Genomic DNA, 55,519 nt, shown 5'->3' on the forward strand with positions numbered 1-55,519 from the left:
TCGACGTGCCCGCCTGGGTAGCGGTGGTATGCGCGCTGACGATGGCCGCGGGCACCGCCGGCGGCGGCTGGCGCATCATCAAGACGCTCGGCCACAAGATGGTCAAGCTGCACCCGATCAACGGCTTCGCCGCCGAGGGCAGCTCGGCGGCGGTGATCCTCACCGCCTCGGCGTTCGGCATTCCGGTGTCGACCACGCACAACGTCTCGGCGTCGATCATGGGCGTGGGCGCGGCCAAGCGGTTCAATGCGATCCGCTGGTCGGTAGTCGAGCGCATGGTGTGGGCCTGGATCCTGACCCTGCCGGTCACCGCGCTGCTGGCCTACGGCTTCGTGCGGCTGGCGCAGGCATTCTGACCTCTGCCCGCCCGCGAGCGGGCTTCGGGGGAACGCGGGGTTACAGGCTGTCGCCCTCGCTGGCGATGATCTGCTCCAGCTGGTCGCCGAGCTGTCCCAGCTCACCGATCAAACGCTCCAGCTCGCTGCCGTCGAGGAATTCGTACGGACGGTTCTCGCACAGGTGCAGGTAGGGCGAACCGTCCAGATCGGCCACTGCCAGGAAGCCGGTGCGCTGCTCCCAGTTGAAGCGCAGGCAGCGGCGCGGGTCGGTGCCGGCGAGCGGCCCGATCGGCGTGGACAGGCGCAGGTAGCGGCGGCCGCCTTCGTCCTCCAGCTCGGCCAGGTAGATGCCCTGGTGGCGGCCGAGCGGCAGGGCGAGATCGAAGCTGATCAGGTACGGGTCGTTCTGCCGCAGCGTGTACTGGCTGCCGACGTGGGAACGCACGGCTTCGAAATGGCGCATGGGCGGGCTCCTTGATGCGGGCCCGATGGTAACCTGCCACCCCATCGCGCCAAAGTGACGGCCCATGCAGGAAAGCCACGCCCGCGTCTACGAGGCGATCGCCGCGATCCCGCGCGGCCGCGTGGCCAGCTACGGCGCCATCGCGGCCCGCGCCGGCCTGCCCGGGCGGGCGCGGTTGGTCGGCAAGCTGCTGGGCGAGACGCCGGAGGGGATGGAGCTGCCGTGGTATCGCGTGCTGCGCGCCAGCGGGCACGTCGCGTTGCCGCCCGGCAGTCGCGGCTTCCGCGAACAATGCCGGTTGCTGCGCGCCGAAGGAATCGAAGTGACCAACGGTCGCGTGCCGCTGTCGCGCTTCGGACTGGACGCGGACCTGGACCGTGCGCTTTGGGGCCTGCCCCCTTAGGCGTCAGCCCGCCCGCCGCACCGGGCAAGTGCCCTACACCCTTCGTCCGGCTCTGCCGACCGTCCGTGGCACCCGTCGCCGACGGCCGTGGGACAGCGCTTTGGTAGCATGCACGCGATGTCCTCCCCCGCCCTCGATCTTCTCCACAGCGTCTTCGGTTACGCCAGCTTCCGCGGCCAGCAACAGGCCATCGTGCACGCGGTGGCCGAGGGTGGCGATGCGCTGGTGCTCATGCCTACCGGCGGCGGCAAGTCGCTGTGCTACCAGATTCCCGCGTTGCTGCGGCCCGGCACGGCGATCGTCGTTTCCCCGCTGATCGCACTGATGCAGGACCAGGTCGACGCCTTGCGCGAGGCCGGCGTCGCCGCCGCCTACCTCAACTCCAGCCTGCCGCCGGAGGACCAGCGCGAGGTCGAGCGCCGGTTGCTCGCCGGCGGTCTGAAACTGCTCTACGTGGCGCCCGAGCGGCTGCTGACGCCGCGCTTCCTGGGCCTGCTCGAACGGATCGACGTGGCCCTGTTCGCCATCGACGAGGCGCATTGCGTCTCGCAGTGGGGACATGATTTCCGCCCCGAGTACCGCGAGCTCACGGTGCTGCAGGAGCGTTTCGCGCAGATCCCGCGGATCGCGCTCACCGCGACCGCCGATCCGCGCACGCGCGCGGAAATCGTCGATCGTCTGGGCCTGGGCGAGGCGCGCCAGTTCGTCTCCAGTTTCGACCGACCGAACATCCGCTACCGGGTGACGCTCAAGCACAACCCGCGCACGCAGTTGATGCAGTTCCTCGATGGGCACCGCGGCGAAGCGGGCATCGTCTATGCACTGAGCCGCAAGAAGGTCGACGAGACCGCCGCCTGGCTGGCCGAGGCGGGCATCGAGGCCCTGCCTTACCACGCCGGGCTCGATGCGCGCGTGCGCGCGGCCAACCAGCAGCGCTTCCTGCGCGAGGATGGCGTAGTGATGGTCGCCACGGTCGCCTTCGGCATGGGCATCGACAAGCCTGACGTGCGCTTCGTCGCGCACCTGGACCTGCCGCGCTCGATGGAGGGTTACTACCAGGAAACCGGCCGCGCCGGCCGCGACGGCCTGCCGGCCGAGGCGCTGATGCTCTACGGACTTTCCGACGTGGTGACGATGAGCCAGATGATCGCCCAGTCCGATTCGGCGGACGAGCGCAAGCGCATCGAGCGGCAGAAGCTCGAAGGCCTGCTCGCCTTTGCCGAGGCCACCCGCTGCCGGCGCGAGCTGCTGCTGGGCGCGTTCGGGGAGGACTACCGGGGACCCTGCGGCCACTGCGACAACTGCATCGAGCCGCCGAAGACCTGGGACGCCACCGTGCCCGCGCAGAAGGCGCTTTCGGCGGTCTACCGCAGCGGCCAGCGCTTCGGCGCCGGGCACGTGATCGACATCCTGCGCGGCATCGAGGGCGAGCGGATGCGGCAGCTGGGCCACGAACGGCTGACCACCTTCGGCATCGGCGCCGACATGGACGAGAAGGGCTGGCGTTCGGTGTTCCGCCAGCTGCTGGCGGCCGGCCTGCTGGAGGCCGACGCCGAAGGCTACGGCACGCTGCGCCTGACCACGGCCAGCCGCGCGGTGCTCACCGGCGGCCAGCAAGTGCTGCTGCGCGAGGACGCGCGTCCCGTGCGCAGTGCGCGCCGGCGCCACGACAGCCAGCTCGTCACCGGTGCCAGCCTCGGCATCGAGGCCTATGAACAACCGCTGTGGGACGCCTTGCGCGCCCTGCGCACGCGTCTGGCCAAACAACAGGGCGTGCCGCCCTACGTGGTGTTCCACGATGCCACATTGCTGGCGATGCTGCGGGCGATGCCGGCCAACGAGGACGAACTGGCCGACGTCAGCGGCGTGGGCGAGGCCAAGCTCAAGCGCTACGGACGCGATTTCCTGGCGGTCATCAACGCGACCGAACCGGTGCCCGACGACGCTTCGTGACTTCGCTCCCTCGGGGAGGCCCGGCGTCACGCGGATTTCATGGCCCGCCCTGCGCCTGGCATGCCACGCCAGGCGCCGAGGCGATGTTTTCTCCAGGCTGCAATGGCGCCAGCCACGCGTCATGCATGCCCTTGGTCCACCACTGCCAGCCGTCGCCCACGTAGCGCGCCCCGCTGGCCGAAAGGGCGATCGTGAGCCGATGGGTGGCGCCATCCACGGCCAGCACGGCACGATCCGTGCCCTCGTAGCCCGCCTGCACCACCCGTCCGTCGGCACAGTGGTAGGCACGCCGGGGCGGCGACGCGCGGGTCGGCTGGCATGCCGCCAACAGGGTGGCGGCCACCAGGATGGGGACGGAAACCAGGCAAGGGCGCATCGGTTCTCCTCGGGCCTGTGAAGGCGGTCGCGCCTTCACGCGTCCGCCAGGCAGGACGGGCATCCCCATGCCTTGATGACAAACGCTTGGTTATAGTGCGCCAGATACCTTTTCGAGGCTTTTCGATGGACAGCCCTGGCGAGACCACCGTACTGCCCCGCAGCAAGCGATCGGCCGGCCCACAGGGGACCCGGTTGTTCTCCGCCGAAGAACTGCGCCAGTTCGCCCGCGAGGCGGCGCCGGTGCTGCTGGGCCGGGCCAGCGCCGCGGCTCCGGTGCTGGAGGGCGCCAACGGCGTCGTGCTGGGCCGGCGCCTTTCGTTGCGAGCCGGCCGGCAGACGATCGGGCGGCGGAGCGACAACGATATCGTGCTGGACGACCTGAGCGTTTCCGCCTCGCATGCCTGGATCATGAACCAGCAGGGCCAGTACGTACTCATGAACACGCTGTCGACCAACGGCACCTTCGTCAACGGCAAGCGCATCCACGAGGCGACGTTGCGGCACGGCGACCGGGTGCGCTTCGGGCAGGTGGAATTCACCTTCCTGACCCGCGAGCGCGGTGCTGGCGGCGTCGCCTGGCGCAACTGGCTGGCGTTGGGTGCCGTGGCACTGGTCGCGATGGGGGTGGCGGCATGGTGGCTGGCCTGATCCCAGCCGCCGACGAGCGCGCGGTCCCGCCGACGGTGGGGCGCTATCGCATCGAGGGCGTGCTTGGCGCCGGCGCCATGGCGGTGGTCTACGCCGGCTTCGATCCGGAGATCGAGCGCCGGGTGGCGATCAAGTGCCTGCGCAGCGCGGTGGCCGCCGATCCGGCCTACCGGGCGCGCTTCGTCACCGAGGCACGCGCAGTAGGCCACCTCACGCACCCGCACATCGTCACCCTGTTCGACGTCGGCGAGATGGAGGACGGCCGTCCCTACATCGCGATGGAGCGGCTCTCCGGCGACACCCTGGCCAGTCGCGTGGCACGCGAGGGCTTGCCCTCGCTGCCGGTGGTGATCGGCCTGGTCGAGCAGATCGCCAGCGCGCTGGACTACGCGCATGCACAGGGCGTGGTCCACCAGGACATCAAGCCGGAGAACATCATGCTCTCCGATGGCTGGCAGCACGCCAAAGTCAGTGACTTCGGCATCGCCGAACGGCGTGATCTGCGCCATGCGGGCGCACCGCGCCGGGAGATCGGCGGCACGCCGGCCTACATGGCCCCGGAGCACCTGCGCGGCGAACGCACCGACGCGCGCAGCGACCTGTTCTCGCTCGGCGTGGTGCTGTACTGGCTGCTCAGCGGCAAGCTGCCCTGGGAGGAGACCGGCGACGTCAAGCGCCTTCTGGCCGAGCGCCAGCGCCTGCCCCAGCCAGCGCTGCAGGCACGCGACCCGTTCACCCCCTCGATCCTGCTCGACATCGTGCAGACGCTGCTTGCGCCGGCGCCGCAGGATCGCTACCAGCGCGGCGCCGAACTGATCGACGATCTGCGCCTGGCCTTGCGCGAGTACGAACGGCTGCACCAAAAGCCGATCGCCACGCGGTTGATCTCGCTGCGCCTGCGCTGGGCCGGCATCCTGGCCGCGGTGCTCAGCCTGACCCTGCTGATCGGCCTGGCCGCGATCTACGCGCGGCAGAATGCGGCGGTCACCGGCCTGGCGCAGGACTTCGGCCGCTCGCTGGGCCGCATGGTCGCCAGCGAGGCGGCGGAGAACCTGCTGCTGGACGACCGCGCGGCGACCCGTGCGCTGGTGCAGGACATCTCGCGCAACCGGCAGATCTACTACCTGGCCATCGCCAACCGCTACGGCGAGGTGATCGCCAGCACCCGTGCCGACGAGGCCGGCCGCCCGCTGCCCGCCCGTACTAACGAGGAGTTCCTGCCGGGCACGGGCGACATCACCAGCTACCGCGTACGCATTCCCGACGGCAACGATCCGGGCGAGATGCTGGTGTTCGACGTGCCGGTGCGCTACCAGACGGCGAAAGTCGGCCAGTTGCGCCTGGGAATCAGCGACGCCCCGTTGCGCGCAGCACAGAAGACCACGCTCAAGGCCATCGTGGCCGTGCTGCTGGTAACCCTGGCTGCCGTGACCGGCGCGGCGTACTGGTTGTTCCGCCGCCTGCTCGGCCTGCTGGACGTGCTGGGCGAGGCGATGCTGCGGGTCGGGCGTGGCGATTTCAGCCACCGCATCCGGCTGGTGCGCCATGACGAACTTGGCCGGCTGTTCGCGGCCTTCAACCTGATGTCCAACGCATTGCAGGCGCGCGAACGGCGGCCCCGCCGCTCGGCTGCCCGGTCATCCACGCCGCTGGAACTGCCCACTCGCATCCTGCCCGCGCCCGAGCAGGTCGGGGACAAGGTGGCGCGCGATTAGCCGATGCCTGCTCTTCACCTTGGAAGGAAGGCCATCCGGGTAATGCAAACACCGGCCTCCACCGCCCTTGCCTTGCAGGCGAGGGCTTGAAGGACGGCATCAGAACTGCTTGAGCCTTTGCTTGAGCTCGAGCGCGCGCGCGCGGTAGACGGTGGCCGGTTCGAAATCCGGCTCGATCACCAGCACCCGGTTCCACAGCGCGATCGCCTGGTCCAGTTGCTGGTCGCGATACAGCACGATCGCGCGCTGGTGGTAGACCGACACCAGCTGCTCGCGCAAGGACGCCGCGTCCGCGCCACCGGCCGGCAGATGCGGATCGGCGTCCAGCGCTTGGTCCATGCGTTCCAGCGCCTGTGTGCGCTCGCCCTTGCGCAGCAAGGCCAGGCTTTCGTCCTGCAGCCGGCGCGCCTTCGCCGCGTCGGAGGCATCGATGGGGGTGGCCGATGCCGTCGGCGCGGGGCCTTCCGGCGGCGCAGCCGATGCCAGGCGCGAAGCGGGCAGGCGCAAGGTCTGGCCCACCCGCAGCATGGACGGGTTGGCCGAGCCGTTGTAGCGGGCCAGGATCAGGAAACGTCCACCGTCGCCCAGGTAGCGCGCTGCCAGCGTGCTGTAGGAATCGCCCGTTCGCACCACGTACGGGCGCGAGGCATGACCCAGCGCCTGCTCCGGGTCGACGGTGAGCTGGCGCAGCATCGCCTGTGCCGCGCCATCGTCCGGATAGACCTGCAGGTAGCGGCGCAGCTGCCGTTCGCCTTCCCGGTAGTGGCCGAGCTGCAGCTGGTCGTTGACGATGGAGGCCAGCGAAGGCGGCGGCGATTCATCCTCGGCGGCAGGCAGCGTGGCTGGGGCAGGGGCCGGCGTCACCACGACCTTCGCCGGAGCGCCGTGGCCGAGCATCCGCGTCCTCAGCTGCTGGAGCTGCGTGCAGCCCCCCAGGCCGGCGCCGACCAGGCCGATACCGGCCAGCACCACCCATCGATGCCAGCCTTGCGCCAAGCCATGCTTATGTTCCAAGTACCGCACAGATGCCCTCATGCCTGTCGAATCCCCACGTCCCCGGCCCGGACCGCTTCGCGACGGGAGAGCCGCGCCCACCATCGCGCGCCACGGGCACGCCACCACTGCACCCAGCCTATCCGGGCGAAGATCAAGGAGACATTGTCGCCTTCCGCGCCGCCGCGCTCCACTGCCTGGCCGAGTGCCTCGTGCAGCGCCGCGCGCAGGTTTCGCCGGCGCGCAAGTCGACCCAGCTCGCCGGTCGACAGCCGCTCCCACGCGCCGTCGCTGCACAGCACGAAGGAGTGGCCGGGACGCAGTGCCGCCAGGCCGTGCTCGACCTGCGGCGGCTGCGGGCCGCCCAGGCCGCGCAGCAGCTTGTGCTGGTCGGCATCCTCGCCCATCGCCTCCGCGGCGAGTTCGCCGCGCGCCACCTTCAGCTGCGCCACGCTGTGGTCCTCGGTACGGCCCAGGCAACGCGTGCCGCGGAACCGGTACAGCCGGCTGTCGCCCACGTGGGCCCAGCAGGCACGCCGGCCGCGGAGCAGCAACGCGACCACCGTCGAATGCGGCGTGGCGCCAGCCAAGCCTTCGCCGCGCCGGCGCAGTTCCGCGTGGGCAGCCTGGCACACGGTCTCGAGGAACAGCGGGCCGGGTTGTTCGCGCCACAGGCCCTGCTGCCACAACCGGAGCGCGGCCTCGATGACTCCCGTGGACGCCAGTTCGCCGGCGCCATCGCCGCCCATGCCGTCGGCCAGCACCAGCAGCCGCGCGTCGCTGGCTGGGTCGTGCAGGCAGACGAAGGCGTCCTCCTGCGTGGCGCGCCCGCCGCGTGCACGGCCGGCCGCGACCGATGCTGCCGCCTGGACTTCGATCCCCTGGTCCATCGTCCGGCCCCCTGCCCGAAGATGGACAGAGCATACCGCCGGGAAAGCGGGCCTTACATGTCGAACTTGGCGAGCTGGAAGCCGCGCTGCTGGTATTCGCGCCAGCGGTCGCGCGAACCGGTGCGCGCGTCCGGTTCGGCGGCCACCACTTCCAGCACGCGCTCGAACCGCCCGGCGGGGCAGGCCTCTCGCAGGTTGATCAGCAGCGGACGGTCGGGCGTCTCGATGCCGGGCGGCACGATCAGCACGGCGGTATTGGCATCGTCGTCATCGCCGGCCAGTTGGTGCGGGATGTAGGCATCCGGGTCGAAGTCCCACAGAAGCTCGTCGAGCGCCTCGGCCTGCTCGAAGTCGTGGACGAGGATCAGCGTGGGCTGCTGCGCGGCATAGGCACGCCGCGCCAGCTCGCACACCAGCAACAGGGGTTGCTCGCGGAAGCGTGGCTTGTCGATCAGGTAGAAGTCGGCGCGGGGCATGGTCGACTCGTCAAGGAGGCGGAGGGTGCGGCGCCGCGTCCTGCGCGGCGCCGATAACCGGCGCTCAACCGGCGCGGTCGATCAGCCACTGCGCCAGCAGCGACACCGGACGGCCGGTGGCCAGGCCCTTGCGGCCCTCGTCCCAGGCGGTGCCGGCGATGTCCAGGTGCGCCCAGCGCTGGCCCTCGGTGAAGCGCGACAGGAAGCAGCCGGCGGTGATCGCGCCGGCGCTCTTGCCGCCGATGTTGGCGACGTCGGCGAAGCCCGATTCCAGCTGCACCTGGTAGTCGTCCCACAGCGGCAGGCGCCAGGCGCGGTCGAGCGTGGCCTCGCCGGCGTCCAGCAGCTCGGCGGCGAGGTCGTCGTGCTTGCTCATCAGACCGCTGGCGTGCTTGCCCAGCGCGACGACGCAGGCGCCGGTGAGCGTCGCCGCGTCGACGATCGCCCTGGGCTGGTAGGTCTGCGCGGTCCAGGTCAACGCGTCGCACAGGATCAGGCGGCCTTCGGCATCGGTGTTGAGTACCTCGATGGTCAGGCCCGACAGGCTGGTGAGCACGTCGCTGGGGCGGTAGCTGTCGCCGTCGGGCATGTTCTCGGCCGAGGGCACCACGCAGACCAGGTTGAGTTTCAGGCCCATCTTCACCGCGGCGACGAACGCGCCGAGCACGCCGGCCGCGCCGCCCATGTCGTATTTCATCTCCTCCATGCCGGCGCCGGGCTTGAGGCTGATGCCGCCCGAATCGAAGGTGATGCCCTTGCCGACGAAGGCGTAGGGCTTGTCGCCCTCGTTGCCGCCTCTGTATTCCAGGGCGACCAGGCGCGGCTTGTTGGCCGAGCCGCGGCCGACCGCCAGCAGCGAGCCGAAACCGAGCCTTTCCATCTCTTCGTGGTCGAGCACGCGGCAGCTCACGCCCTCGTTGCGGTCCGCGAAGCCCTGTGCCTGCGCGGCGATGTAGGACGGGTTGCAGATGTTCGGCGGCAGGTTGGCCAGCTCGCGGGCGAAGCGCACGCCTTCGGCGATCGCCACGGCCTGGGACAGGCCGCCCTGCGCCTCCCCGCCGGCGGCGAAGGCGACCGACTTCAACTCCGGCTGCGAGCCCTTCTCGCGCGGCTTGAAGGTGGCGGTGTAACGGTAGGCCGCGTGGTCGGCGGCCAGCGCCGCGGTACGCACGCGCCAGGGGGTGTCGCGGCCGGGCACGTCCACCTCGGTGAGGAACGACACCGCGGCATCGACCGGCAGCTTGCCCAGCGCGCGGGCTGCTTCCAGGTTGACCTTCTGGTAGCGCGCCGCATCGAAGCTCTTCTGCGCGCCCAGGCCCACCACCAGCACGCGGCGCGCGGCGACGCCCGCCGGCGCGAACAGCACGCTGACGCTGCCCGCCTTGCCGGTGATGTCGCCGCTCTCCATCTGGCGCTTGATCGCGCCATCGCTGGCACCGTCCACGCGGGCGGCTGCGCTGGTCAGCAGGCCGTTCTCGTAGATGCCCACCACCAGGCAGGGCGCATCGACGGTTTCGGGCGAGGTGCTGGCGGCGACCAGACTGAACTGAAGCGTCATCGAGAGAGGTCCTGCAAGCTAAGAAGAAGGTCTACCGGCTAAACTTGGCGCGTTAGCGCCGGCCTGCGGTGCGAGACCTTCAATCCTATCGCATGCTGAGCATCCTCGACCGATACTTCCTGCGCGAGCTGGCCCAGACCGTGGCGGCCACCACCATCGTGCTGCTGGCGATCATCACCGGCACCACGTTCGCGAAGGTGCTGCAGCAGGTGGCGGGCGGCAGTTTCCCGGCCAGCGTCATGTTCCCGGTGCTGGGCCTGCGCACGCTCGACGGGCTGACCAACCTGCTGCCGCTGGCCGGCTTCCTCGGCGTGATGATGGCGCTGGGCCGCATGTACCGCGAGAGCGAGATGCACGTGCTGGCCTCCTCCGGCATGGGACCGGGCGGGCTGCTCAAGCCGGTGGCGATCCTGGCCGGCCTGATCGTGTTCATCACCGGGCTGGTGTCGCTGTGGCTGGGGCCGTGGGCGGTGCGCACCGCCGATGCGCTGGTGGCCGAGGCCAACCGCTCGGTGATCGCTGCGGGCCTGGACGCCGGCCGCTTCACCGAATTGCCGGGCAAGGGCGGCATCATCTTCGTCGAATCGCTCAGCCGCGACGGCAGCGTGCTGGGCAAGACCTTCGTCGCTTCCGAGAGCGTGGACAAGGACGGCCTACGCGAGCTCAAGCTGGTCACCGCCGCGGGCGGGCAGCTCTACCAGGACAGCGAAGGCCAGGGCCGCTTCATGGCGTTGCGCAACGGCTGGCAGTACAAGATCCCGCTCGGCCGCGACGACTGGTGGCGCATGCAGTACGCGCGCAACGACGTGGCGCTGTCCAACGTGCAGGCGGACGAGGACGAGGATCCGGCCCACTCGCAAGGCACCTGGGCGCTGGCCACCTCGCCCTCGCCCGATGCGCGCGCCGAGTTTGCCTGGCGCATCCACGCGCCGCCGATGGCCTTCGTATTGCTGATGCTCGCCTTGCCGCTGTCTCGCCAGAGTCCGCGCGAGCCGCGCTACGGGCGCATCCTGCTGGCGTTGCTGGGCTTCTATTTCTATTACCTGGTGCTGGCGCTGGGCCGCGCGCAGATCGGCAAGGGCCACTGGGCCAACTCCGCGCCGCTGCTGCTCGTGCACCTGCTGGCCCTGGCGCTGGCGGCGTGGATGTTCTGGAAGCAGTACGCGCCGCGCAAACCACGTGGCCCACGCAAGGCGGTGGCGTGATGCAGCTTTCGATCAAGCGCGTCGACCGGCTGGTCGGCATGACCGTGCTCGGCTCGCTGCTGACCACCTGGCTGGTGCTGACCGGCTTCGACGTGGTCACGCAGCTGCTGCGCCAGCTGGGTTTTGTCGGGCGCAACGGGTTCACTACCTTCGACGCGGTGAGCTTCGTGCTGGTGACCGTGCCGCGGCGGTTGTACGAGTACTTCATCTTCGCCGCGGTGATCGGCGGCCTGATGGGACTGGGCAGCCTCGCCGGCAACGGCGAGCTGACCGCGCTGCGCGCGGCCGGCATGTCGCGGCTGCGCATCGCCGCCTCCGCCGCCGGCGTGGTGGCGGTGCTGATCGTGGGCGTGACCATCCTGGGCGAGACCGCCGCGCCGTGGGGTGACCAGAAGGCCCAGGCGATCCAGCTGCGCATGAAGGCCAACAACCTCGGCCTGTCCGGCAGCACCGGCCTGTGGGCCAGGGACGGCAACCGTGTCATCAATGCCAAGGCCACGCTGATCAAGCAGGTGCAGGGCCACAATGTGGTGCAACTGGCCGACGTGCGGGTATTCACGCTGACCCCGGACGGCCAGATCAGCCGCTTCGACTGGGCCAGAACGGCGGAGAACGACGGGCGCCAGTGGGTGCTCGAGGGCGTACGTAGCACCACCCTCGACGCGAAGGGCACGCACACCACCACCCACGACCGCGAACTGTGGGATTCGCGGCTCAATCCGCGCGTGCTTGAGCAATCGGTGATCCAGCCGCAGTACCTGCCGATGCGCGACCTGCACCGCAACATGACCTACCTGGAGCGCAACGGGCAGAACCCGGGCGTCTATGCGGTGACCTTCTGGGGCCGCGTGCTTTATCCGTTCAACACGCTGGTGCTGGTGCTGTGCGCGATGCCGTTCGCCTTCGGCGCGCTGCGCTCAGGCGGCCTGGGCAAGCGCATCTTCGTGGGCATCCTGCTGGCGATCGGCTGGTACTTCCTGCAGAAGGCGCTGGTCAACTTCGCCACCATCTACGGCATGCCGGCGTTGCCGGCCAACCTGTTGCCGGCGGTGGTGCTGGGCCTGGGAGCGTGGCTGTACTTCCGCAAGCGCAGCTGATCCGAAGCAATGCAGATGAGGGAACGCGCATGAGCAAGCACACCGCCGAACTGCTCTGGACCCGCCAGGACCAGTTGTTCCTCGACCATCGCTACAGCCGCCGCCACATGGTGCAGTTCGACGGCGGCGAGCGCGTGCCGATGTCCTCCTCGCCCAGCGTGGTGCTGGCGCCGATGTCCGACCCCTCGGCGGTGGACCCAGAGGAAGCCTTCGTTGCCTCGCTAGCCAGCTGCCACATGCTGTGGTTCCTGGACATGGCGGCGCGGCAAGGCTTCCGCGTGGACAGCTACCGCGACGCGGCCGCCGGCACGATGGGGCGCGACGAGCGCAACCGCGTCGTCATGCGCGAGGTGCTGCTGCGGCCGCAGGTGGACTTCTCCGGCGACCGGCTGCCCAGCCGCGAGCAGGTCGAGCAGTTGCACCACGACGCCCACGCCCATTGCTTCCTCGCCAACTCGGTGCGTTGCGACGTGCGCTGCGAGCCGATGTTCGGGTGAGCGTATCGCCGCCGGGGCTGGTGATCTTCGACTGCGACGGTGTGCTGGTCGACAGCGAGCCGATCGCCAACCGCGTGTTCGCGCGGATGCTGGCCCGGCAGGGGCTGGTGCTTGGCGATGCGCAGATGGACGAGCTGTTCCTTGGCCGCACCATGACGCACTGCCTCGCGCTCGCCGCCGAGCGGCTCGGGCGGGCGTTGCCGAAGGATTTCGAGGCCGAACACGACCGCCGCCTGTTCGACGCGCTGGCCGCGGAACTCGTGCCGGTTCCGGGCGTGATGCAGGTACTCGATCAACTGGCGTCGCCGTTCTGCGTGGCCACCAACGGCAGCCCGGACAAGCTGCGCTTCAGTCTGGCCAAGGTCGGCCTGCTCCCGCGCTTTGCCGGCTGCCTGTTCAGCGCGGCCGAGGTGGCGCAGGCCAAGCCGGCGCCGGACCTGTTCCTGCATGCCGCCCGCTCAATGGGCGCATCGCCCGCGGCCTGCGTGGTAGTCGAGGACTCGCCGACTGGCATCGCCGCCGGCCTGGCGGCGGGCATGCGGGTGCTCGGCTTCGCCGGTCGCACGCCGGCCGAACGGCTGCGTGCGGCCGGGGCGCATCGGGTATTCACCGGCATGGACGAACTACCCGCCCTGCTGGGGACCGGCGTTGCCGCCTAGCGGTCGTTGCCGCCCTGCGGCTGGCGCCGCCGACGCGTGAAGTGGCTGATCAGCAACGGCACCAGCGCGAGCAAGGCGATGGCGCCCAACGGCAGCAGCACCTCGCGATGCATGAAAAGGCCAAGGCCGATCCGGTCGCTTTCCTTGAGCGCACGCCCGAGGCCGGCGCCGATCGAGGTTTCGAAGATGAGCGCGACGGTGCCGCCCAGCCAGGTGGCGCCGACGAACAGCCACAGCGGACAGCGCAGCCAGGCCAGGCAGACGGTGATCAGGCCGAACGGAGCCACCGGTACGAAGCGCAGGAACAGCGTGTAACTGACCGGATGCCGCTCGAAGCCGTGGTGCAGTTTCGCCACCAGCGCCGGCGGGTGGCGGCTGCCGGCGCCGAAGGCGTAGCGGCTGGCGAGGAACAGGATCAGCGAGCCCAGGGTCAGCCCGATCGAGGACCAGAGGGTGCCCTCGACCACGCCGAAGGCAAAGCCGCCGGCGAAGATGATGATCACCGTGCCGGGTATGCCGGTGGCCATCGCCAGCGTCAGCAGGCCGATGTAGGCCAGCCGGCTGAGCCACGGATTGGCCGCGATCTGCGCATGCATCTCGGCCTGGTGCGCGACCAGCTGTTCCGGATTGAGCCGGTCCAGTGCGCCGGAGGCGAACAGCACCACGCCGGCGATCACCAGCAACAGCAGCGGCAGGGCGGCGCGCAGCCGGCTCAATAGTGCGCTCCGCCCTGGCCGTAGTCGGCGAGCACCGCGCGCGCCTGCTCGCGCAGGATGTCGCGGCGCACGGCGATACCCCGGCGTTCGAGCTGGGCGATCCAGTCGTCTGGCAGCGGACCCTCGTCGAACGTGGTGAGCGACTCGACGTCCTCGCCGCGCGCACCGATCAGCAGCTCGTCGATGCCGGCCCAGACGGTCGCGCCGTAGCACTGGCAGCACGGCTGCGCGCTGGTGGCCAGGATGAAGCGGCCGTTGTCTCCCGCGTTGAGGCGAAAGCTCGACAGTCGCTGCTGCGCAAGCATGTAGGCCATCATCTCCGCATGCGCTACCGAACAGGTCTGCGGCACGACGCGGTTGATGCCGGCGGCAACGAGCCGGCCGTCCTCGTGGAACACCGCCGCGCCGAACGGGCCGCCGTGGCTGCGCGCGACGTTCTGGCGCGCCAGCTCGATCGCCAGGCCGACGCGTTCCTCGTCGCCGAGGTAGCGCCTGCGGGTATCGGCCACCTCGCCGACCCAGGGCGGCAGGGTGAGATGCAGTTGCAGGGGCAGCAGCACGTCAGACCTGCTTGGCCCAGGTATCGCGCAGCGTCACCGTGCGGTTGAACACCGGCGCGTCCGGCCGATGGTCCACGCGGTCGGCGACGAAGTAGCCCAATCGCTCGAACTGGAAACGCTGCTCCGGTTCGGCGTTCGCCGCCGCCGGCTCCAGCCAGCCGCGCCCCACGCGCTTGGCGTCCGGATTGATGTGCTCGATCCAGCTCTTGCCGTCGCTCTCGTCATCCGGCGCCGGCACGTTGAACAGGCGGTCGTACATGCGCACCTCAGCGGCTACCGCGTGGCGTGCGCTCACCCAGTGGATGGTGCCCTTGACCTTGCGATCGGCGCCCGGCATGCCGCTGCGGCTCTCCGTATCCAGCGAGCAGCGCAGTTCGAGCACGTCGCCGGCGGCGTCCTTGACCACTTCCTCGCACTTGACGATGCCCACGCCACGCAGGCGCACTTCGCCGCCCGGCACCAGGCGCTTGAACCCCTTCGGCGGCACTTCGGCGAAATCCTCGCGCTCGATCCACACGGTGCCGGCGAAGGGAACCTCGCGCGTGCCGAAGCTCTCGTCCTTCGGATGATTGGCGAAGGTGAGGGTTTCCTCGTGATTGCCCGGCAGGTTGGTGATGGTCAGCTTCAGCGGATCGAGCACCGCCATGCGTCGCGGCGCGGTGGCGTCCAGGTCTTCGCGCACGCAGTTCTCCAGCAGCGCGTAGTCGATCACGCTGTTCTGCTTGCTTATGCCCAAGCGCTCGATCAGCAGGCGCAGGCCGGCCGGCGTGAAGCCGCGCCGGCGCAGGCCGCGCAGGGTGTTCATGCGCGGATCGTCCCAACCGTCGACCAGGCCTTCGTTGACCAGCTGCGCGAGCTTGCGCTTGCTGGTGATGCAATAGGAGAGGTTGAGGCGCGAGAACTCGATCTGGCGCGGTTTGGCGGGCCTGGCTTCCAGTCCGGCGTCCACCACCGACTGCCACATCGCCGGATGCGCGGTGAGGTCGACGTTGTCCACGCACCAGTCGTAAAGCGGACGGTGGTCCTCGAACTCCAGCGTGCACAACGAATGGGTAATGCCTTCCATCGCGTCGGACAGCGCGTGCGCGAAGTCGTACATCGGATAGATCGGCCAGGCGTCGCCGGTGTTCTGGTGCGCGACCTTGCGAATGCGGTAGAGCGCCGGGTCGCGCAGGTTGATGTTGCCCGAGGCCATGTCGATCTTCGCGCGCAGCGTCTTGCTGCCGTCGGCGAACTCGCCCGCGCGCATGCGACGGAACAGGTCGAGGTTTTCCTCGATGGAGCGATCCCGATACGGCGAATTGCGGCCCGGCTCGGTGAGCGTGCCGCGATACTCGCGCACCTCGTCGGCGGACAGGTCGTCGACGTAGGCCTTGCCGTCCTCGATCAGCTTGAGCGCGGCGCGGTAGAACACGTCGAAGTAGTCCGACGCGTGGCGCAGGTCGTGCCACTCGTAGCCGAGCCAGCGCACGTCGTCCTTGATGCCCTCGACGAACTCGGGGTCTTCCTTGCCCGGGTTGGTGTCGTCCAGGCGCAGGTTGCACCAGCCGCCGAACTCGCGCGCAATGCCGAAGTTCAGGCAGATCGCCTTGGCGTGGCCGATGTGCAGGTAGCCGTTGGGCTCGGGCGGAAAGCGGGTGCGGATCGCATGGTGCTTGCCGCTGGCCAGGTCCTCGCGAATGATCTGGCGCACGAAATCCCGCTGCACGTCGGCCCGCACGCCGCTTTCGTCGGTGCCTGGGGTGGTTGTGGCGGCGGGGTTTTCGCTGGACATCGGTGCGGCTCGGTCGGGCTTGGGTGGAAACCGGGGAGTTTACCCTGAGTTGCGTTTGTCCCAGCGGTTCTGCGGCACGGCGTCATGGCCGGGGCCGCCGCTCACCGACACGACCGATGCCTGCAGCCGGCCTTTCCATTCTCGATGCCCGCGTCCTCGAAGCGGCGGCGGACTACTGCGCGGAGTTCACCTCAGCCGCGCCTTTCCCGCACGTGGTGATCGAAAATTTCCTCGATCCGGCATTCGCCGACGAACTGCTGGCATCGTTCCCGGCCTTCGAGCGCGGCAACAGCGTGGGCGACGACGGTGCGCCGGGCGGCAAGTCGACGCTCGACCGCATCCGTGGCCTGGGACCGGCCTACCAGCGCCTGGACGACGCCATCAAGAGCCCCGAGTTCCTGCACGCGGTCGGCCAGCTCACCGGCATCGACGGGCTGATCTACGACCCGTGGTACCTCGGCCGCGGTACCCACGAGAACCGCAACGGGATGGCGCTGGACCCGCCCGTGGACTTCAACTTCCATCCCAGCGAGCGCTGGCACCGGCGGCTGAACCTGATCGTCTACCTCAATCCCGAATGGGAGCCTTGCTGGGGCGGCTGCCTCGAGCCTTTCCGCGATCCTCACGCCGATGCCCGTCCGGTGTGCTCGGTGGCGCCGCTGTTCAATCGCTGCGTGATCTTCGAGACCTCCGGGCGTTCCTGGCACGCGTTCGATCCGATCCGGCTGCCGCCGGAGCGCGACGGCCTCACGCGCAGCTCGACCGCGCTGTACTTCTACACCCGGGACCGGCCGGCGGAAGAGACCGCGCCGCGGCATACCACCTTCTACGTCAATCGCCAGCTGCCCGTACGTATCGACGAAGGCCGCACGCTGTCACGCGACGACGTGGCCGAGATCAGGCAGCTGCTGGAGCCGCGCGACGCGCACATCCGCATGCTGTACGCGGAGAACACCGCGCTGCGCAGGGCGCAGGACCGTGGCCTGACCGGGCATCTGCTGTACCTGGCCAGGCGCGCGTACGTGCGCTTCCGGCGTTAGGGCTTGCCGCTCCCCGGGACGCGCAGTAGCGTGGCCGCATGCGCATCGCCTACCGAGCCGAAAGCCTGATCGACGCCCATCTGGTGAAGGATGCGCTGGAGCGCGAGGAGATCCCTGCGTTCATCGCCGGCGAGTACCTCACCGGCGCGGTGGGCCAGTTGCCGGCGATCGACTACGTGGCGGTGATGGTGCCGGAGTCCTCGGCCGAGGCCGCCGAGACGATCGTGCGGCAGGTCGAGGCGCAGCTGGCAGAGGCGCGCGCTGCGGTCGACAGCTGGGACGGCGACGCGCAACTGGCGACCGATACCCCGTGAGTCCGCCTGTCTCCGTGACCGCGGCGCCGCAGGCACCGCCGGCGGCGATCGGCCGCATGGCGCTGGGCGCGATGCTGCTGTCCACCACCAGCATCTTCGTCGTGCTGGCGCAGGTGGCGCCGACCGTTTCAGCGTTCTACCGCATGCTGTTCGGCAGCGCGATGCTGCTGGGCTGGGTGGCACTCAGGCGTCGCTGGGTGCGCGTGGGTTGGCGCGACGTGGCGCTGGCGTTGCTGCCGGCGCTCGGCTTCTCGCTGGACCTGCTCTTCTGGCACCGCTCGATCCTTTGGGTTGGCCCGGGTGTGGCCACGCTGCTGACCAACTTCCAGGTGTTCCTGATGGCGCTGGTCGGCTGGTGGATCTATCGCGAGCGGCTGGGGCGGTGGTTCCTGCCGGGCATCGCGATGGCGCTCGCGGGCTTGTGGCTGCTGGTTGGCGCGCACTGGTCGCTGTTCGACGCGCGACACCGGCTCGGCGTGTGGCTGGGCCTGGCCAGCGGACTGGCATACACGGCCTACCTGCTGAGCTTCCGGCGCGCGTTGTCGGGTCACACCGGACTGTCGGCGGCGCAGTTCCTCGGCTTGATGAGTTTGCTCAGCGCCTCCCTGCTCCTGCTGTGGGGGTGGGTCGAGGGCGACGTCTTCGCGCTGGTCACGGTGCGCAGCTGGAGCGCGTTGCTGGCGCTCGGCTTCTTCGGCCAGGTGCTGGCCTGGCTGCTGATGGTGCGCGCCATGCCGCTGCTGCCGGCGTCGCTGGTGGGCCTGCTGTTGCTACTGCAGCCGGCACTGGCCTTCGTGCTGGACGTGCTGCTGTTCAAGCGCCCTACCGGTAGCGGCGACTGGCTGGGGCTGGCGCTGGCGCTGGCCGGCATCCTGCTCGGTACGCTCCGTCGCAAACGGCAGGTAATTGCGCCCGCGCTGCAGGAATCGAGAGGATGACGTCGATGCAGCACCTCGAAGCGCTGGTTCGCGCCGTGCCCGGCTTTCCCCGGCCGGGCGTGGTGTTCCGCGACGTCACGCCGCTGCTTGCCGACGCCGGCGCGTTCGCGCGCTGCATCGACGCGTTGGCCGAGCCCTGGCTGGGCGAGGGCGTGCGGGCGGTGTGCGGGATCGAATCGCGCGGCTTCATCTTCGGCGCCGCGCTGGCGCAGAAACTCAACGCCGGCTTCGTGCCACTGCGCAAGCCAGGCAAGCTGCCGCCGCCGGTGGTGGGCGTCGACTACGCGCTGGAGTACGGCCACGACCGGCTGGAAGTGCGCGCCGACGCGTTGCAGCCGGGCGAGCGGGCGCTGCTGGTCGACGACGTGCTGGCCACCGGCGGCACGCTGGCCGCCGCGCAGGCGTTGCTCGACCGGCTCGGCGTGGCGCTGGTGGGTGCCGGCGTGGTGATCGAGCTGGCGGACCTGCAGGGCAGGGCGCGTTGGCACGGCGCCGCGCCGCTGCACGCGCTGCTGCGCTATTGAGTGGCACCTTCTCCGGCAACGCGACCACCGCTGCTGGTGCCTGCCGGGCCGGGGCGCCGCCGGCTTCGCTCGCCAACGGGCACACGCCGCCCTTGCGGCTCGTACAGGCGATCCGGGAGTCTCGTCACGCGGCATCCCTGTGGGCTGAACCGAAAATGATGCGGCTCGCCCATGCGCGCAGGCCAGTAGCGTCGTCGTCTTGAAGGGCGCTGAGACGCCCCTATCTCGTGCGCATCGCGGCGGGGGCCGCCCTGTGAATTCCAAGGATCCACACCATGCGCATGGACAAACTCACCTCGCGTTTCCAACAGGCGCTGGCCGACGCGCAGTCGCTGGCCTTGGGTCGCGACAACAACATTCTTGAGCCGGCGCACGTGATGGCCGCGTTGCTCGACCAGCAGGGCGGTTCGACCGCGCCGCTGCTGACCCAGGCGCACGTCAACGTGCCGGTGCTGCGCGAGCGCGTCGGCGAGATCCTCGGCCGCTTGCCGCAGGTGCGCGGGCAGGAAGGGAACATCAGCGTCGGCAACGACCTGACCCGCCTGCTCAACCTCACCGACAAGCTGGCGCAGCAGCGTGGCGACCAGTTCATCGCCAGCGAGCTGTTCGTGCTGGCGGCGCTGGAGGACAAGGGCGAGGTCGGTGCGGCATTGAAGGCTGCCGGCGCCACCAAGGCCAACCTGGAAGCGGCGATCGACAAGGTCCGCGGCGGCGAGAAGGTACAGAGCGAGAACGCCGAGGACCAGCGCCAGGCGCTGGAGAAGTACTGCATCGACCTGACCTCCCGCGCCGAGAGCGGCAAGCTCGATCCGGTGATCGGTCGCGACGAAGAGATCCGCCGCACCATCCAGGTGCTGCAGCGGCGCACCAAGAACAACCCCGTGCTGATCGGTGAGCCCGGCGTCGGCAAGACCGCGATCGTCGAGGGCCTGGCCCAGCGCATCGTCAAGGGCGAGGTGCCGGAAGGCTTGCGCGACCGGCGCGTGCTCGCGCTGGACATGGGCGCGCTGATCGCCGGCGCCAAGTTCCGCGGCGAGTTCGAGGAACGCCTGAAGGCCGTGCTCAACGACCTGGCCAAGCAGGAGGGCCGGGTGATCCTTTTCATCGATGAGTTGCACACCATGGTCGGCGCCGGCAAGGCCGAGGGCGCGATGGACGCGGGCAACATGCTCAAGCCCGCCTTGGCCCGTGGCGAGCTGCACTGCATCGGCGCGACCACGCTGGACGAGTACCGCAAGTACATCGAGAAGGACGCCGCGCTGGAGCGCCGCTTCCAGAAGGTTTTCGTGGGCGAGCCGAGCGTGGAGGACACCATTGCGATCCTGCGCGGCCTGAAGGAGCGCTACGCCGTGCATCACGGCGTGGAGATCACCGACCCGGCGATCGTCGCCGCCGCCACCTTGTCCAACCGCTACATCACCGACCGCCAACTGCCGGACAAGGCGATCGACCTGATGGACGAAGCGGCCAGTCGCATCCGCATGGAGATCGACTCCAAGCCGGAGGAGCTCGACCGCCTGGAGCGGCGGCTGATCCAGCTCAAGATCCAGCGCGAGATGCTCAGGAAGGAGACCGACGAGGCTTCCAAGAAGCGCCTCGCGGACCTGGAAAGCGACATCGACAAGCTCGAGCGTGAGTTCTCCGACTTGAACGAGGTGTGGAAGTCGGAGAAGGCCGCGCTGCAGGGCGCGACCAAGATCAAGGAACAGATCGAGGCCGCGCGGCTGGAGCTCGAAGCGGCCCAGCGCCGGCAGGACTACGCGAAGATGAGCGAGATCCAGTACGGCCGCCTGCCGGAACTCGAAAAGCAGCTCGCCGCCGCGCAGGCCGCCGAGAAGCAGGAATTCAAGCTTGTGCAGGACCGCGTCACCGACGAGGAAATTGCCGAGGTGGTCTCGCGCTGGACCGGCATTCCCGTGTCCAAGATGCTCGAGGGCGAGCGCGAGAAGCTGCTGCACATGGAAACGGCGCTGCACAAGCGCGTGGTCGGCCAGGACGAGGCGGTGCGCGCGGTGTCCGACGCGATCCGCCGCGCCCGCGCGGGCCTGTCCGACCCCAACCGTCCGTATGGATCGTTCCTTTTCCTGGGTCCCACCGGCGTCGGCAAGACCGAGCTCTGCAAGGCACTGGCCGAGTTCATGTTCGACACGCGGGAGGCGATGGTGCGCATCGACATGAGCGAGTTCATGGAGAAGCATTCCGTGGCTCGCCTGATTGGCGCGCCGCCGGGCTACGTGGGCTACGAGGAGGGCGGCTACCTGACCGAGGCGGTACGCCGTCGCCCGTACAGCGTGATCCTGCTCGACGAGGTGGAGAAGGCGCATCCGGACGTGTTCAACATCCTGCTGCAGGTGCTGGACGACGGCCGCCTGACCGATGGCCAGGGCCGCACGGTGGACTTCCGCAACACCGTCATCGTGATGACCTCGAACCTGGGCTCGCAGATGATCCAGGACGCGGCTGAATCCGGTGGCGACGCGCAGGAGCAATACACCAAGATGAAGGCCGCGGTGATGGGCGTGGTGCAGGCGCACTTCCGGCCCGAATTCATCAACCGCCTGGACGAGCTGGTGGTGTTCCGGCCGCTGGAGAAGGACCAGATCCGGGCCATCGCCAGGATCCAGCTGGCTTACCTCGAGAAGCGGCTGGCCGAGCGCGACCTGAAGCTGGAGGTCCGGGACAACGCGCTGGCCTTGCTCGGCAACGTCGGCTTCGATCCGGTCTACGGCGCGCGACCTTTGAAGCGTGCAATCCAGCAGCAGCTGGAGAACCCGCTGGCGAGGGAAATCCTGGAGGGCCGCTTCACGCCCGGCACCACCATCCACGTGGATGCCGAGGGCGGGCATCTGACCTTCAAGGCGGCCTGACGCCTCACCGGTGCGACGCTCCTGCTCCCTCTCCCCGGGGGAGGGAGCAGGCATGAGGCTCGGTCCGATTACCAGCTGTAACGGATCTTCCCGTACACGTAGGCCCCGTTGAATCCGAACGGCGAGAAGACGCTGTACGGCATGGCGCCATTGTTGTCGCTCGCCTGGATCACGCGGTCGGGATAGGTGTCGAACACGTTGTCCGCGCCCACCGTGAACATCCAGCGGTCCATCGAATAGTTCAGCGCCAGGTCGAACAGCCACTTCGAGTCGAACACCTGGTCCAGCGCCGGGTTCGTCGAGTTGTACGAGGTGAAGCTGCCGTAGCGGGTCACCGTGCTGTCCAGGCTCCAGCGGCCGCTGGTGTAGAGCCAGTTGAAGATCAGCTTGCTGCGCGGGGTGGTATCGGCCAGCAGGCCGAACTGGTCGCGCCGGTCGATGCGCTTGAAGCTTACGCCCAGCGCATCGAGCACCGCCGGGTTGGGCCGCACGTCGGTCACTTCGTTCTTGTTGTAGTTGTAGCTGATGGTGGTGTGCAGCGAGGCGCCGTCGCCGACGTCGAACAGGTAGCTGGCAACCAGGTCGATGCCCCGCGTGCGCGTGTTCACGGCGTTGGTGAAGTAGGAGATGCCGCTGAAGTTGGTGTTGCCGATGCCGTTGGCGGCCAGGTAGTCGCGCACCGCCGGCGAGGTGGTGGAGATCGTGCTGGACAGAGTGATGCGGTCGCGGATCTTGATCTGGTAGATGTCCGCGCTGAGGTCCAGGCCATCGGCCGGGCTCCACACGGCGCCGAAGGTCAGGTTGCGCGACTTCTCCGGCTTCAGCGGTTCGCCGCCGAGCAGCGTGGCGATGTTGCTGGTCGAAGACACCAGGCCGGTGTTGTAGATGCCCGCGGGCAGGCCGAGCGAGTTGCCGGCACCGAAGTACAGCGAGGAGGTGTACGAGTAGAACTGCTGCGCCAGAGAAGGTGCGCGGAAGCCGGTCGAGGCACTGCCGCGCAGGGCGAAGCGGTCGGTGAAGTCGAAACGGCCGGCCAGCGCGCCCGAAGTGGTGGTGCCGAAGTCCGAATAGTCCTCGTGGCGCACCGCCAGCGAGGTGCCCAGCCGGTCGGTGAGGTTGGTTTCCAGGCTCAGGTACTCGGCCACGTCGTGCCGGTGGTGCGAGCCGGCGTTGGCCGGCTGGTAGCCGCCGAAGCCCTGTGCGCCGCCGGAGAAGCCGGAGGTGCCGGTGTAGTACGAAGGCAGGTCGCCGGCGCGGATCTGGTAGCTCTGGCGCAGGTATTCGGCGCCGAAGGCGAGCGTCACGTCATTGGGCAGCCAGCCGATCGACAGGTCCTTGGCGATGTCCACGTCCAGCGATTGCTGCGCGGCGTCGAGGATGCCGTCGTGGAAGCGCGTGGGCGTGCTGCCGAAATCCTCCAGGTACGCACGGTTGAGCGTGTTGGCGGTGGCGTAGGAAACGCGGTTGCCGCCGTAGTTGCCGCTGACGTCCCAGCGCCAGCCGCCGGCGGTCTTGCCGCGGACGCCAGCCACCAGCGAGCGGTCGGTGGCGTCGGCGTTCTCCAGTGGCAGGTAGCCGTTGGGATAGATCGACGGCACCGCATTGGCGTTGTCCAGGTTGCGGAAGAACGCCGGCGAGACCGAATTGCGCTTGCCATAGTGGCCGAAGGCGTAGAACTGCGCGCCGCCGAAGTCGTACTGCCCGTTGAGCATCAGGTTGCGGTCGGTGACTTCCGGATCGCCGTAGCGCTGGGTGACGCCCTCCTGCGGACGCGTGCGGTTGGGGCCGGCGCGGTTGGTGTAGTCCTGGTGGCCTGCCTGCGCGGTGAAACGGATCCAGCCGGCATCGGCCAGCGGGATGCCCGCGTTGGCCGAACCCTGCCACTTGCGGCCGTCGCCGGCCGAGTACTGGCCTCCGCTCAACGCCACGTCGCCGCCTTGGGCGCCTTTCTTAAGCACGATGTTGATCACGCCGGCGATGGCGTCCGAGCCGTATTGCGCGGAGGCGCCGTCGCGCAGCACCTCGATGTGGTCGATCGCGTCGATCGGGATGGTGTTGAGGTCCACCGCCTGCGATCCGCGGCCCAGCACACCGTTGGTCAGGATGATCGCCCCCGGGTGCCAGCGCTTGCCGTCGACCAGCACCAGCACCTGGTCCGGCGACAGGCCGCGCAGCTGCGCAGGGCGCTGCGAGTCGGCGGTATCGGCGGCGGAAGGGCGCGGGAAGGTCAGCGAGGGAATCACCCGCGCGAGCGCGGTGGAAAGTTCGGTAGTGCCGGTCTGCTTGAGCAGCTGCGCCGAGACGACGTCGACCGGCGTGAGCGAGCTGCTCTCGGTGCGGTTGTCGGCGCGCGTGCCGGTGACGATCACGGTGCCGAGGTTCTTGGCCTTCTGCGCGGTGGCGCTGGTGTCCTGGGCTTGGGCGGCCGAGCAGGCGAGCAGCAGCGCCGCCGGGAGCAGTGCGAGGCGGGGAAAGGGGCGGGGATGGTTCACGGCAACTCCTGTAGCAGTGCGGGCGATGCGCGGTGGATGCCGACATCGGATCGACGGACGTAAGCGAGGTCCAGCGGGGACGCGCGAGGCGTGGATGTCGCGGGGGCTCCATGGCGCGCCAGCGGGCAGGCTACTCCCGGCGATGGAGCGCGCCAAGGCGCGCGCCATTGAAATCGCGACGGACGACTCGATAATGCGCACCAGCGTTTTGACGGGGCTGCCGCCCGGAGTTTGCCAACATGCCCATCTACGAATTCGAGTGCGTCCACTGCGGGCATCGGTTCGATCGCCTGCAGAAGCTGTCCGACCCGGACCCGTCCGCCTGCCCGTCCTGCGAGGCGCCGCGCGTGCAGCGCAAGGTCAGCGCGCCGTCGTTCCGGCTGGCCGGCAGTGGTTGGTACGAGACCGATTTCAAGAAGGACGGAGACAAGAAGCGCAACCTGGCCGGTGACGGCGAGGCCAAGGCAGCCGCTCCTGCGCCCGCTCCGGCTCCGGCCGCCGAGAGCAAGCCTGCCGCCAGCGGCGACTGAGCGCGCGGCGCGGTTGCGCCTGCTGGCGCAAGCTGCGCGAAGCGCGAGCGGTGCCCCGGGGTGCCGTCTTTATCGAAAGACCGCTCCGGGGATCCGTTCGCTGATCCTTTTCGCGAAACCGCCGGGAGTCGCCCGAAAGGCCTCCCACGAACCCGTTGTCCCGAGCGCAGGCCGTAAGGTCGAAGTCGAGGGATTGTGCCGGGCCGGGGCGCGTCGTTGCTACGGCCGATGCTAAAATCGCCCGTTCGCCCGCCCCATCGGCACCAAGCCCCGGAGTTTCCCTTCCTATGCGCACGCATTACTGCGGCCTCATCGACGAGTCGCTGGTCGGCCAGACCGTCACCCTGTGTGGCTGGGTCAACACGATCCGCCTGCAGAGCCACGTCGCCTTCATCGACCTGCGCGACCACGAGGGCATCGCGCAGGTGGTCATCGAGCGCGAGAACGCGGGCGCCTTCGCGGTGGCTGGCGAGGTCGGCAACGAGTACTGCCTGAAGGTCACCGGCACCATCCGCAAGCGCCTGTCCACCAATGACAAGCTCAGGACCGGCACGGTGGAACTGCTGGCCGACACGGTCGAGGTACTCAACGCGGCGAAGGATCTGCCCTTCGCCATGCACGAGAATCCCAACGAGGACCTGCGGATGACCTACCGCTACCTCGACCTGCGCCGCCCGGAGATGCAGGCGATGATGCGCCGGCGCATCAGGCTGGTGCAGGCGCTGCGCCGTTACCTGGACGCGCGCGGCTTCCAGGACATCGAGACGCCGATCCTGACCAAGGCCACGCCCGAGGGCGCGCGCGACTACCTGGTACCCAGCCGCGTGCATCCTGGCCAGTTCTATGCGCTGCCGCAGTCGCCGCAGCTGTTCAAGCAGATCCTGATGATGGCCGGCTTCGACCGCTACTACCAGATCGCGCGCTGCTTCCGCGACGAGGACTTGCGCGCCGACCGCCAGCCGGAATTCACCCAGCTCGACCTGGAGTTCGCCTTCGTCGAAGAGCAGGACGTGCAGGACTTCGTCGAGGGCCTGATCCGCCACGTCTTCAAGGAAGTGGTGGACGTCGAGCTGGATGCGACCTTCCCCCGCATGACCTACGCCGAGGCGATGCGCCGCTTCGGTTCGGACAAGCCGGACCTGCGCATCGCGCTGGAGCTGGTCGACGTGGCCGAGGTCGTCAAAGGCATCGAGTTCAAGGTTTTCGCGGAACCGGCCGACGATCCGGCCGGGCGCGTCGCAGCGCTGCGAGTGCCGGGTGGCGCCGCGCTGAGCCGGAAGCAGATTGACGACTACGCTGCGTTCGCTGGGCGCTACGGAGCCACTGGACTGGCTTGGATCAAGTTTTCCGGTGGTAGTGGTGAGGGCGCGATCACGTCGCCGGTTTTCAAGTTCCTCGGCCTGGAACGCGCGGAGATAATCGAGCGCGAGACCGGGTGCGAGCCTGGAGATCTTGTGTTTATCGGCGCCGGCAAGTGGAAGACGGTCACCGACTTCATGGGCGCGCTGCGCCTGAAGGTCGGAAAGGACCGCGGGCTGGTCGAGAACGCCTGGAAGCCGCTGTGGGTCACCGACTTCCCGATGTTCGAGTACGACGACCAGGAGCAGCGCTACGTTGCCCTGCACCATCCGTTCACCGCGCCCAAGGTCGACGACATCGCCGACCTCAAGGCCAACGCCGCTACCGCGGTAAGCCGCGGCTACGATATGGTGCTCAACGGCAACGAGATCGGCGGGGGCTCGATCCGTATCCATCGTCCAGACATGCAGAGCGCGGTGTTCGACCTGCTCGGCATCGGCGCGGAGGAGGCCGAGGCCAAGTTCGGCTTCCTGCTCAAGGCGCTGAAGTTCGGCGCGCCGCCGCACGGTGGCCTGGCCTTCGGCATCGACCGCATCGCCGCGTTGATGGCCGGCACCGAGTCGATCCGCGACGTGATCGCCTTCCCCAAGACCACCAGCGCGCAAGACCTGATGACCGACGCGCCCTCGCCGGTGGCCGAGGCGCAGTTGAAGGAACTGCACGTGGCCGTCAAGGGCGCGGACCCGGGAACGGGGCACGGGAAACGGTAGCTTCCGTGGCCAGGCAGCGCGTTATCGGGAAACAACCGCTGGACGGTCTTCGGATCGCCGGGTGAACACCATGTTCCCCATTTCCGTTTCCCTGTTCCCCGCCTAGTCCCATGGCCGATCAGATCATCCTGCTGCACGGGCTGTGGATGCGCGGCTTCGCGCTCGCCCTGTTGCACAAGCGCATGGCCGACGAGGGCTTCGCGGTCGACCGCTTCGACTACATGAGCGTGGTCTCATCGCAGGAGCGCATCGTCGAGCGACTGCGCCTGCGCATGCAGCGCTTCGCGCCCGGCCCGGTGCACCTGGTCGGCCACAGCCTGGGCGGCCTGCTGGCGCTGCAGGCCTGCCGTGAGGCGGCCGAGCTGCCGCCGGGGCGGATCGTCTGCCTCGGTTCGCCGCTCAAGGGCAGCGCCGCCGCACGGGGCTTTGCCGGCTTCGGCCAGGGCGGCGAGGCGCTGCTGGGACACAACCGCGAGTTGCTCGAGCACGGCATGGAGCGCTGGGACGGTGCGCGCGAGGTCGGCATGATCGCCGGCCGCGTGCCGATCGGCCTGGGCGCGATGCTGGCGCACATGGAAGGCGAGCATGACGGCACCGTCGCCGTGGCCGAGACGCAGTTGCCCGGGCTTGCGGACCATTGCGTGGTCGAGACCAGCCACACCGGCCTGGTACTGTCGGCCGACGCGGCGCGCCAGGCGGTGCATTTCCTTCGGCACGGCCGTTTCGCTGCCGCCGCGGGCAGGCTTGTGCAGGGGTGAGTGGTTTGCGCGCCGGTTGGAGTAAAATCGGCCTCTTGTCCATTGTTCAGGTTTTCCCGCCATGGGTAGAGGCCCGTCCATCGAAGGCCGCAAGAACGCCGAAGACGCCAAGCGCGCAAAGGTGTTCACCAAGCTGATCCGCGAAATCACCGTCGCCACCCGCGCCGGCGTCGCCGACCCGGCCGCCAACCCGCGCCTGCGCGCGGCGGTGGACAAGGCGCTGTCGGCCAACATGACCAAGGACACCATCGAGCGCGCGATCAAGCGCGGCTCGGGCGCCGAGGGCGCTGGCGAGGAACTGCGTTACGAGGGCTACGGCCCCGGCGGTGTGGCGATGATCATCGAGTGCTTCACCGACAACCCGACCCGCACCGTGGCGGACGTGCGCCACGCGCTGACCAAGCATGGCGGCAACCTGGGCACCTCCGGCTCGGTGGCGTTCCAGTTCACCCGCTGCGGCGAACTCACCTTCGCCACCGGCGGCGACGAGGCGGCCGAGGAGAAGGTGCTGGAAGCGGCGCTGGAAGCCGGCGCCGACGACGTGGTCAACGAACACGGCGAGAGTACGGTGATCTGCGCACCGGAAAATTTCGAGGCAGTGCAGCAGGCACTGGCCGAGGCCGGCCTCGAATCGCTGCACGCGGGCGTGGGCATGCGCGCCAACAATCGCGTGGCGGTGCCCGAGGACGTGCTCGAACCGCTCAATGACCTGCTCGAACGTCTCGACGCGCTGGACGACGTGAGCGAGGTCTATCACAACGCCCTGCTGCCGGCTGATGGCTAGCAGGGTCGCCGGGGACCAGGGAACGGGGAGCGGGGAACGGCAGGATCACGCGCCGCTTCCCGTTCCCCGTTCCGCATCCACGCGGATCCTCGGCATCGACCCGGGCAGCCAGCGCACCGGCGTGGGCATCATCGACGTGGACGCGGTAGGCAAGCTTACGCACGTCTTCCATGGCGCGTTGGCGGTGGCCGGGGAAGACACCTTCCCGCTGCGCCTGAAACGCATCTTTGACGAGCTGGCGACCATCATCGAGTTGCATCGGCCGGTGGAGTGCGGCATTGAGCGCGTGTTCATGGCACGCAATCCGGACTCGGCGCTGAAGCTCGGCCAGGCGCGCGGCGCCGCGATCTGCGCGGCGGCTGCGCGGGGCCTGGACGTGCACGAATACGCACCTACCGAAATCAAGCAGGCCGTGGTCGGCAGCGGCCGCGGCGACAAGACCCAGGTGCAGCACATGGTGGGCGTCCTGCTCGGCCTGAAGGGCCCGTTGCAACCGGACGCGGCCGACGCGCTGGCGATCGCGGTGACCCATGCGCACACGCGCGCCAGCCTGGCGCGCGTGGGCATCCCCCGTACGGCCTGGAGACGGCGATGATCGGACGATTGCGCGGCACCCTGGTCTCCAAGCAGCCGCCCTGGCTGCTGGTGGATGTCGGCGGCGTCGGCTACGAACTGGAAGCGCCGATGTCGACCATCTACGACCTGCCCCAGACCGGCAAGGAAGTCACGCTGCTCACCCACCACGCGGTGAAGGAGGACAGCGTCGCCCTCTACGGCTTCCTGCGCGAGGACGAGCGTGCCCTGTTCCGCAACCTGCAGAAGGTCTCCGGCATCGGTGCGAAGATCGCGCTGGCGGTGCTGTCGGGCGTGTCGACGGCCGACTTCGCGCGGCTGGTACAGGCCGGCGACGTGGTCGCGCTGACCAAGGTTCCGGGCATCGGCAAGAAGACCGCCGAGCGCATGGTGGTCGAGCTGCGCGACCGGGTCGAGGGCCTGGGCGTCACGCTGCCCGGCCTGTCCGGCAAGGGTGCCGGCGCGCCGCTGGATCCGGCTGGCGAAGCCACCGTGGCGCTGCAGCAGCTGGGCTACAAGCCGGCCGAAGTCACCAGGCTGGTGCAGAAGGTCGCCGTGGAAGGCGACGCCGCCGAAACCATCATCCGCAAGGCGCTGCGCGCCGCGCTGGGCCAATGAGGCCTGGCTGCATGAGCGAGAGACATGAACGACGCGATCCGTAACGCGGAGCCGCCCGAGGCGGCCGAGCAACTGCACGGCGCCAAGAGCGCGCTGATCCTCGGCGCCATCGGCGTGGTGTTCGGCGACATCGGCACCAGCCCGCTGTACACGCTGGCCGAAGTGTTCCGGCCCGAGTATGGCCTGCATCCTTCCGAGAGCACGGTGTTGGGCGTGCTTTCGCTGGTCACTTGGGCGCTGATCACGGTGGTCGCGATCAAGTACGTCACCCTGGTGATGCGCGCGGACAACCGCGGCGAGGGTGGCATCATGGCGCTGATGACCCTGGCACAGCGCGCGGTCGGCGGCTCGCCGATGGCGCGGCGAGTGGTGATGCTGATGGCGCTGCTGGGCGCGGCGCTGTTCTTCGGCGACGGTGTGATCACGCCGTCGATCTCGGTGCTGTCGGCCGTCGAGGGCCTGGAAGTCATGGCGCCGGGGCTCGAGCATTGGGTTGTGCCGCTCGCGGTGGCGGTCCTGCTGTTCCTGTTCTGGCTGCAGAAGCACGGTACGGCCAAGGTCGGTGCGCTGTTCGGGCCGGTGATGGCGGTCTGGTTCCTGGCACTGGCGGCGATAGGCGTATGGAACCTCATCCAGGCCCCCGAAGTGCTCAAGGCGCTCTCGCCCTGGTACGCGGTGCGCTTCTTCGCGTCGCATGGGGCCATCTCGTTCGTCGCATTGGGCGCCGTGGTGCTATGCGTGACCGGCGCCGAGGCGCTGTATACCGACATGGGCCATTTCGGCCGTTTCCCGATCCGCGCGGCCTGGTTCTTCTTCGTGATGCCCTCGCTGCTGCTCAACTACTACGGCCAGGGCGCATTGCTGTTGCACGAGCCGCAGGCGGCGGTCAACCCGTTCTTCCATGCGGTGCCGGATTGGGCCGGCTACCCGATGGTCGTACTAGCCACCGCCGCGGCGGTGATCGCCTCGCAGGCGGTGATCTCCGGTGCCTTCTCGGTGACTCGCCAGGCGATCCAGCTCGGCTTCGTGCCGCGCATGCAGGTGGTGCACACCTCGCGCGAGGCGATCGGCCACATCTTCCTGCCGTGGGTGAACCGCGCGCTGATGGTGATGGTGATCCTGACCGTGGTCGGCTTCGGCTCGTCCAAGGCGCTGGGTGGCGCCTACGGCATCGCGGTGACCGGCACCATGGCGATCGACACGCTGCTGGTGATGCTGGTGGCGTGGCGCCGCTGGAACTGGAACCTGGCCGCGGTGATCCCGCTGACCATCGGCCTGCTGTGCGTGGACCTGTCCTTCTTCGGCGCCAACACGCTGAAGATTCCCGACGGTGGCTGGTTCCCGCTGGTGCTGGGCCTGTTCCTGTTCGCCGTGATGACCACCTGGCGACGCGGCCGCGAGCTGGTGGTGCGCGAGATCAAGCAGGGCGGACTGGCGCTGGCGCCTTTCATCGAGAACATGGCCGAGCACCCGCCGCTGCGAGTGCCGGGCACCGCAGTGTTCCTCACCGCCAACCAGTACGCCGTGCCACACGCGCTGCTGCACAACCTCAAGCACAACAAGGTGCTGCACGAACGCAACGTGATGCTTACCGTGCAGATCCTGGAAACCCCGGTGGCCGAGGCGGAGGAGCGCATCGAGATCACGCCGATGGAAGGCGGCTTCTACGGACTGGAGCTGCGCTTCGGTTTCGCCGAGGACCCGAACATCCCGCAGGCGCTCTCGCTGTGCGGCCGCGAAGGGCTGACCTTCGACCTGATGGACACGACGTTCTTCCTGTCGAGGGAGACCATCGTCGCGGACGCGCGCCGGCCCGGCATGGCGTTGTGGCGCGACAAGCTGTTCGCCTTCCTGGCGCGCAATGCGCTGCCGGCGACGGCGTTCTTCCAGATCCCGGGCAACCGGCTGATCGAGCTCGGTGCGCAGGTCGAGATCTAGGAGAGCTCAGGGCCATCTGCTTCAATGGCTTCGTTTGCGGGAAGTGCGGAGGAGGCCCGGCAAACAATGGCCGCGCGATTGTTCTTCGGACGAGGGAAAGGAGCGCCAATGAAGGTAGATCTGGCTCGTGTGGAAAGCGCACTGGCAAATGGCCCTATTGCCGTTCGTGCAGGGGTGATCGTCTTTGCTTCGTCGGTTGTCTTCGCCATGGCCGCGCTGGCGGGTACGAGCATTGGGCGAGCGATCTATTACCTGGCCCATTGAAGGGAGCCCCAAACGCGTGCGGAGGCCAAATGGGTAGAAGCTGAGGAAGGTTGGATACGGGCCTTCCGGCGGGCTGCCATAATGGCCGCATGACCGAAGCCCGCATCATCACCTCCGCCGCCCAGCTCGACGACGAGGCGCTGGAAGCCTCGATCCGCCCCCAGCGCCTTGCCGAATACCTGGGCCAGCAGGCGGTGCGCGAGCAGCTGTCGATCTACATCGAGGCGGCGCGCAAGCGCGGCGGTGCTCTCGACCACGTACTTATCTTCGGCCCGCCCGGCCTGGGCAAGACCACCCTCTCGCACGTGATCGCCCATGAGCTGGGCGTCAACATCCGCTCCACCTCGGGCCCGGTGCTGGAACGTGCAGGCGATTTGGCCGCGCTGCTGACCAACCTCGAGAAGAACGACGTGCTCTTCGTCGACGAGATCCATCGCCTCTCGCCGGTGGTCGAGGAAGTGCTCTATCCGGCGATGGAGGACTTCCAGATCGACATCATGATCGGCGAGGGCCCGGCTGCCCGCTCGATCAAGCTGGACCTGCCGCCGTTCACGCTGATCGGCGCGACCACGCGCGCCGGCCTGCTCACGGCTCCGCTGCGCGACCGCTTCGGCATCGTGCAGCGGCTGGAGTTCTACTCGCCCGACGAGCTCACGGCGATCGTGCGCCGATCGGCGCGCATCCTGAGCATCGACTGCGAAGTGGAGGGCGCGCAGGAGATCGCCCGCCGCTCGCGCGGCACCCCGCGCATCGCCAACCGCCTGCTGCGCCGCGTGCGCGACTACGCCGAGGTCCGTGCCGGCGGAAAGATCACGCTGGCCGCCGCGCAGGCGGCGATGGCCATGCTGAAAGTCGACGCCGAAGGCTTTGACGAGTTGGACCGGCGCATGCTCGCCACCATCATCGAGAGCTTCGACGGCGGCCCGGTCGGCGTCGAATCGCTGGCCGCGGCCCTGTCAGAGGACCGCGGCACGCTGGAGGACGTGGTCGAGCCCTACCTGATCCAGCAGGGTTTCCTGATCCGCACGGCGCGAGGCCGCATGGCTAGCGCAAAGGCCTGGCGCCACCTGGGCCGCAACCCGCCGCCACGGCAGGCGGTGATGGGCGACATGTTCGAGGGCGGCGACGCTTAGCGGGACCGGGTTTGAACCCGGTGGCTGCAGCACGCATGCTCTTGGGCTAGACCCAAGCCACGAGTCCCCGCCCATGTCCCCGACCGCCCCCTTCACCTGGCCCGTCCGCGTCTACTGGGAAGACACCGACGCCGGCGGCGTGGTCTACCACGCCAGCTACCTCCGCTTCCTGGAGCGTGCCCGCAGCGAGTGGCTGCGCGCGCAGGGCGTGGACCAGTCGGCCTTCCGCGAGGCCACCGGCCTGGCTTTCATGGTGCGGGCGATGGAACTGGATTTCCTGCGTCCGGCCCTGCTGGATGATGAATTGTCGGTGACGGTGGCAGTCAAAGCGTGGCGTTCAGCCAGTATCCTGTTCGATCAAGCGATCGGCCGGGCGGACGGCACGGAGCTGGTCCGCGCGCAGGTGCGGGTCGCCTGCGTGGACTTGAACCGCATGCGCCCGACGCCGATCCCGGCCGACCTCATCCCCGGCCTTGCCCCCTGAACACTCGCCCCCTTTGAAAAGCACGCCCGGAGAACCCCCAAGCCATGAACGGTGGATTGAACATCATCAAACTGGTCACCGAGGCCAGCCTGCCCGTGCAGCTGGTCATGCTGCTGCTGCTGGTGTTCTCGTTCCTGTCGTGGGTGATCATCTTCCGCAAGTACTCGCAGATGAAGGCGGCGATGGAAAACGCCGAGGCGTTCGAGGAGCGCTTCTGGTCCGGCGGCGACCTGGCCGGCCTGTTCCGCGAGGTGAGCGGCCGCGGCGCCGACAACGGCGGCATGGAGACGATCTTCGAGTCCGGTTTCCGCGAATTCGCCCGCCAGCGCCAGCGCAAGACCCATGACATGCGCATCGTGATGGAAGGCACCGAGCGCGCCATGCGCGTGGCCGGGACGCGCGAGATCGGCGGGTTGGAACGGAACCTCGAATTCCTCGCCAACGTCGGCTCGATCAGCCCCTACATCGGCCTGTTCGGCACCGTGTGGGGCATCATGGGCGCCTTCCAGGGCCTGGGCGAGGTCAAGGACGTCACCATCGCCGCGGTCGCGCCGCATATCTCCGAAGCGCTGATCGCCACCGCGATGGGCCTGTTCGCCGCCATTCCTGCGGTGTGGGCGTACAACCGCTACGCCAACAAGGTCGAGCGCGTCGCCTCGCGCTACGAGGTATTCCAGGAGGAGTTCTCCTCGGTGCTCCAGCGGCAGATCCAGACCGACGAAGCGGTCTGACGGGGCTTAGCGATGGCCATGCGAAACGCCGCGCGCCACAAGCGCATGAAGCTCAAGTCCGAGATCAACGTCGTGCCCTACATCGACGTGATGCTGGTGCTGCTGATCATCTTCATGGTCACCACGCCAATGCTCAACTCGAACGTCGACGTCAACCTGCCGCAGGCCAACGCCAAGTCGCTGCAGGACAAGAAGAACCCGGTGGTCGTCTCGGTCGGCGCCGACGGCAGCCTGTACCTGACGCTGGAAGGCGCCAAGAAGGAGCCGGTCGACGCGGCGACGATGCAGGCCAAGGTCGCCGCCTTCGTCCAGGCCAACCCGGACATCAGCGTGCTGGTCGCCGGCGACCGCGAAGGCAAGTACGACGGCGTCTACCAGGTGCTCGCCGAGCTCCAGCAGGCCGGCGTCAGCAAGGTCGGCCTGATGAGCCAGCCGCCGGGCGCGGGCGCGGACAATGCGCGAAAATAAGGGCACCTCCACGGCGGTGCTGTTGTCCGCCGTCCTGCACCTGGGCATCGTCGGCTTCCTTGCGCTGGCGATCGTGCCGTGCTCGTTCTTCGAGAGCCTGTTCGCCACGCTGCATCTGCCGGCCGGCTGGAACCCGATCACCTGCGCCAAGCCGCTGGAGCTGCAAGGGCCGGTGATCGAGGCGACGCTGATAGGTCCCACCGGCGCGCCGCCGCCGAAAGCGGTGAAGAACGCCAAGCCGGTGCCGACCATCCCGCCGCCGCCGACGGTGACGCCGCCGGACGTCAAGACACCGCCGCCACAGATCAAGACGCTGCCGCCACCGCCGGAGCACCCGGACGTCGTCGACCAGGAAAAGGTCGTGGCCGACGCCATGCAGAAGGCCGAGGACGCGAAGAAGGAGCAGGAAGAGAAGCAGCGCCAGCGCCAGGCCGAACTGGACGCCCAGGCGGCCAAGAAGAAACAGGAGCAGAAGAAGCAGCTGGATGAGCTTTTCGCCAAGATGGACGCGGCGGCCAACGCGCGCCAGAAGGCCGAAAACCGCGCCAAGCAGGCCAAGCAGCAGATGGAGGACCTGAAGGACGCGCAGGACAACGGTCAGGCGGACCTGCCACGCGCGGCGCAACGCCAGACCGGCAACAACGCCCAGAACAGCACCCTGGCCGACCAGTATGCAGCGGCCATTCAGAATGCGGTCACGCCCAACTGGTTACGTCCGGATAACATGCCGGATGTTCCTTGTGTCGTGCACATCGTGCAGCTGCCTGGCGGCGACGTGATGAGCGCCAAGGTCGATTCCAGCTGTCCCTACGACGACGCCGGCAAGCGGTCGATCGAGAATGCCGTGCTGCGAACCAAGACCTTGCCCTACAAGGGATTCGAGAGCGTTTTCCAGCGCGAACTTACTCTTACCTTCAAGCCGCAGTGAGTCTTACATGCGCCATTTGAAATCGCTCTTCGCCCTCGCCTTGCTTTGCCTGGCCGCGCTCGTGGCCGCCCCGGCGGGTGCGCAGTCGCTCAACGTGGACATCGTCGGCGGCCTGAAGACCGCCACGCCGATCGCGGTGGTGCCGTTCGCGCAGAACGGCGGCGCGCCGCTGGCGACCGACGTGGCCGACGTGATCCGCAACGATTTCAACCGCTCGGGCAAGTTCCGCGCGCTGGCCAAGAGCGAGATCGTCGAATCGCCCTCGCGCGGCGCGGACATCAAGTTCGCCACCTGGCGGTTGCTCAAGCAGGACTACATCACGGTCGGGCGCATCAGCGACGCCGGCGGCGGCCTGCTGCGGGTCGAGTACGAACTGTGGGACGTCAACAAGCAGCAGAGCCTCCTGTCGCAGGCGTTCACCGCCCCGGCCGGCGACCTGCGCGGCGTGGCGCACCAGATCGCCGACCAGATCTACGAGAAGATCACCGGCGTGCGCGGCGCGTTCTGGACCCGCATCGCGTACGTCACCGCGGTGGGCCTGGGCAACAACACTACCTATTCGCTGATCGTGGCCGATTCGGACGGCTACAACCCACAGGTGGTCGCCCGCTCTCGCGAGTCGCTGCTGTCGCCGGCCTGGTCGCCGGACGGCAAGAAGATCGCCTACGTCTCCTTCGAGAGCGGCAACTCGCAGGTCTACGTGCAGGACATCACCACCGGTTCGCGCCAGTTGGTCGCCGCGCACAAGAAGGGCATCAACGGCGCGCCTGCCTGGTCGCCGGACGGCAGCAAGCTGGCCGTGTCGCTGTCCTACGTGGGCAATCCGGAGATCTTCGTGATCGACATGGCCTCGCGCCACGAGACGCGCCTGACCAACAGCCTGTCGATCGACACCGAGCCAACCTGGTCGGCCGACGGGCAAAGCATCTATTTCACCTCCGACCGTTCCGGCCGGCCGCAGGTCTACCAGATGTCCGCCAGCGGTGGCTCGCCCACGCGCATCAGCTTCGAAGGCCAGAACAACGCCAACGCCGACGTCAGCTACGACGGCAAGCTGATCGCGATGGTGCAGGGCAATGGGAACGTGTATCGTATTGCCATCATGGATCGCAGTCTGGGTGGGCAGGTGCGTTTCATCTCCCCCGGCCCGATTGACGACTCCCCGAGTTTCGCACCGAACGCCAGCATGCTGTTGTACGCGGCCACGGAAGGACGCCGCGGCGTGCTGTATGCCGTTTCGGCCGATGGCCAGGTCCGCCAGCGCCTCGTGCTGTCCGACGGGGACGTCCGTGAACCGGCCTGGGGCCCGTACCGGCAGCGTTGAGTTTTTTATTTCCGTCGGGATGCTCGAGCGTCCCGGCGGAATGCCCATGGAAAGGGCCGAAACGACGCCCCGGCGTCATTTCGCTTCTGGCGGGCGCTTGCCAAGGCGTCCGGCCAATCGGTTGCCAGGTGCTTTTTGAGTCACTGGCCCGCGGCAGTACCTAAGCGTCATACAACAAGCCGGACCACCGGCGATAACTGTCCCAACACCGCAATCGTCATTGACTGTCGGAAATCAAACCCCGTTTTGAAGGAACGTCACCCATGAATAAGACCGCACGCGTCGCCCTGGTCGCCCTGCTGTGCATCGGCGCAGCTGCCTGCTCGAAGAAGCAGGAAGTCAAGCCGCAGCCCCAGCCGGAGCAGCAGCCCGCCACCCAGCCGGCGCCGGAAAGCAACAAGTACACCCCGGCCGACCTCGACACCGATGCCTGCCTGCGCCAGCGCGTCGTGTACTTCGATTTCGACAAGACCGAAATCAAGCCGGAGTTCCAGCAGATCATGGCTTGCCATGCCAAGTACCTGCAGGATCGCCCGGAGTCGCACATCCGTCTGGAAGGCAACACCGACGAGCGCGGCACCCGCGAGTACAACCTGGGCCTGGGCGAGCGCCGCGGCAATGCCGTGTCCGACGCCCTGCAGGCCAACGGCGGCTCGGCCAGCCAGGTCGAAGTGATCTCCTACGGCAAGGAAAAGCCGGTGTGCCGTGAGCACAACGAGGATTGCTGGAGCAAGAACCGTCGCGTCGAGATCGTCTACACGGCGAAGTAATGAAGACCGTACTGGCTAAGCAGTTCAAGGCCAGGCTCGGCATGGCGGGCGCGATCGCGTCCGCCATGCTGTTTGCCGTTCCGGCCTTCGCACAGGATTCCCGACTGAGTCTCGCCGACCGCGTGACGCGGCTGGAGCAACAGGCGCAGGCGCAGAACCAGGGCGGCACCGGCATGGTCAACCAGGTGCAGCAACTGCAGGCGCAGGTGCAGCAGCTGCAGGGCCAGGTCGAGGAATTGCAGCATCAGCTGCAGGAAATGCAGGACAAGAGCAAGGCGCAGTACATCGACCTCGACTCGCGGCTGGGCCGCCTCGAAGGCAATGGCGCCGGCACCCATACTCCGGCCGCGGGCGCCAATGCCGCCCCGGCATCAGCCGGTTCGGCCGCCGCTGCGGCGACCCCGACCGGCCCGGCCGCTCCGGCGCAGGCGCCCACCGCCGCACCGGCCAATGGCAGCAGCTCGCCCGTGGCGGCGCCCGACGCCAAGGCGCAGGCCGCCTATGACGCCGCTTTCCAGGCGCTGCGTGGGGGCGACTACGCGCAGGCCTCGCGGGGCTTTCGCAGCTTTATCCAGCAATACCCGGCCAACGCGCTCACCCCGAACGCCTGGTACTGGCTGGGCGAGTCCTACTACGTGACCATGAACTACCCGGTCGCGCTGGAGGCCTTCCAGCGGCTGCTCTCACAGTTCCCGCAGAGCGAGAAGGCGCCCGACGCGCTGCTGAAGGTCGGCTACAGCCAGCTCGAGCTCAAGCAGGCTGACGCCGGCAAGGCCACGCTGCAGCAGGTCACCAGCAAATACCCCAATTCCCGCGCCGCCAGCCTGGCGCAGGAACGCCTGCGCCGACTGCAACTGCAATCGGCGGTTCGCTGAGGTCGCAGTGATGGGTAGTGACGCGGGCGCGGCGTCCGTTGCGCCGATGCCGGCAGAACGCCTGCGCATCACCGAGATCTTCCACTCGATCCAGGGCGAGGCCGACGCGATCGGCTGGCCCACCGTGTTCGTCCGCCTCACCGGCTGTCCGCTGCGCTGCGTGTGGTGCGATACCGAATACTCGTTCCACGGCGGCCAGTGGCACGCCATCGACGAGATCCTGGCCGAAGTGGCCAGGCACGGGGCCCGCCACGTTTGCGTCACCGGCGGCGAGCCACTGGCACAGAAGCGTTGCCCGATCCTGCTGCGCAAGCTGTGCGACGCCGGCTACGAGGTCTCGCTGGAGACCTCCGGCGCGCTGGACGTAGCGGCCGTCGATCCGCGCGTACGCAAGGTCATGGACCTCAAGGCCCCCGATTCGGGCGAGAGCGCCCGCAACCTGTGGAGCAACCTCGACCACCTGCTGCCGCACGACCAGCTCAAGATCGTCATTGCCAGCCGCGCCGACTACGAATGGGCGCGCGGCGTGGTGGCCGAGCACGCGCTCGAGCGCCGTTGCATGGTCCTGTTCTCGCCGGTGCACGGTGCCGTGCAGCCGCGCGAACTGGCCGAATGGATCCTTGCCGATCGCCTGCCGGTGCGTTTCCAGATGCAATTGCACAAGCTGCTCTGGAACGACGCGCCCGGGCATTGAAGTTGACCGGCCTTCCCTGTCTTGCGCAAGGGGAGGCCTGGAGAGGTAACGCCTTCACCCGGTGAGCGTGACCTCCCCGCAACCCTCGCCTGCGAGCAGGGAGGGAGCACGACGCGCCGTGGCCTGTGTCGCCGCGTGCGCTTTCCGGCCGGTGACCGGCCGCATGCCAGGACCCATCCCATGTCTCAAACCCCTTCCCGCAAGGCCGTCGTGCTCGTCTCCGGCGGCATGGATTCGGCGGTAACCCTCGCCATCGCACGCGAACAGGGTTTCGCGATCCATGCGCTCAGCGTGGCCTACGGCCAGCGCCACGGCTCCGAGCTGGAGGCTGCCGCACGCGTCGCCCGCACGCTCGGCGCGCTCGAGCACAAGACCGTGCAGGTCGATCTGCGCAGCATCGGCGGCTCGGCGCTCACCGCCGACATCGACGTGCCCGAACAGGGCGGCGCGGGCATCCCGGTGACCTACGTGCCGGCACGCAACACCATCATGCTGTCGATCGCGCTCGGCTGGGCCGAAGTGCTGGGTGCCAGCGACATCTTCTGCGGTGTCAACGCGGTGGACTACTCCGGCTACCCCGATTGCCGCCCGGCCTTCATCGATGCGTTCGAGCAGTTGGCCAACGTCGCGACCAAGGCCGGCGTGGAGGGGGCAGGGCTGCGCATCCACGCCCCGCTGATGCGCATGAGCAAGGCCGACATCGCCCGCGAGGGCCAGCGCCTGGGCGTGGACTTCGCGCAGACCGTCAGCTGCTACCAGGCCGACGCCCAGGGCCGCGCCTGCGGCCACTGCGACGCCTGCCACCTGCGCGCCGAAGGTTTCCGCGCCGCCGGCCTGCCCGATCCCACCCACTACGCCTGAACCGTTCGCCGTAGGGTGGGCTTCAACCCGCCTCGGCCTCGCGGAACGACTGCAGAAGAGCTGGTGGGCCGAAGCCCACTCTACGGCGTGTGCGCCTTGCGGCGAGGCTTTGCTTGTGCGGCTCGCACGCGAACCTTTAAAATCGTCCGTTCGCTTGATGGGTCGTTAGCTCAGTTGGTAGAGCAGTAGACTTTTAATCTATTGGTCCCGAGTTCGAGTCTCGGACGACCCACCATCCTTGCCCGCGTCCCACGCGGGTTTTTTGTGTCCGCCCGCCACGCTTGCCTCCCGCGCGAGCGCGCGCCAAGCTGTCCTTTTGGCGCGACGAGGTGGGACGTGGACTGGGTGGATCTTCGCAGCGATACGGTGACCCGACCCACGCCAGCCATGCGCGCGGCGATGCTCGATGCGCCGGTCGGCGACGACGTCTACGGCGAGGACCCGACGGTCAACGCCCTGCAGCAGCGCCTGGCCGACGAGCTGGGCTTCGAGGCCGCGTTGTTCGTGCCCAGCGGCACGCAGTCCAACCTGCTGGCCTTGATGTCGCATTGCGAGCGCGGCGACGAATACCTGGTCGGCATGGACGCGCACACCTACAAGTTCGAGGGCGGCGGCGCGGCGGTGCTGGGCTCGATCCAGCCACAGCCCATCGTGCAGGATGCCGACGGCTCGCTGCCGCTGGACCGCGTGGCGGCGGCGATCAAGCCGGTCGATCCACACTTCGCGCGCACGCGCCTGCTGGCGCTGGAGAACACCTGGCACGGCCGCGTGCTGCCGATGGACTACCTGCGTGCCGCCCACCAATTCGCGCGCGAGCGCGGGCTGGCACTGCACCTGGACGGCGCGCGCCTGTACAACGCGGCGGTGGCTTCCGGTGTGCCCGCGCGCGAGATCGCGCGCTATTTCGACAGCGTCTCGGTGTGCCTGTCCAAGGGACTCGGCGCCCCGGTCGGTTCGGTGCTGGTCGGCTCGGCGGCGCTGGTCGACAAGGCGCGGCGCTGGCGCAAGGTGACCGGCGGCGGCTGGCGCCAGGCCGGCATGCTGGCTGCGGCCGGCATGCATGCGCTGGACCACCACGTCGCGCGGCTGGCCGACGACCACGCGCGCGCCGCCCGGCTCGCGGCGGAACTGGCGGCGCTCCCCGGCCTGCGCCTGCTCGGCCAGCACACCAACATGGTGTTCGTCGAAGTCCCGGCCGAACGGCTGCGCGAACTGGACGCGCACCTGCGCGACGCCGGCATCCGCATCAGCATCGGCTACCTGCCCACGCTGCGGCTGGTCACCCACCTTGACGTGGATGACGATGGCATCGCCCGCACCGTCGACGCGTTCCGGGCATTCTTCGCACAGGAGCGCCGGCATGACCCGTAACCTGCCTCTGGCACGCATCCTGCGCATGCTGTCGCGCGCCGCCGCGCTCGCCATCGTGATGGCCCCTCCCGCCCTGGCGGGCGGCACCTGGCACGGCGACCCTGCGCGCGCCGGCAACCCGGTCATCCCGGGTTGGTACGCCGATCCAGAGGCGGCGATCTTCGGCAAGCAGTACTGGATCTACCCGACCTGGTCGGACGCGTACGATCGCCAGGTCTTCATCGACGCCTTCTCGTCACCGGACCTGGTCAGCTGGACTCGGCATCCGCACGTGCTCGACGTACGCGCGGTCAGCTGGGCCAAACGCGCGATGTGGGCGCCGGCCGTGGTGGCCAAGGACGGGCACTACTACCTGTTCTTCGCCGCCAATGACATCCAGAACGACCACCAGACCGGCGGCATCGGCGTGGCCTTGGCCGACCACCCGCAGGGGCCGTTCCACGATCTCCTCGGCAAGCCCCTGGTCGGCGCCTTCCACAACGGCGCGCAGCCGATCGACCAGTCGGTGTTCCGCGACGACGACGGGAAGTACTACCTGATCTATGGCGGCTGGAAACACGCCAACATCGCGCGGCTCAAGGACGACTTCACCGGTTTCGTGCCTTTCGACGACGGTACGGTGTTCAAGGAGATCACGCCGGAGCACTACGTCGAAGGACCGATGATGTTCAAGCGCGACGGCCGCTACTACCTGATGTGGTCCGAGGGAGGCTGGACCGGGCCGGACTACTCGGTCGCCTATGCGATCGGCGACTCGCCGACCGGTCCGTTCAAACGCATCGGCAAGATCCTGAAGCAGGATCCGGCGATCGCCACCGGTGCAGGCCACCATTCACTGCTGCACACCCCGGATGGGCGCTGGTACATCGTCTATCACCGACGCCCCAAGGGCGAGACGGCGGCCAATCATCGCGTGGTATGCATCGATCGGCTGCAATTCGATGCGCGCGGCTTCATCCTGCCGGTGAAGATGACGCGCGAGGGCGTCGCCCGCCATCCGTTGCGCTGAACCGGATGAAATCGCGCACCTGCGGATAGACCGTCTCGCGCCAGCGCCTGCCGCTGAAGATGCCGTAGTGGCCGGCGCCCTCGATGACCCGGTGCGCATGCCGCTTCGCCGGAATGCCGGTGCACAGCGCATGCGCCGCCTCGGTCTGGCCGAGCCCGGAGATGTCGTCCAACTCGCCCTCGATGGTGAGCAGGGCGCTGCGGGTGATCGCAGCAGGGTTTACCCGCTCGCCCGCGACATCCCATAGCCCGCGCGGCAGCAGGCACTGCTGGAACACCGTGCTGATGGTGTCCAGGTAGTATCTGGCCGGCATGTCCAGCACGGCGTTGTACTCGTCGTAGAAGCGCCGGTGGGCCTCGGCGTCGTCCAGGTCACCGCGCAGCAGGTCGAGGTAGAAATCCCAGTGCGAGGACAGGTGCCGCCCCGGGTTCATGGCGACGAATCCCGCGTGTTGCAGGAAACCCGGATACACCTTGCGTCCGCGGCCTGGATAGTTGGCCGGCACCGTGTAGATCAGGTTGGCGTCGAACCAGGACAAGGGCTGCGTGGTGGCCAGGTCGTTGACGCTGGTGGGGCTGCGGCGCGGGTCGATCGGGCCGCCCATCATCACCAGGCTGCGCGGGGTTTCCTCGCCGCGCGCGGCCATCAGCGAGACCGCGGCCAGTACCGGCACGGTCGGCTGGCAGACCGAGATCACGTGCAACTCGCGCGCACCGATGTGGCGGATGAACCGTTCGACGCAGGCGACGTAGTCGTCCAGCCGGAACATGCCCGCCTCGGCCGGCACCATGCGCGCGTCGAGCCAGTCGGTGACGTAGACCTTGTGGTCGCGCAGCAGCGTGCGCACGGTGTCGCGCAGCAGCGTGGCGTGGTGGCCCGACAGCGGTGCGACCACCAGCACCACCGGCTGCCGGCGCATGGCCTCGATCACCGCCGGGTCGTCGCTGTAGCGCTTGAAGCGCTTCAGCTGGCAGAACGGCAGGTCCAGCGCCGTCTGCTCCACGACCGCCACCGTGTGTCCGGCAGCCTGGATCTCATGGATGCCGAAGGCCGGCTTCTCGTAGTCCTTGCCCAGCCGGTACATGAGCTCGCAGCCGGCCGCCCAGCGCGCCGCGCCTGGCCACTGCGCGAGCAGGCTGCCCGGCTCGCTGAACATCTTCGCGCTGGCTTGCGCGAAGTAGCTCATCGGGCCCAGGAAGGCGCGTTGCCACTCGTGGAGTTGGTAGAGCATGGCGGACCATTGCGGGGCAAAGCGCCATTCTAGTGGCTCGGGAGGGAAGTTGCTGCAATGCGGCATCATCCCCTCTCGCGACGGCGGGGCGCGTCAGGCAATACGCCGGCAGACCAGCAGCACCTCATCCACACCGGCTACCTCGGGCAAGCCATCGCGCCACTGCAGCGGCTTCTGGAACCTGAGCCCCAGCGGCATGAACACATGGTTGTACCACCACATGGCGCGCTCGCGCCGGTGGGTGAGGAACCATTGCCCGAGATCCAGCAGGCGCGACGACTTCGGCTGCATGCCGTAGATCGCGCTGCGCTCCAGCGCGAAGCCGTGCGCCGCCAGCTTGGTCTCGATCGCCCCCGGTTCGTAGCGGCGACAATGGCCGACGAACTCGTCGAACGCCGTCCAGGCGTCGGCGTGCAACGGCACCGACAGCAGCAACGTCGCGCCGGGTGCGGCCACGCGCGCCAGTTCGTTCAAGGCACCTTCGTCGTCGGCCACGTGTTCGAGAATGTCGAAGGCGCACACCAGATCGAACTGCGCATCGCCGCACGGCAGGGCGCCGATCATGCCATGCGTGGCCTTGGCGCCCCTGGCACGCAACTGGCGCAGCGCCGCATGGCTCAGGTCGACGAAGCAGGTGCCATCCAGCGGAAGGCGGGGGCGCAGGCCCGGCGCGACCTCCAGCCGGCGCGGCGAGGCGGCGGCCAGCTCGCGCAGCAGTGGCCAGGTGTTGAAGCGTTCGGGGTCCACCAGCCGCGCCTGGGCCCACAGCGCCTCGTAGAAGCCGCGGTTGACGCGGAGCAGTTCGGCATCGCTGCGGACGGGAGTTTCCATGCGCCCTTGTACAGCAAGCGCGGCCGCGAGGGATGTGAATCGGATCAGCCGATCCGGCGCAGTTCGGTGCCCGCGGCGATATCGTGCAAGGCGCGCCGGCGCGCATCGACCAGCGCCGGCGCGAACCACAGCGCCCAGCCGATCAGCACCGCCCACACGGCGCCGCGCAGACCCAGCCACGGCGCCAGGCCGAGCAGCAGCAACGGCAGTGCGGCGACGACCACCCGTCGCAGGGCCTGCCCGGGCGCGACCTTGCCGCCGTCGGCACCGACCACGCGGATGTGCCACGGCCGCATGCCCAGGGTCTGCCCGCCACGCAGCCACGAAACCACGAAGTAGGCACCCACTACCAAGCCCTGCAAGGGTTGGTACCACCAGGCGATGGTCGTGCGCGCGCCGGTGGCCACCACCTGGCCGCCAGTGGCGAGCTGGCACAGCAGGCCCACCACCATCACGATCGCCATCACCGCGAGCAGGTCGTAGACCAGCGCGGTCAGGCGTCGCCAAAGCGGGCAGGGAAGGGGGGCGGCATGGTGCGGTTGGGTCATCTCTGGCGTTTCGCTTGCGCCCGCCACGAAGCGCGGCGAGCATCTGTGCATGCAGGAAAAGAGCGCAAGTATTACCGAAGCGGACCAGCGCAGCATCGCCGCGTTCCTCGAACGGGTCTGGTCGGAAGACGGCCTGGCCGATCGCACCCTTGAGGCCTACCGTCAGGATCTGGAAGGGCTCGCACGCTGGCTCGCCACGCGCGGACGCGGCCTGCAGACGGCGCGGCGCGAGGACCTGTCGGCCTTCCACGGCACCCAGCGCGCCGCGGTGCGCTCGATGGCACGGCGCCAGTCGGCCTTCCGCCGCTACTACGGCCAGCTAGCGCGCGACACGCCGGGCTTCGAAGACCCGACCCTGCTGATCGAACGCCCACGCATGCCGCGCAGCCTGCCCAAGGCACTGGCCGAGCGCGAGATCGAGGCACTGCTGGCGGCGCCCGACACCGGATCCACGCTGGGCCTGCGCGACCGCGCCATGCTCGAACTGATGTACGCCTCCGGCCTGCGCGTGTCCGAGCTGGTGGAGCTGCCGCTTTCCGCGCTCAACACGCGCCAGGGCGTGCTGCGGATCACCGGCAAGGGCGGCAAGGACCGGCTGGTGCCCGTCGGCGAAGTGGCGCTGGAGCACATCGAGACCTACCTCGCCCAGGCGCGGCCCCAACTCGCCAAGGGCCGGCAACCGGCAGCGCTGTTCCTGAGCCAGCGCGGCGAAGGCATGACGCGCCAGATGTTCTGGACGCTGGTCAAGCGCCATGCGGTCGCCGTCGGCATCGAGGGCAAGCGCATTTCGCCGCACGTGCTGCGGCACTCCTTCGCCACCCACCTGCTCAACCACGGCGCCGACCTGCGCGCGTTGCAGCTGCTGCTGGGCCACGCCTCGCTCAGCACCACGCAGATCTACACGCTGGTGGCGAAGGAGGGATTGAAGCGCCTGCACGCGCAACACCATCCCCGCGGTTGACGCTCCCGGTTCCTTCTCCCTCCCTGGAACAGGGCCCCAGGCGTGGCGCAGCGTCAGCCAGCACTTACATCCCCTGTGCCAGAATCGGCCACCGCCGCTTTCCCCACGCGGCTGCGAGGTTTCCGATGCTCAAGAAGCTGTCTTTCGCGCTGTTCGCCGGCGCCTTCGCGCTCGCCGCCTGCGCCGCCGATCGCAAGGACGCGGGCGTTGCCGCGAACCCGGCCGCCGAGCAGGTCGTGCGCGCCGCCCTGCAGAAGCTCGCCCCCGGCGTGCAGTTCGACGAGATTTCGACCTCGCCGCTGCCCGGCTTCTACCAGGTGATCGCCTCAGGCCAGCTGGTCTACGTCAGCACCGACGGCAAGTACATGCTCAACGGCGACCTGGTCGATCTGGATGCCAGGCAGAACCTGAGCGACCGCGCCTGGGCGGGCTTCCGCAAGGCGGAGCTCGCCAAGGTGCCGGCCGCGAAACGGATCGTGTTCTCACCGCCGCACCCGAAATACACGATCACCGTGTTCTCGGACGTCAACTGCGGCTACTGCCGCATGTTCCATTCGCACATCGACCAGATCAACGCCGAGGGCATCGCGGTCGAGTACCTGGCCTGGCCGCGCGAGGGGTTGACCACCACCGCCGGCAATCCCACCGATACCTACAAGGAAATGGTCTCGGTCTGGTGCGCCGCCGACCGCAAGGCTGCCTTCACCGCCGCCAAGCACGGGCAGGCGCCCAAGCCGGCCACCTGTCCCAACCCGGTCAAGGACGAATACGACCTCGGCGTGAAGCTGGGAGTGACCGGCACGCCGATGATCCTTGGCCCCGACGGCATGGTGCTGGGCGGCTACGTGCCGCCGGACAAGCTGCTGAAGATGCTCGAAAAAGGCGGCTGAGCGGCGCTCGGCCCCCGGCCTCTACCGCGCGGGCACGGGGCCGGCGGGAGGCCCGTAACGGGTCCGGGCGGCGAACGCATGCTCCACATCCCGTGAATGGGCCCTCCGGCCGCATCGGGTAGAATAGGGCGCTTCCCTTCACGCGCCGAATTCCCCCGCATGATCGCTTTCGACGGGCAGAGCGCCCTTTCGCCGTTTCGCCTGGATCGCCTGAACGCCCGTGTCGATGCGGTGCATCGGGGCGCGCGTGTGCAGGCTTCCTGGTTCGTCTACGTGCTCGATGCCGACCACGCGCCCGAGGGCGCCGAGCGCAAGCGCCTGCTCGAGGTGCTGGAGGCCAAGGACGCCACGCCCGAGCCCGCCACGCTGTGGACGGTGCCGCGGCTGGGCACCATCTCGCCGTGGTCGAGCAAGGCCACCGACATCCTGCATGGCGCCGGCTTCGACGTGCGCCGCGTCGAGCGCGGCATCGCCTGGCAGGTCGCCGGCCTGCCGGACGCCGGCACGCCGGCCCATACCGCGGTGCTGGCGGTGCTGCACGATCCGATGACCGAGTCGGTACTGACCGATCTTGCGCAGGCGCAGGGCCTGTTCCTGGCCGGCACGCCTGGCGACCTGGTGCGCGTCGAACTGGGCGGTGATGCCCGCGGGGCGCTCGCCGCCGCCAACACCCGCCTGGGGCTGGCGCTGGCCGAGGACGAGATCGAGTACCTGGTTGCGCGCTACGCCGAACTCGGTCGCGATCCGACCGATGCCGAGCTTTTCATGTTCGCGCAGGCCAACTCCGAGCACTGCCGCCACAAGGTATTCAACGCCAGCTGGACGATCGACGGCGAAGCACAGGACAAGAGCCTGTTCGCCATGATCAAGCACACCCACCAACGCTCGCCTGCGCACACGCTGTCGGCCTACAAGGACAACGCGGCGGTGATCGAGGGCCACCACGGCCAGCGCTTCTTCACCGACGGCGAAGGCAACTGGCGCAAGCACGACGAACAGGTCGACTACGCGATCAAGGTCGAGACGCACAACCATCCGACCGCGATCGCGCCGTGGCCCGGTGCGGCCACCGGTGCCGGCGGCGAGATCCGCGACGAAGGCGCCACCGGCCGCGGCGCCAAGCCCAAGGCCGGCCTCACCGGCTTCTCGGTGTCCGACCTGCGCATCCCCGGCGCGCCGGAACCGTGGGAAGTCGATCGCCCGCTGCCGCCGCGCATGGCCAGTGCCTTCGAGATCATGCGCGACGGCCCGCTGGGTGCGGCCGCGTTCAACAACGAATTCGGCCGTCCGTGCCTGGGCGGCTATTTCCGCACTTATGAACACGAGACCGGCGAGCCCGGCGTGCGCCGCGGCTACGACAAGCCGATCATGATCGCCGGCGGCCTGGCCAACATCCGGCGCGAGCACGTGCAGAAGCGCGAACTGGCACCGGGCCACGCGGTGGTCGTGCTGGGCGGCCCGGCGATGCTGATCGGCCTGGGCGGCGGCGCAGCCTCCTCGGTGGCGTCCGGCGCCTCCAGCGCCGAACTCGATTTCGCGTCGGTGCAGCGCGACAACGCGGAGATGGAGCGGCGCTGCCAGCAGGTGATCGACAGCTGCTGGATGCGCGGCGAGCACAACCCGATCGTGAGCATCCACGATGTCGGCGCGGGCGGGCTGTCCAACGCGATTCCCGAGATCCTCAACGACGCCGGCGTGGGTGGCGAGATCGATCTTTCCAAGGTGCCCTGCGACGATCCTTCACTCTCGCCCATGCAGGTGTGGAGCAACGAATCGCAGGAGCGCTACGTGCTGGGCATCGCACCGGGCGACCTTCCGGAGTTCGAGGGGTACTGCAAGCGCGAGCGCTGCCCTTACGCCATCGTCGGCACCGCCACCGCCGAGCGCACCCTGCGCGTGACCGACCCGCGCCGTAACCTCACCGTCATCGACCTGCCAATGGACGTGCTGTTCGGCAAGGCGCCGCGCATGCACCGCGATGCGCAACGCATCAAGCCGCGGGTGGACCTGCTGCCGGATCTTTCCGGCATCGGCATGGACGAGGCGGTACAGCGCGTGCTGCGCCTGCCGACCGTAGGCAGCAAGAGCTTCCTGATCACCATCGGCGACCGCACGGTCGGCGGCCTCAACCATCGCGATCCGATGGTCGGCCCGTGGCAGGTGCCGGTGGCCGACTGCGCGATCACGCTCACCGACTTCGACGGCTACCAGGGCGAAGCAATGGCGATGGCCGAGCGCGCGCCGGTGGCACTGCTCAACAGCGCCGACGCGGCGCGGCTGGCGGTCGGCGAGGCGATCACCAACCTGGCCGCTGCGCCGATCGAATCGCTGGGCGAGATCCGCCTGTCCGCCAACTGGATGGCGGCGGTCAACCACCCGGGCGAGGACGCCGCGTTGTTCGATGCGGTCAAGGCGGTCGGCATGGAACTGTGTCCGGCGCTGGACATCGCCATCCCGGTCGGCAAGGACTCGCTCTCCATGCAGACGGTATGGCGGGACGGCAGCGCGTCCGATGAAGGCACGCCGCAGCGCACGGTCGCGCCGGTGTCGCTGGTGATCACCGGCTTTGCCCGTGTCACCGACGTTCGCCGCACGCTCACGCCGCAGCTCAAGCTCGACCGCGGCGACTCGGACCTGTGGCTGCTCGACCTGGGCGCCGGCCGCGACCGCCTGGGCGGTTCCGCGCTGACCCAGGTATTCAACCGCGCCGGCGGTGTGCCGCCGGACCTGGACGATCCCAAGCGCCTGCGCGCGTTGTTCGAGCTGGTGCAGGAAGCCAATCGCTCCGGCCTGGTGCTGGCCTATCACGACCGCTCCGACGGCGGCGTGCTGGCGACGCTGCTGGAGATGGCCTTTGCCGGCCACTGCGGCCTGGAGATCCACCTGGACGGCTGGGCCGAGGCGACGCTGCGCGCGCTGTTCAACGAGGAACTCGGCGCCGTGCTGCAGGTGGCCAGCGCCAACCGCGAAGCGTTCGAGGCGCTGCTGGTCAAGCACGGCCTGGCCGGCATGAGCCATCGCATCGGGCGCCCCAAGGAAAAGCTCGGCATCAAGCTGTACCTGGGCAACGAAAGCCTGTTCAAGTGGAACTGGACGCAGTTGTTCGGCGCCTGGAACCGCACCAGCCACGCCATGCAGCGCCTGCGCGACAACCCCGCCAGCGCCGATGCCGAGTGCGAATGGCGGCTGGACGATGCCGACCCGGGCGTGAGCCCCAAGCTCAGCTTCAACCCGGCCGAGGATGTTGCCGCGCCCTATATCGCCCGAGGTGCGCGCCCGCGCGTGGCGATCCTGCGCGAGCAAGGCGTCAACGGCCAGGTCGAGATGGCGGCGGCGTTCACCCGCGCCGGCTTCGACGCGGTGGACGTGCACATGTCCGACCTCGCCGCCGGCCGCCACTCGCTCGCCGACTTCCGCGGCTTCGCCGCCTGCGGTGGCTTCTCCTACGGCGACGTGCTCGGCGCCGGCCGCGGCTGGGCCACCTCGGTGCTCTACAACCAGGCGATGCGCGCGCAGTTCGAGGCGTTCTTCAACGACCCATCGAAGTTCGCGCTCGGTGCCTGCAACGGCTGCCAGATGCTTTCGCAGCTGAAGGACATCATCCCCGGTGCCAAGCACTGGCCGAAGTTCGTGCGCAACGCCTCCGAGCAGTACGAGGCGCGCCTGGCCACGCTCGAGGTGCTCGACTCGCCCAGCCTGTTCTTCAAGGGCATGGCCGGCTCGCGCATCCCGGTGGCGGTAGCCCACGGCGAGGGGCGGGTGAGCTTTCCCTACGCCTGCAGCCCGTCCAAGGCACAGGCGGCGGTGCGCTTCGTCGACAACCGCGGCAAGCCCACCGAGAACTATCCGCTCAACCCGAACGGTTCCCCCGGTGGCCTGGCCGGCTTTACCGCCGCCGACGGCCGCGTGACCATCCTGATGCCGCATCCGGAGCGAGTGTTCCGCAGCGTGCAGCTGAGCTGGCATCCGGAGAACTGGGGCGAGGATTCGCCGTGGATGCGCATGTTCCGCAACGCGCGGGTGTGGTGCGGCTGACCGGGTATGGCCAGTGAAAGCGGGCGCGACCGCCCGCTGGCTCTACGCGCCGGCCTGGTTGCTGGCACTGGCGTTGCTGCCATGGTGGCTGGGATTGCCGCTGCTGCTGGCGATCGCCGCAACGCTGCTGTTTGCCGCCGAGCGGCTCGAGGGCCACGGGCCGTTGTTGCGCCTGGCGTTGCGCTGGGGCCTGCCCGGTGTGTTGTTCGCCGTGCAAGGCGCGCTCGGAGGCGATGCGTTGGCGTGGGCGATGGCCCTGCTCGGGGCGCTGGCCGGCTTCACCTTGCTGGCGGGCCTGGAGGCGTGGCTCGATCGTGGGCGGCGCGAGCAGGTCGCGCAGCCGGATCTGCGCGACTGGCCAAGCCTGGCGCTGGCGCCGATCGGGCCGGGGGCGGTGGTGGTCGAGTTGACGTCACCCGAATGGATCGAAGTGGCATCTTCCGACCCGCGCGGCGGCGTGGCGCGGTGGGAATCCGGGGGCTATGTGCTGGGCGACGGCACGACGGTGGAGCGCGTGCAGCCGCTCGCGTCGTTCAGCCCGGAGGGCCGCTGGTTCGTCGCGTGCACTTCACACGGTGTCGTGCTGGTCGATCGCGACCGTGGACGCAGCTATCGCCTGCGTGGCTGGGAGCTGTGCGGTTGGCACGACGGGCCGTGGTTCGCGCGTGGGGCCGGGCCGGCGATGGCCTGGCGCGAAGTTCTCGGCCTGGGGTGAAGGGCCGGGTTCGTCTCGAGCTTGCGTTGCAAGAGCTTTCGGCCGCCTTAGGCGCCCGAGTTAATTCTCTTTGCTTGCCCTAAGAGAAGTAACCAAGAGAAAGGGTACCCCGATGGCGCGCCCTGCGGGCATCCTGCCCTTCGCGGTCGGGCGGCGGGGTTTTTCGACGGGCTCCTGCCCCGACGAAAAACTGGCCGGCGTCCTGCCGGCCACCCTCCGGGCTGATCCGCCACCCGCCCGCCGCGCCATAGGGCCCCGGGAAGAGCCGCGCGCTTCCTTCGCGCACTTCTCAGAAGAGCATAAGGGCAGGAGCAAGAGCAATGGCGAGATGCGTGGCCGCGCGATGAACGGCTCCCTCTCCCCGCCAGGGAGAGGGCTGGGGTGAGGGGCCGGGGCTCGCGGGAAACCCCCACCCGGTTCTCCCGACCCCGCGCCTCCCTCATACTTGCGCGGTGTCCACTCCCCTTCCCCTTGCACGGATGCTGCCGGTCAGCGTGATCGTGGTGTGCGCCGACAGCGGCGCCTCGTTGCGCGATTGCGCGCAGCGGGTGCTCGACAGTGTGCTGCCGCTGGAGCTGATCCTGATCGACAACGCCTCGACCGATGGCGTGCCGCAGTCGATCGAGCGTGCGCATGCGGGCGAGCCGCGGCTGAAGGTGATCTACAACCACGCCAACCTCGGCTTCGGTCCGGCGGTGAACCGCGCTGCGGCGGTGGCGCGGGGCGAACACCTGCTGGTGCTCAATCCCGATTGCCTGCTGGAACCGGACACGCTCACGCGCATGCTCGACATCCTCGACCAGCATCCCGAGGCTGGCATCGTCGGCGCGGTGGTATGTGCGGCGGACGGCACGCCGGACCCTGCCTCGTACCGCCGTGATCCGCTCTTGCGCCACGCGCTTGCGACGCTGGTCGGCGCGCGCGGCGGCATGAACATCGACGGCGAAATACCGCTGAAGGTGGTCGATGCCGAAGCCGTCTCCGGTGCGCTCATGCTGCTGCCGCGCAAGGTGTTCGAGCAGCTCGGCGGTTTCGACGAGGCGTATTTCCTGCACTGCGAAGACCTCGACCTGTGCCGGCGCGCGCGCGATGCCGGCTACGCCGTGCTGCTGGCCGGCGACGTGCGCGTGCTGCATGGCAAGGGCGGCTCGAGCCGGCACCGGCCGGTGTTCGTCAGCCGGCACAAGCATCGCGGCATGTGGCGATGGTTCCGCAAGTTCGATCCGGCTGCGCGCAACCCGCTGCTGGCCGGCATCGTCTGGCTGGGCATTTGGGGGCATTTCGCGGTGCAGGTGCCGGGCCAGCTGTGGCGCCTGGCCAGGGCAGCGCGCCGTGCCGCGTAACCTCATTTTTCCATGACCGACCCCGCCCGCCCGCGCACCCTGGCCGCCACCGTCGGCCTGCTCGCCCTGACCGCCGTATGGGGCTCGACCTTCGTACTGATCAAGGACGTCGTCGGGCGCATGCGCGTGGTCGATTTCCTCGCCGTGCGCTTTGCCATCGCGGCGCTGGCGATGCTGGTGCTGTTCGCGCGTCCCGTATGGCGGCTGGAACGCCGGCAGCTTGGCCGTGCGCTGCTGTTGGGCGTCGTCTACGGTGTCGGCCAGCTGCTGCAGACCTGGGGCCTGAAGCTGATCGCGCCCAGCGTCAGCGGCTTCGCCACCGGCATGTACGTAGTGTTCACGCCTATCCTCGCCTGGCTGCTGCTGCGCGAGCGCATCGCCGGCGTGGTCTGGCTGGCGGTGGCGCTGGCGACCGGCGGGCTGGCCCTGCTGTCGCTGCATGGCGTGTCGATCGACCTGGGCGTGTGGCTGACGCTGGCCTCGGCGGCGCTCTATGCGCTGCACATCCTGGGGCTGGGGCGCTGGTCGCGCGAGGCGGATGCGGTCGGCATGTCGGCGGTGCAGGTAGCGGCGATCGCCGTGATCTGCCTGCTCGCGACCCTGCCGCAGGGGCCGTCGTTGCCGCCGGACGGCCCGGCGTGGATCGCGGTGCTGTACATGGCGCTGGTCGCCGGTGCCGGTGCCATGCTGGTGCAGACCTGGGTGCAGGCGCACCTGCCACCCGCGCGCGTGGCGATCGTGATGACCACCGAGCCGGTTTTCGCGGCCGGCTTCGCCGTGGCACTGGGCGTGGATGCGCTGAGCTGGCGCATGCTGGCCGGCGGCGCGCTGGTACTGGGCGCGATGTACCTGGTGGAGTTGGCGCCGAAGCGCGGCACGGCGCTGGAAGCCGAAGGCATCCACCATGAGGTGCCCTAGCGCGGCTTCGGCCCGCACGTTGCGGCAAGGTGGACCGGGTCCGATACGGACCGCTTCAGCAGCAGCGTCCGCCGGTTCCCTTGTAGCGCGCTTCCTGCCGCTCGCGGAAGAACGCCGCGTAGCTCGGCACGGGACGGTCGGGATGATGGTCGCGCAGGTGGCGCACGTAGGTGTCGTAGTCGGGCACGCCGCAGCACAGCCGCGCCGTCTGCACGGCGCGCGACCAGGCGGACCGCAGCCAGCGCTTCATGGTGCGCTCCCACTGGTGGCATCCAGCGGCATGTACGGCTCCTCGTGCGTGGTCGGATGGTTGATCCGCCAGGCGCGCGCGATGGTACGCACTCCGAAGCCGGCCATGGCCAGCACCAGCAGCACGAACAGACCGGTCAGCGCCGCGTCCACGTAGTTGTTGGTGACGATGCGCTGCATCTCGGCCGCGTTCTTCGCCGGCGCCAGCAGCCGCCCCTCGGCCATCGCGGCGGCATACTTCTGCCCCGCGGCGGTGAAGCTGATCGGACCGGCCAGTTTCTCGTACCCGGCCGACAGCGTGCAGACCACCAGCCACAGCGCGGGGATGCCCGGCACCCACACGTACCGCTCGCGCTTGAGCTTGACCACCACGACGGTGGCGAGCATGAGGGCGATGGCCGCCAGCATCTGGTTGGCGATCCCGAACAGCGGCCACAGCGTGTTGATGCCGCCCAGCGGGTCGACCGCGCCCTGGTACAGGAAATAACCCCAAAGCCCCACGCAGATCGCCGTCGCCAGCAGATTGCCGGTCCACGATTCGGTGTGCTGCAGCGGCTGGTGGATGAGCCCCGCGATCTCCTGGATCATGAAGCGGCCCACGCGCGTGCCCGCGTCCACGGTGGTGAGGATGAACAGCGCCTCGAACAGGATCGCGTAGTGGTACCAGAACGCCATCATGCCGCCACCGGGAACAATCTCGTGCAGCAGCCGCGCCATGCCGACCGCCAGCGTGGGCGCACCGCCAGCCCGCGAGAGCACGCTCGACTCGCCGATGTCGCGCGCGGTCTGCGTGAGCTGGTCGGGGGTGACCACGAAGCCCCACTGGCTGATCGTCTGCGCCGCGTGTTCGGCGGTGGTGCCGATCAGCGCCGCAGGCGAGTTCATCGCGAAGTACACGCCCGGGTGCAGCGACGCGGCCGCCACCAGCGCCATGATCGCCACGAACGCCTCCATCAGCATGCCGCCGTACCCGACCATGCGTGCCTCGCCTTCGTTGGCGAGCAGCTTGGGCGTGGTGCCCGAGGCGATGATCGAATGCCAGCCCGACACCGCGCCGCAGGCGATGGTGATGAACAGGAACGGGAACAGGTTGCCCTGGAAGACCGGCCCGGTGCCAT

55 protein-coding genes and 1 tRNA gene (2 of these 56 only partly in view) are annotated in these 55,519 nt (G+C 68.8%); 41 read left to right on the forward strand and 15 right to left on the reverse strand.

What is annotated here, in order from left to right:
• Positions 1–356, forward strand: the 3' portion of a protein-coding gene (locus tag BMZ38_RS15350) for an inorganic phosphate transporter (RefSeq protein WP_091339742.1). Its footprint begins 760 nt before the window's first position; the window shows 356 of its 1,116 coding nt (coding positions 761–1,116); the start codon falls outside the window, past its left edge; its stop codon occupies positions 354–356.
• 40 nt (positions 357–396) lie between these two features.
• Here the strand turns inward: BMZ38_RS15350 and BMZ38_RS15355 are convergent, their stop codons facing one another.
• Complete coding sequence (locus BMZ38_RS15355) at positions 397–801, reverse strand: hypothetical protein (protein ID WP_091339745.1); 405 nt, start codon at positions 799–801, stop codon at positions 397–399.
• A gap of 64 nt (positions 802–865) precedes the next feature.
• On the opposite strand from BMZ38_RS15355, the gene BMZ38_RS15360 reads away from it, so the two are divergent.
• Both BMZ38_RS15360 and recQ read left to right on the forward strand, forming a co-directional pair.
• Positions 866–1,204, forward strand: a complete 339-nt coding sequence (locus BMZ38_RS15360) for an MGMT family protein (protein ID WP_091339748.1) — start codon at positions 866–868, stop codon at positions 1,202–1,204.
• A 117-nt stretch (positions 1,205–1,321) separates the two neighbouring features.
• Positions 1,322–3,157 (forward strand): DNA helicase RecQ, encoded by a 1,836-nt coding sequence (gene recQ / locus BMZ38_RS15365; RefSeq protein WP_091340013.1) that lies wholly within the window; start codon positions 1,322–1,324, stop codon positions 3,155–3,157.
• Positions 3,158–3,194: 37 nt separating this feature from the next.
• On the opposite strand, the gene BMZ38_RS15370 is transcribed toward recQ, so the two are convergent.
• Positions 3,195–3,533, reverse strand: coding sequence for an MliC family protein (locus tag BMZ38_RS15370; protein ID WP_091339751.1), 339 nt, complete (start codon positions 3,531–3,533; stop codon positions 3,195–3,197).
• A 125-nt stretch (positions 3,534–3,658) separates the two neighbouring features.
• Here BMZ38_RS15370 and BMZ38_RS15375 point away from each other — a divergent pair, with 125 nt between their 5' ends.
• Both BMZ38_RS15375 and BMZ38_RS15380 read left to right on the forward strand, forming a co-directional pair.
• Positions 3,659–4,183, forward strand: coding sequence for an FHA domain-containing protein (locus tag BMZ38_RS15375; protein WP_091339754.1), 525 nt, complete (start codon positions 3,659–3,661; stop codon positions 4,181–4,183).
• A complete protein-coding gene (locus BMZ38_RS15380; RefSeq protein WP_091339756.1) occupies positions 4,168–5,898 on the forward strand; it encodes a protein kinase domain-containing protein in 1,731 nt (576 codons plus the stop codon). Before BMZ38_RS15375 ends, BMZ38_RS15380 begins: the two co-directional genes overlap by 16 nt.
• A gap of 99 nt (positions 5,899–5,997) precedes the next feature.
• On the opposite strand, the gene BMZ38_RS15385 is transcribed toward BMZ38_RS15380, so the two are convergent.
• From BMZ38_RS15385 to BMZ38_RS15400, 4 genes are all read right to left on the reverse strand, one after another.
• On the reverse strand, positions 5,998–6,867 hold the full coding sequence (locus tag BMZ38_RS15385) for a LysM peptidoglycan-binding domain-containing protein (protein ID WP_245747322.1): 870 nt from the start codon (positions 6,865–6,867) through the stop codon (positions 5,998–6,000).
• 62 nt (positions 6,868–6,929) lie between these two features.
• A complete protein-coding gene (locus BMZ38_RS15390; RefSeq protein WP_091339762.1) occupies positions 6,930–7,781 on the reverse strand; it encodes a PP2C family protein-serine/threonine phosphatase in 852 nt (283 codons plus the stop codon).
• Between the two features lie 53 nt (positions 7,782–7,834).
• On the reverse strand, positions 7,835–8,257 hold the full coding sequence (locus BMZ38_RS15395) for a DNA polymerase III subunit chi (protein WP_091339764.1): 423 nt from the start codon (positions 8,255–8,257) through the stop codon (positions 7,835–7,837).
• Between the two features lie 64 nt (positions 8,258–8,321).
• Positions 8,322–9,815, reverse strand: coding sequence for a leucyl aminopeptidase (locus tag BMZ38_RS15400; RefSeq protein ID WP_091339766.1), 1,494 nt, complete (start codon positions 9,813–9,815; stop codon positions 8,322–8,324).
• 92 nt (positions 9,816–9,907) lie between these two features.
• Here BMZ38_RS15400 and lptF point away from each other — a divergent pair, with 92 nt between their 5' ends.
• Genes lptF through BMZ38_RS15420 form a run of 4 tightly spaced genes read left to right on the forward strand, consistent with a single transcriptional unit; the run spans position 9,908 to position 13,273 of the window.
• Positions 9,908–11,020, forward strand: a complete 1,113-nt coding sequence (gene lptF / locus BMZ38_RS15405; RefSeq protein ID WP_091339769.1) for an LPS export ABC transporter permease LptF — start codon at positions 9,908–9,910, stop codon at positions 11,018–11,020.
• Complete coding sequence (gene lptG, locus BMZ38_RS15410) at positions 11,020–12,117, forward strand: LPS export ABC transporter permease LptG (RefSeq protein ID WP_425431892.1); 1,098 nt, start codon at positions 11,020–11,022, stop codon at positions 12,115–12,117. The genes lptF and lptG overlap by 1 nt, the downstream gene beginning before the upstream one ends.
• A gap of 29 nt (positions 12,118–12,146) precedes the next feature.
• Positions 12,147–12,614 carry an OsmC family protein gene (locus BMZ38_RS15415; protein WP_091339773.1) on the forward strand — a complete coding sequence of 156 codons (468 nt, stop codon included), beginning with the start codon at positions 12,147–12,149 and terminating at the stop codon, positions 12,612–12,614.
• Positions 12,611–13,273, forward strand: coding sequence for an HAD family hydrolase (locus BMZ38_RS15420; protein WP_091339776.1), 663 nt, complete (start codon positions 12,611–12,613; stop codon positions 13,271–13,273). The genes BMZ38_RS15415 and BMZ38_RS15420 overlap by 4 nt, the downstream gene beginning before the upstream one ends.
• Here BMZ38_RS15420 and BMZ38_RS15425 read toward each other — a convergent pair.
• Genes BMZ38_RS15425 through BMZ38_RS15435 form a run of 3 tightly spaced genes read right to left on the reverse strand, consistent with a single transcriptional unit; the run spans position 13,270 to position 16,323 of the window.
• The gene (locus BMZ38_RS15425; RefSeq protein WP_091339780.1) at positions 13,270–13,989 is read right to left on the reverse strand and encodes a TVP38/TMEM64 family protein; all 720 of its coding nucleotides are present in this window, start codon (positions 13,987–13,989) and stop codon (positions 13,270–13,272) included. The genes BMZ38_RS15420 and BMZ38_RS15425 overlap by 4 nt on opposite strands.
• Entirely contained in the window at positions 13,986–14,546 is a 561-nt protein-coding gene (locus BMZ38_RS15430) for a nucleoside deaminase (protein WP_091340015.1), read from the reverse strand. The genes BMZ38_RS15425 and BMZ38_RS15430 overlap by 4 nt, the downstream gene beginning before the upstream one ends.
• Before the next feature lie 4 nt (positions 14,547–14,550).
• Positions 14,551–16,323 carry a glutamine--tRNA ligase/YqeY domain fusion protein gene (locus tag BMZ38_RS15435; protein ID WP_091339783.1) on the reverse strand — a complete coding sequence of 591 codons (1,773 nt, stop codon included), beginning with the start codon at positions 16,321–16,323 and terminating at the stop codon, positions 14,551–14,553.
• 116 nt (positions 16,324–16,439) lie between these two features.
• On the opposite strand from BMZ38_RS15435, the gene BMZ38_RS15440 reads away from it, so the two are divergent.
• The 5 genes from BMZ38_RS15440 to clpB all read left to right on the forward strand — a co-directional run bounded on the left by BMZ38_RS15440 (position 16,440) and on the right by clpB (position 22,006).
• Entirely contained in the window at positions 16,440–17,363 is a 924-nt protein-coding gene (locus tag BMZ38_RS15440) for a 2OG-Fe(II) oxygenase (RefSeq protein WP_091339786.1), read from the forward strand.
• Between the two features lie 38 nt (positions 17,364–17,401).
• On the forward strand, positions 17,402–17,677 hold the full coding sequence (locus tag BMZ38_RS15445; RefSeq protein ID WP_091339789.1) for a putative signal transducing protein: 276 nt from the start codon (positions 17,402–17,404) through the stop codon (positions 17,675–17,677).
• Entirely contained in the window at positions 17,674–18,615 is a 942-nt protein-coding gene (locus BMZ38_RS15450; RefSeq protein WP_245747321.1) for a DMT family transporter, read from the forward strand. Before BMZ38_RS15445 ends, BMZ38_RS15450 begins: the two co-directional genes overlap by 4 nt.
• A gap of 5 nt (positions 18,616–18,620) precedes the next feature.
• Entirely contained in the window at positions 18,621–19,139 is a 519-nt protein-coding gene (locus BMZ38_RS15455; protein ID WP_091340020.1) for an adenine phosphoribosyltransferase, read from the forward strand.
• A gap of 275 nt (positions 19,140–19,414) precedes the next feature.
• Complete coding sequence (clpB, locus tag BMZ38_RS15460; protein WP_091339792.1) at positions 19,415–22,006, forward strand: ATP-dependent chaperone ClpB; 2,592 nt, start codon at positions 19,415–19,417, stop codon at positions 22,004–22,006.
• Between the two features lie 68 nt (positions 22,007–22,074).
• Here the strand turns inward: clpB and BMZ38_RS15465 are convergent, their stop codons facing one another.
• Complete coding sequence (locus tag BMZ38_RS15465; protein WP_245747320.1) at positions 22,075–24,498, reverse strand: TonB-dependent receptor plug domain-containing protein; 2,424 nt, start codon at positions 24,496–24,498, stop codon at positions 22,075–22,077.
• A 239-nt stretch (positions 24,499–24,737) separates the two neighbouring features.
• Between BMZ38_RS15465 and BMZ38_RS15470 the strand changes: the two genes are divergently transcribed.
• The 21 genes from BMZ38_RS15470 (at position 24,738) to BMZ38_RS15565 (ending at position 42,680) form a co-directional block, all read left to right on the forward strand.
• Positions 24,738–25,028 carry an FmdB family zinc ribbon protein gene (locus BMZ38_RS15470; RefSeq protein ID WP_091339797.1) on the forward strand — a complete coding sequence of 97 codons (291 nt, stop codon included), beginning with the start codon at positions 24,738–24,740 and terminating at the stop codon, positions 25,026–25,028.
• A gap of 287 nt (positions 25,029–25,315) precedes the next feature.
• Positions 25,316–27,097 (forward strand): aspartate--tRNA ligase, encoded by a 1,782-nt coding sequence (gene aspS, locus BMZ38_RS15475; RefSeq protein WP_091339801.1) that lies wholly within the window; start codon positions 25,316–25,318, stop codon positions 27,095–27,097.
• 110 nt (positions 27,098–27,207) lie between these two features.
• Entirely contained in the window at positions 27,208–27,855 is a 648-nt protein-coding gene (locus BMZ38_RS15480; protein WP_091339803.1) for an esterase/lipase family protein, read from the forward strand.
• A gap of 61 nt (positions 27,856–27,916) precedes the next feature.
• Positions 27,917–28,639, forward strand: coding sequence for a YebC/PmpR family DNA-binding transcriptional regulator (locus BMZ38_RS15485; RefSeq protein WP_091339805.1), 723 nt, complete (start codon positions 27,917–27,919; stop codon positions 28,637–28,639).
• A complete protein-coding gene (gene ruvC, locus BMZ38_RS15490; RefSeq protein WP_091339807.1) occupies positions 28,632–29,234 on the forward strand; it encodes a crossover junction endodeoxyribonuclease RuvC in 603 nt (200 codons plus the stop codon). The genes BMZ38_RS15485 and ruvC overlap by 8 nt, the downstream gene beginning before the upstream one ends.
• Positions 29,231–29,830: a Holliday junction branch migration protein RuvA gene (gene ruvA, locus BMZ38_RS15495; protein WP_091339809.1), complete on the forward strand. Its 600-nt coding sequence runs from the start codon at positions 29,231–29,233 to the stop codon at positions 29,828–29,830. The genes ruvC and ruvA overlap by 4 nt, the downstream gene beginning before the upstream one ends.
• Before the next feature lie 24 nt (positions 29,831–29,854).
• Positions 29,855–31,768: a potassium transporter Kup gene (locus BMZ38_RS15500; RefSeq protein WP_091339812.1), complete on the forward strand. Its 1,914-nt coding sequence runs from the start codon at positions 29,855–29,857 to the stop codon at positions 31,766–31,768.
• A gap of 108 nt (positions 31,769–31,876) precedes the next feature.
• Positions 31,877–32,032, forward strand: a complete 156-nt coding sequence (locus tag BMZ38_RS17835; RefSeq protein ID WP_175483800.1) for a hypothetical protein — start codon at positions 31,877–31,879, stop codon at positions 32,030–32,032.
• A gap of 89 nt (positions 32,033–32,121) precedes the next feature.
• Complete coding sequence (ruvB, locus tag BMZ38_RS15505) at positions 32,122–33,165, forward strand: Holliday junction branch migration DNA helicase RuvB (protein WP_091339815.1); 1,044 nt, start codon at positions 32,122–32,124, stop codon at positions 33,163–33,165.
• Between the two features lie 73 nt (positions 33,166–33,238).
• On the forward strand, positions 33,239–33,649 hold the full coding sequence (ybgC, locus tag BMZ38_RS15510; RefSeq protein WP_091339817.1) for a tol-pal system-associated acyl-CoA thioesterase: 411 nt from the start codon (positions 33,239–33,241) through the stop codon (positions 33,647–33,649).
• Between the two features lie 44 nt (positions 33,650–33,693).
• Complete coding sequence (tolQ, locus tag BMZ38_RS15515) at positions 33,694–34,380, forward strand: protein TolQ (RefSeq protein WP_091339818.1); 687 nt, start codon at positions 33,694–33,696, stop codon at positions 34,378–34,380.
• An 18-nt stretch (positions 34,381–34,398) separates the two neighbouring features.
• Entirely contained in the window at positions 34,399–34,848 is a 450-nt protein-coding gene (gene tolR, locus BMZ38_RS15520) for a protein TolR (RefSeq protein WP_091340022.1), read from the forward strand.
• The gene (gene tolA / locus BMZ38_RS15525) at positions 34,835–35,776 is read left to right on the forward strand and encodes a cell envelope integrity protein TolA (RefSeq protein ID WP_091339822.1); all 942 of its coding nucleotides are present in this window, start codon (positions 34,835–34,837) and stop codon (positions 35,774–35,776) included. The genes tolR and tolA overlap by 14 nt, the downstream gene beginning before the upstream one ends.
• A gap of 7 nt (positions 35,777–35,783) precedes the next feature.
• Entirely contained in the window at positions 35,784–37,100 is a 1,317-nt protein-coding gene (gene tolB / locus BMZ38_RS15530) for a Tol-Pal system beta propeller repeat protein TolB (protein ID WP_091339825.1), read from the forward strand.
• 263 nt (positions 37,101–37,363) lie between these two features.
• Positions 37,364–37,870: a peptidoglycan-associated lipoprotein Pal gene (gene pal / locus BMZ38_RS15535; protein WP_091339827.1), complete on the forward strand. Its 507-nt coding sequence runs from the start codon at positions 37,364–37,366 to the stop codon at positions 37,868–37,870.
• Positions 37,870–38,745, forward strand: coding sequence for a tol-pal system protein YbgF (ybgF, locus tag BMZ38_RS15540; protein WP_175483799.1), 876 nt, complete (start codon positions 37,870–37,872; stop codon positions 38,743–38,745). Before pal ends, ybgF begins: the two co-directional genes overlap by 1 nt.
• Positions 38,746–38,755: 10 nt before the next feature.
• Positions 38,756–39,439, forward strand: coding sequence for a 7-carboxy-7-deazaguanine synthase QueE (gene queE, locus BMZ38_RS15545; protein ID WP_425431891.1), 684 nt, complete (start codon positions 38,756–38,758; stop codon positions 39,437–39,439).
• Positions 39,440–39,619: 180 nt separating this feature from the next.
• Positions 39,620–40,300, forward strand: a complete 681-nt coding sequence (gene queC / locus BMZ38_RS15550; protein WP_091339833.1) for a 7-cyano-7-deazaguanine synthase QueC — start codon at positions 39,620–39,622, stop codon at positions 40,298–40,300.
• Positions 40,301–40,459: 159 nt separating this feature from the next.
• Positions 40,460–40,535: transfer RNA gene (locus BMZ38_RS15555), tRNA-Lys, on the forward strand.
• 101 nt (positions 40,536–40,636) lie between these two features.
• Entirely contained in the window at positions 40,637–41,671 is a 1,035-nt protein-coding gene (gene ltaE / locus BMZ38_RS15560) for a low-specificity L-threonine aldolase (RefSeq protein ID WP_091339835.1), read from the forward strand.
• Positions 41,661–42,680, forward strand: coding sequence for a glycoside hydrolase family 43 protein (locus BMZ38_RS15565; protein ID WP_217638760.1), 1,020 nt, complete (start codon positions 41,661–41,663; stop codon positions 42,678–42,680). Before ltaE ends, BMZ38_RS15565 begins: the two co-directional genes overlap by 11 nt.
• Here the strand turns inward: BMZ38_RS15565 and BMZ38_RS15570 are convergent.
• The 3 genes from BMZ38_RS15570 to BMZ38_RS15580 all read right to left on the reverse strand — a co-directional run bounded on the left by BMZ38_RS15570 (position 42,625) and on the right by BMZ38_RS15580 (position 45,290).
• Entirely contained in the window at positions 42,625–43,911 is a 1,287-nt protein-coding gene (locus BMZ38_RS15570) for a polyhydroxyalkanoate depolymerase (protein ID WP_091339838.1), read from the reverse strand. The two genes, BMZ38_RS15565 and BMZ38_RS15570, sit on opposite strands and share 56 nt — an antisense overlap.
• A gap of 93 nt (positions 43,912–44,004) precedes the next feature.
• Complete coding sequence (locus BMZ38_RS15575) at positions 44,005–44,742, reverse strand: class I SAM-dependent methyltransferase (RefSeq protein WP_091339840.1); 738 nt, start codon at positions 44,740–44,742, stop codon at positions 44,005–44,007.
• A gap of 44 nt (positions 44,743–44,786) precedes the next feature.
• The gene (locus BMZ38_RS15580) at positions 44,787–45,290 is read right to left on the reverse strand and encodes an RDD family protein (protein ID WP_091339843.1); all 504 of its coding nucleotides are present in this window, start codon (positions 45,288–45,290) and stop codon (positions 44,787–44,789) included.
• A 49-nt stretch (positions 45,291–45,339) separates the two neighbouring features.
• On the opposite strand from BMZ38_RS15580, the gene xerD reads away from it, so the two are divergent.
• The 6 genes from xerD to BMZ38_RS15610 all read left to right on the forward strand — a co-directional run bounded on the left by xerD (position 45,340) and on the right by BMZ38_RS15610 (position 54,152).
• Positions 45,340–46,251: a site-specific tyrosine recombinase XerD gene (gene xerD / locus BMZ38_RS15585; RefSeq protein WP_091339846.1), complete on the forward strand. Its 912-nt coding sequence runs from the start codon at positions 45,340–45,342 to the stop codon at positions 46,249–46,251.
• A gap of 125 nt (positions 46,252–46,376) precedes the next feature.
• Positions 46,377–47,141 (forward strand): disulfide isomerase DsbC N-terminal domain-containing protein, encoded by a 765-nt coding sequence (locus BMZ38_RS15590; protein WP_091339850.1) that lies wholly within the window; start codon positions 46,377–46,379, stop codon positions 47,139–47,141.
• 159 nt (positions 47,142–47,300) lie between these two features.
• Entirely contained in the window at positions 47,301–51,176 is a 3,876-nt protein-coding gene (purL, locus tag BMZ38_RS15595; protein WP_091339852.1) for a phosphoribosylformylglycinamidine synthase, read from the forward strand.
• A gap of 13 nt (positions 51,177–51,189) precedes the next feature.
• The gene (locus BMZ38_RS15600) at positions 51,190–51,891 is read left to right on the forward strand and encodes a hypothetical protein (RefSeq protein WP_091339855.1); all 702 of its coding nucleotides are present in this window, start codon (positions 51,190–51,192) and stop codon (positions 51,889–51,891) included.
• Positions 51,892–52,370: 479 nt separating this feature from the next.
• The gene (locus BMZ38_RS15605) at positions 52,371–53,234 is read left to right on the forward strand and encodes a glycosyltransferase family 2 protein (RefSeq protein WP_091339857.1); all 864 of its coding nucleotides are present in this window, start codon (positions 52,371–52,373) and stop codon (positions 53,232–53,234) included.
• Positions 53,235–53,246: 12 nt separating this feature from the next.
• On the forward strand, positions 53,247–54,152 hold the full coding sequence (locus BMZ38_RS15610; protein ID WP_091339863.1) for a DMT family transporter: 906 nt from the start codon (positions 53,247–53,249) through the stop codon (positions 54,150–54,152).
• A gap of 55 nt (positions 54,153–54,207) precedes the next feature.
• Here the strand turns inward: BMZ38_RS15610 and BMZ38_RS15615 are convergent, their stop codons facing one another.
• Both BMZ38_RS15615 and BMZ38_RS15620 read right to left on the reverse strand, forming a co-directional pair.
• Positions 54,208–54,402 (reverse strand): YbdD/YjiX family protein, encoded by a 195-nt coding sequence (locus BMZ38_RS15615; protein ID WP_091339866.1) that lies wholly within the window; start codon positions 54,400–54,402, stop codon positions 54,208–54,210.
• A protein-coding gene (locus BMZ38_RS15620) for a carbon starvation CstA family protein (protein WP_091339868.1) crosses the window boundary here: on the reverse strand, positions 54,399–55,519 show its 3' portion. Its footprint extends 964 nt past the window's final position; 1,121 of the gene's 2,085 nt are visible here — the last part of the coding sequence; its start codon lies off the right edge, out of view; its stop codon occupies positions 54,399–54,401. The genes BMZ38_RS15615 and BMZ38_RS15620 overlap by 4 nt, the downstream gene beginning before the upstream one ends.

Origin of the sequence: Frateuria terrea (genome assembly GCF_900115705.1) — a bacterium.
In the GTDB taxonomy this organism is placed as follows: Bacteria; Pseudomonadota; Gammaproteobacteria; order Xanthomonadales; family Rhodanobacteraceae; genus Frateuria_A; species Frateuria_A terrea.

What these genes read in the sequence shown, in the direction of transcription:
- BMZ38_RS15380 (WP_091339756.1), top strand. Translation starts at nt 4,168, where the DNA reads ATGGTGGCTGGCCTGATCCCAGCCGCCGACGAGCGCGCGGTCCCGCCG.
- BMZ38_RS15615 (WP_091339866.1), bottom strand. Translation starts at nt 54,402, where the DNA reads ATGAAGCGCTGGCTGCGGTCCGCCTGGTCGCGCGCCGTGCAGACGGCG.
- clpB (WP_091339792.1), top strand. Translation starts at nt 19,415, where the DNA reads ATGCGCATGGACAAACTCACCTCGCGTTTCCAACAGGCGCTGGCCGAC.
- tolA (WP_091339822.1), top strand. Translation starts at nt 34,835, where the DNA reads ATGCGCGAAAATAAGGGCACCTCCACGGCGGTGCTGTTGTCCGCCGTC.
- BMZ38_RS15610 (WP_091339863.1), top strand. Translation starts at nt 53,247, where the DNA reads ATGACCGACCCCGCCCGCCCGCGCACCCTGGCCGCCACCGTCGGCCTG.
- BMZ38_RS15590 (WP_091339850.1), top strand. Translation starts at nt 46,377, where the DNA reads ATGCTCAAGAAGCTGTCTTTCGCGCTGTTCGCCGGCGCCTTCGCGCTC.
- BMZ38_RS15395 (WP_091339764.1), bottom strand. Translation starts at nt 8,257, where the DNA reads ATGCCCCGCGCCGACTTCTACCTGATCGACAAGCCACGCTTCCGCGAG.
- lptG (WP_425431892.1), top strand. Translation starts at nt 11,020, where the DNA reads ATGCAGCTTTCGATCAAGCGCGTCGACCGGCTGGTCGGCATGACCGTG.
- BMZ38_RS15445 (WP_091339789.1), top strand. Translation starts at nt 17,402, where the DNA reads ATGCGCATCGCCTACCGAGCCGAAAGCCTGATCGACGCCCATCTGGTG.
- ruvC (WP_091339807.1), top strand. Translation starts at nt 28,632, where the DNA reads ATGGCTAGCAGGGTCGCCGGGGACCAGGGAACGGGGAGCGGGGAACGG.
- recQ (WP_091340013.1), top strand. Translation starts at nt 1,322, where the DNA reads ATGTCCTCCCCCGCCCTCGATCTTCTCCACAGCGTCTTCGGTTACGCC.
- BMZ38_RS15415 (WP_091339773.1), top strand. Translation starts at nt 12,147, where the DNA reads ATGAGCAAGCACACCGCCGAACTGCTCTGGACCCGCCAGGACCAGTTG.
- BMZ38_RS15605 (WP_091339857.1), top strand. Translation starts at nt 52,371, where the DNA reads ATGCTGCCGGTCAGCGTGATCGTGGTGTGCGCCGACAGCGGCGCCTCG.
- lptF (WP_091339769.1), top strand. Translation starts at nt 9,908, where the DNA reads ATGCTGAGCATCCTCGACCGATACTTCCTGCGCGAGCTGGCCCAGACC.
- tolB (WP_091339825.1), top strand. Translation starts at nt 35,784, where the DNA reads ATGCGCCATTTGAAATCGCTCTTCGCCCTCGCCTTGCTTTGCCTGGCC.
- ruvB (WP_091339815.1), top strand. Translation starts at nt 32,122, where the DNA reads ATGACCGAAGCCCGCATCATCACCTCCGCCGCCCAGCTCGACGACGAG.
- BMZ38_RS15575 (WP_091339840.1), bottom strand. Translation starts at nt 44,742, where the DNA reads ATGGAAACTCCCGTCCGCAGCGATGCCGAACTGCTCCGCGTCAACCGC.
- BMZ38_RS15370 (WP_091339751.1), bottom strand. Translation starts at nt 3,533, where the DNA reads ATGCGCCCTTGCCTGGTTTCCGTCCCCATCCTGGTGGCCGCCACCCTG.
- BMZ38_RS15480 (WP_091339803.1), top strand. Translation starts at nt 27,208, where the DNA reads ATGGCCGATCAGATCATCCTGCTGCACGGGCTGTGGATGCGCGGCTTC.
- BMZ38_RS17835 (WP_175483800.1), top strand. Translation starts at nt 31,877, where the DNA reads ATGAAGGTAGATCTGGCTCGTGTGGAAAGCGCACTGGCAAATGGCCCT.
- ybgF (WP_175483799.1), top strand. Translation starts at nt 37,870, where the DNA reads ATGAAGACCGTACTGGCTAAGCAGTTCAAGGCCAGGCTCGGCATGGCG.
- BMZ38_RS15435 (WP_091339783.1), bottom strand. Translation starts at nt 16,323, where the DNA reads ATGTCCAGCGAAAACCCCGCCGCCACAACCACCCCAGGCACCGACGAA.
- ybgC (WP_091339817.1), top strand. Translation starts at nt 33,239, where the DNA reads ATGTCCCCGACCGCCCCCTTCACCTGGCCCGTCCGCGTCTACTGGGAA.
- queE (WP_425431891.1), top strand. Translation starts at nt 38,756, where the DNA reads ATGGGTAGTGACGCGGGCGCGGCGTCCGTTGCGCCGATGCCGGCAGAA.
- BMZ38_RS15360 (WP_091339748.1), top strand. Translation starts at nt 866, where the DNA reads ATGCAGGAAAGCCACGCCCGCGTCTACGAGGCGATCGCCGCGATCCCG.
- purL (WP_091339852.1), top strand. Translation starts at nt 47,301, where the DNA reads ATGATCGCTTTCGACGGGCAGAGCGCCCTTTCGCCGTTTCGCCTGGAT.
- queC (WP_091339833.1), top strand. Translation starts at nt 39,620, where the DNA reads ATGTCTCAAACCCCTTCCCGCAAGGCCGTCGTGCTCGTCTCCGGCGGC.
- xerD (WP_091339846.1), top strand. Translation starts at nt 45,340, where the DNA reads ATGCAGGAAAAGAGCGCAAGTATTACCGAAGCGGACCAGCGCAGCATC.
- ruvA (WP_091339809.1), top strand. Translation starts at nt 29,231, where the DNA reads ATGATCGGACGATTGCGCGGCACCCTGGTCTCCAAGCAGCCGCCCTGG.
- BMZ38_RS15400 (WP_091339766.1), bottom strand. Translation starts at nt 9,815, where the DNA reads ATGACGCTTCAGTTCAGTCTGGTCGCCGCCAGCACCTCGCCCGAAACC.
- BMZ38_RS15355 (WP_091339745.1), bottom strand. Translation starts at nt 801, where the DNA reads ATGCGCCATTTCGAAGCCGTGCGTTCCCACGTCGGCAGCCAGTACACG.
- tolR (WP_091340022.1), top strand. Translation starts at nt 34,399, where the DNA reads ATGCGAAACGCCGCGCGCCACAAGCGCATGAAGCTCAAGTCCGAGATC.
- BMZ38_RS15375 (WP_091339754.1), top strand. Translation starts at nt 3,659, where the DNA reads ATGGACAGCCCTGGCGAGACCACCGTACTGCCCCGCAGCAAGCGATCG.
- aspS (WP_091339801.1), top strand. Translation starts at nt 25,316, where the DNA reads ATGCGCACGCATTACTGCGGCCTCATCGACGAGTCGCTGGTCGGCCAG.
- BMZ38_RS15455 (WP_091340020.1), top strand. Translation starts at nt 18,621, where the DNA reads ATGCAGCACCTCGAAGCGCTGGTTCGCGCCGTGCCCGGCTTTCCCCGG.
- BMZ38_RS15565 (WP_217638760.1), top strand. Translation starts at nt 41,661, where the DNA reads ATGACCCGTAACCTGCCTCTGGCACGCATCCTGCGCATGCTGTCGCGC.
- BMZ38_RS15440 (WP_091339786.1), top strand. Translation starts at nt 16,440, where the DNA reads ATGCCTGCAGCCGGCCTTTCCATTCTCGATGCCCGCGTCCTCGAAGCG.
- BMZ38_RS15580 (WP_091339843.1), bottom strand. Translation starts at nt 45,290, where the DNA reads ATGACCCAACCGCACCATGCCGCCCCCCTTCCCTGCCCGCTTTGGCGA.
- BMZ38_RS15470 (WP_091339797.1), top strand. Translation starts at nt 24,738, where the DNA reads ATGCCCATCTACGAATTCGAGTGCGTCCACTGCGGGCATCGGTTCGAT.
- BMZ38_RS15500 (WP_091339812.1), top strand. Translation starts at nt 29,855, where the DNA reads ATGAACGACGCGATCCGTAACGCGGAGCCGCCCGAGGCGGCCGAGCAA.
- pal (WP_091339827.1), top strand. Translation starts at nt 37,364, where the DNA reads ATGAATAAGACCGCACGCGTCGCCCTGGTCGCCCTGCTGTGCATCGGC.
- BMZ38_RS15570 (WP_091339838.1), bottom strand. Translation starts at nt 43,911, where the DNA reads ATGCTCTACCAACTCCACGAGTGGCAACGCGCCTTCCTGGGCCCGATG.
- tolQ (WP_091339818.1), top strand. Translation starts at nt 33,694, where the DNA reads ATGAACGGTGGATTGAACATCATCAAACTGGTCACCGAGGCCAGCCTG.
- BMZ38_RS15485 (WP_091339805.1), top strand. Translation starts at nt 27,917, where the DNA reads ATGGGTAGAGGCCCGTCCATCGAAGGCCGCAAGAACGCCGAAGACGCC.
- BMZ38_RS15390 (WP_091339762.1), bottom strand. Translation starts at nt 7,781, where the DNA reads ATGGACCAGGGGATCGAAGTCCAGGCGGCAGCATCGGTCGCGGCCGGC.